The 54,876-nt window shown below is 72.9% G+C and carries 52 protein-coding genes and 1 pseudogene (2 of these 53 cut by a window edge); 26 read left to right on the forward strand and 27 right to left on the reverse strand.

Features of this window, described 5'->3' with window-relative positions; genetic code table 11:
- Positions 1-247, reverse strand: partial view of a GNAT family N-acetyltransferase gene (locus ACFV9W_RS10465; RefSeq protein WP_385757660.1) — the 5' end (the start) only. The gene continues 299 nt to the left of window position 1, outside the view; the window shows 247 of its 546 coding nt (coding positions 1-247); its start codon is at positions 245-247; its stop codon lies off the left edge, out of view.
- Positions 248-305: 58 nt separating this feature from the next.
- Between ACFV9W_RS10465 and ACFV9W_RS10470 the strand changes: the two genes are divergently transcribed.
- Entirely contained in the window at positions 306-962 is a 657-nt protein-coding gene (locus ACFV9W_RS10470) for a maleylpyruvate isomerase N-terminal domain-containing protein (RefSeq protein ID WP_385757663.1), read from the forward strand.
- A 27-nt stretch (positions 963-989) separates the two neighbouring features.
- On the opposite strand, the gene ACFV9W_RS10475 is transcribed toward ACFV9W_RS10470, so the two are convergent.
- A complete protein-coding gene (locus ACFV9W_RS10475) occupies positions 990-1,901 on the reverse strand; it encodes a LysR family transcriptional regulator (RefSeq protein WP_385757666.1) in 912 nt (303 codons plus the stop codon).
- A gap of 82 nt (positions 1,902-1,983) precedes the next feature.
- Here ACFV9W_RS10475 and ACFV9W_RS10480 point away from each other — a divergent pair, with 82 nt between their 5' ends.
- Positions 1,984-2,994: a DMT family transporter gene (locus ACFV9W_RS10480; protein ID WP_385757669.1), complete on the forward strand. Its 1,011-nt coding sequence runs from the start codon at positions 1,984-1,986 to the stop codon at positions 2,992-2,994.
- Here the strand turns inward: ACFV9W_RS10480 and ACFV9W_RS10485 are convergent.
- Together ACFV9W_RS10485 and ACFV9W_RS10490 are read right to left on the reverse strand one after the other, a co-directional pair.
- The gene (locus ACFV9W_RS10485) at positions 2,951-3,223 is read right to left on the reverse strand and encodes a metal-sensitive transcriptional regulator (RefSeq protein ID WP_385757672.1); all 273 of its coding nucleotides are present in this window, start codon (positions 3,221-3,223) and stop codon (positions 2,951-2,953) included. The genes ACFV9W_RS10480 and ACFV9W_RS10485 overlap by 44 nt on opposite strands.
- Positions 3,220-3,783, reverse strand: a complete 564-nt coding sequence (locus ACFV9W_RS10490; RefSeq protein ID WP_385757675.1) for a rhodanese-like domain-containing protein — start codon at positions 3,781-3,783, stop codon at positions 3,220-3,222. The genes ACFV9W_RS10485 and ACFV9W_RS10490 overlap by 4 nt, the downstream gene beginning before the upstream one ends.
- 215 nt (positions 3,784-3,998) lie before the next feature.
- Between ACFV9W_RS10490 and ACFV9W_RS10495 the strand changes: the two genes are divergently transcribed.
- Entirely contained in the window at positions 3,999-4,940 is a 942-nt protein-coding gene (locus tag ACFV9W_RS10495; protein ID WP_385757678.1) for an SDR family oxidoreductase, read from the forward strand.
- A 17-nt stretch (positions 4,941-4,957) separates the two neighbouring features.
- Here ACFV9W_RS10495 and ACFV9W_RS10500 read toward each other — a convergent pair whose 3' ends face one another.
- Positions 4,958-5,194, reverse strand: a complete 237-nt coding sequence (locus tag ACFV9W_RS10500; RefSeq protein ID WP_385757680.1) for a hypothetical protein — start codon at positions 5,192-5,194, stop codon at positions 4,958-4,960.
- Between the two features lie 86 nt (positions 5,195-5,280).
- Between ACFV9W_RS10500 and ACFV9W_RS10505 the strand changes: the two are divergent.
- The 3 genes and pseudogenes from ACFV9W_RS10505 to ACFV9W_RS10515 all read left to right on the forward strand — a co-directional run.
- Positions 5,281-5,535: pseudogene (locus ACFV9W_RS10505) on the forward strand (methyltransferase); the annotation flags it as partial.
- Between the two features lie 97 nt (positions 5,536-5,632).
- Positions 5,633-6,976, forward strand: coding sequence for an LCP family protein (locus tag ACFV9W_RS10510; RefSeq protein ID WP_385757682.1), 1,344 nt, complete (start codon positions 5,633-5,635; stop codon positions 6,974-6,976).
- Positions 6,977-8,806: 1,830 nt separating this feature from the next.
- A complete protein-coding gene (locus ACFV9W_RS10515) occupies positions 8,807-9,502 on the forward strand; it encodes a hypothetical protein (RefSeq protein WP_385757684.1) in 696 nt (231 codons plus the stop codon).
- A gap of 11 nt (positions 9,503-9,513) precedes the next feature.
- Here the strand turns inward: ACFV9W_RS10515 and ACFV9W_RS10520 are convergent, their stop codons facing one another.
- Positions 9,514-10,341 carry an endo alpha-1,4 polygalactosaminidase gene (locus ACFV9W_RS10520; protein ID WP_385757687.1) on the reverse strand — a complete coding sequence of 276 codons (828 nt, stop codon included), beginning with the start codon at positions 10,339-10,341 and terminating at the stop codon, positions 9,514-9,516.
- 35 nt (positions 10,342-10,376) lie between these two features.
- Positions 10,377-10,871, reverse strand: coding sequence for a GNAT family N-acetyltransferase (locus ACFV9W_RS10525; RefSeq protein WP_385757690.1), 495 nt, complete (start codon positions 10,869-10,871; stop codon positions 10,377-10,379).
- Positions 10,872-11,245: 374 nt separating this feature from the next.
- Here ACFV9W_RS10525 and ACFV9W_RS10530 point away from each other — a divergent pair, with 374 nt between their 5' ends.
- Positions 11,246-11,944, forward strand: coding sequence for a ribonuclease H (locus tag ACFV9W_RS10530; RefSeq protein WP_385757693.1), 699 nt, complete (start codon positions 11,246-11,248; stop codon positions 11,942-11,944).
- Between the two features lie 80 nt (positions 11,945-12,024).
- Here the strand turns inward: ACFV9W_RS10530 and ACFV9W_RS10535 are convergent, their stop codons facing one another.
- On the reverse strand, positions 12,025-12,885 hold the full coding sequence (locus ACFV9W_RS10535) for a family 16 glycosylhydrolase (protein ID WP_385757695.1): 861 nt from the start codon (positions 12,883-12,885) through the stop codon (positions 12,025-12,027).
- A gap of 241 nt (positions 12,886-13,126) precedes the next feature.
- On the opposite strand from ACFV9W_RS10535, the gene ACFV9W_RS10540 reads away from it, so the two are divergent.
- Positions 13,127-14,083, forward strand: coding sequence for a D-2-hydroxyacid dehydrogenase family protein (locus ACFV9W_RS10540; RefSeq protein WP_385758147.1), 957 nt, complete (start codon positions 13,127-13,129; stop codon positions 14,081-14,083).
- A gap of 7 nt (positions 14,084-14,090) precedes the next feature.
- On the opposite strand, the gene ACFV9W_RS10545 is transcribed toward ACFV9W_RS10540, so the two are convergent.
- Positions 14,091-14,555 (reverse strand): cupin domain-containing protein, encoded by a 465-nt coding sequence (locus ACFV9W_RS10545; RefSeq protein WP_385757698.1) that lies wholly within the window; start codon positions 14,553-14,555, stop codon positions 14,091-14,093.
- Positions 14,556-14,759: 204 nt separating this feature from the next.
- Between ACFV9W_RS10545 and ACFV9W_RS10550 the strand changes: the two genes are divergently transcribed.
- Positions 14,760-15,545 carry an SAM-dependent methyltransferase gene (locus tag ACFV9W_RS10550; RefSeq protein WP_385757701.1) on the forward strand — a complete coding sequence of 262 codons (786 nt, stop codon included), beginning with the start codon at positions 14,760-14,762 and terminating at the stop codon, positions 15,543-15,545.
- A gap of 1 nt (position 15,546) precedes the next feature.
- Here the strand turns inward: ACFV9W_RS10550 and ACFV9W_RS10555 are convergent, their stop codons facing one another.
- Entirely contained in the window at positions 15,547-16,317 is a 771-nt protein-coding gene (locus ACFV9W_RS10555; RefSeq protein ID WP_385757704.1) for an IclR family transcriptional regulator, read from the reverse strand.
- A gap of 81 nt (positions 16,318-16,398) precedes the next feature.
- Here ACFV9W_RS10555 and asnB point away from each other — a divergent pair, with 81 nt between their 5' ends.
- Positions 16,399-17,970 (forward strand): asparagine synthase (glutamine-hydrolyzing), encoded by a 1,572-nt coding sequence (asnB, locus tag ACFV9W_RS10560; RefSeq protein ID WP_385757705.1) that lies wholly within the window; start codon positions 16,399-16,401, stop codon positions 17,968-17,970.
- Between the two features lie 3 nt (positions 17,971-17,973).
- Here the strand turns inward: asnB and ACFV9W_RS10565 are convergent, their stop codons facing one another.
- The gene (locus ACFV9W_RS10565) at positions 17,974-18,825 is read right to left on the reverse strand and encodes a fructosamine kinase family protein (protein WP_385757707.1); all 852 of its coding nucleotides are present in this window, start codon (positions 18,823-18,825) and stop codon (positions 17,974-17,976) included.
- A gap of 115 nt (positions 18,826-18,940) precedes the next feature.
- Between ACFV9W_RS10565 and ACFV9W_RS10570 the strand changes: the two genes are divergently transcribed.
- Complete coding sequence (locus ACFV9W_RS10570) at positions 18,941-19,660, forward strand: type 1 glutamine amidotransferase (protein ID WP_385757709.1); 720 nt, start codon at positions 18,941-18,943, stop codon at positions 19,658-19,660.
- Here ACFV9W_RS10570 and ACFV9W_RS10575 read toward each other — a convergent pair.
- Positions 19,620-20,870 carry a benzoate/H(+) symporter BenE family transporter gene (locus ACFV9W_RS10575; protein ID WP_385757712.1) on the reverse strand — a complete coding sequence of 417 codons (1,251 nt, stop codon included), beginning with the start codon at positions 20,868-20,870 and terminating at the stop codon, positions 19,620-19,622. The genes ACFV9W_RS10570 and ACFV9W_RS10575 overlap by 41 nt on opposite strands.
- Positions 20,871-21,017: 147 nt before the next feature.
- Here ACFV9W_RS10575 and ACFV9W_RS10580 point away from each other — a divergent pair, with 147 nt between their 5' ends.
- Positions 21,018-21,557 carry a helix-turn-helix domain-containing protein gene (locus ACFV9W_RS10580; RefSeq protein ID WP_385757714.1) on the forward strand — a complete coding sequence of 180 codons (540 nt, stop codon included), beginning with the start codon at positions 21,018-21,020 and terminating at the stop codon, positions 21,555-21,557.
- Between the two features lie 30 nt (positions 21,558-21,587).
- Here ACFV9W_RS10580 and ACFV9W_RS10585 read toward each other — a convergent pair whose 3' ends face one another.
- Entirely contained in the window at positions 21,588-22,406 is an 819-nt protein-coding gene (locus ACFV9W_RS10585) for a hypothetical protein (protein WP_385757717.1), read from the reverse strand.
- 114 nt (positions 22,407-22,520) lie between these two features.
- Complete coding sequence (locus ACFV9W_RS10590; RefSeq protein WP_385757720.1) at positions 22,521-24,065, reverse strand: PstS family phosphate ABC transporter substrate-binding protein; 1,545 nt, start codon at positions 24,063-24,065, stop codon at positions 22,521-22,523.
- A 227-nt stretch (positions 24,066-24,292) separates the two neighbouring features.
- Here ACFV9W_RS10590 and ACFV9W_RS10595 point away from each other — a divergent pair, with 227 nt between their 5' ends.
- Entirely contained in the window at positions 24,293-26,821 is a 2,529-nt protein-coding gene (locus ACFV9W_RS10595) for an ATP-dependent Clp protease ATP-binding subunit (RefSeq protein ID WP_385757722.1), read from the forward strand.
- A gap of 86 nt (positions 26,822-26,907) precedes the next feature.
- Positions 26,908-27,306 (forward strand): hypothetical protein, encoded by a 399-nt coding sequence (locus ACFV9W_RS10600; protein ID WP_385757725.1) that lies wholly within the window; start codon positions 26,908-26,910, stop codon positions 27,304-27,306.
- Here the strand turns inward: ACFV9W_RS10600 and ACFV9W_RS10605 are convergent.
- The 3 genes from ACFV9W_RS10605 to ACFV9W_RS10615 form a co-directional block, all read right to left on the reverse strand.
- Entirely contained in the window at positions 27,296-27,922 is a 627-nt protein-coding gene (locus ACFV9W_RS10605) for a DUF6629 family protein (protein ID WP_385757727.1), read from the reverse strand. The genes ACFV9W_RS10600 and ACFV9W_RS10605 overlap by 11 nt on opposite strands.
- Positions 27,923-27,977: 55 nt before the next feature.
- Complete coding sequence (locus ACFV9W_RS10610; RefSeq protein WP_385757729.1) at positions 27,978-29,393, reverse strand: FAD-binding oxidoreductase; 1,416 nt, start codon at positions 29,391-29,393, stop codon at positions 27,978-27,980.
- Positions 29,394-29,493: 100 nt separating this feature from the next.
- Positions 29,494-32,091 carry an ATP-binding protein gene (locus ACFV9W_RS10615; protein WP_385757732.1) on the reverse strand — a complete coding sequence of 866 codons (2,598 nt, stop codon included), beginning with the start codon at positions 32,089-32,091 and terminating at the stop codon, positions 29,494-29,496.
- 135 nt (positions 32,092-32,226) lie between these two features.
- Here ACFV9W_RS10615 and ACFV9W_RS10620 point away from each other — a divergent pair, with 135 nt between their 5' ends.
- The 4 genes from ACFV9W_RS10620 to ACFV9W_RS10635 all read left to right on the forward strand — a co-directional run bounded on the left by ACFV9W_RS10620 (position 32,227) and on the right by ACFV9W_RS10635 (position 37,564).
- The gene (locus ACFV9W_RS10620; RefSeq protein WP_385757735.1) at positions 32,227-32,700 is read left to right on the forward strand and encodes a MarR family winged helix-turn-helix transcriptional regulator; all 474 of its coding nucleotides are present in this window, start codon (positions 32,227-32,229) and stop codon (positions 32,698-32,700) included.
- A complete protein-coding gene (locus ACFV9W_RS10625; RefSeq protein WP_385757737.1) occupies positions 32,697-35,411 on the forward strand; it encodes an FUSC family protein in 2,715 nt (904 codons plus the stop codon). The genes ACFV9W_RS10620 and ACFV9W_RS10625 overlap by 4 nt, the downstream gene beginning before the upstream one ends.
- Before the next feature lie 120 nt (positions 35,412-35,531).
- On the forward strand, positions 35,532-37,229 hold the full coding sequence (gene ctaD / locus ACFV9W_RS10630; protein ID WP_385757741.1) for a cytochrome c oxidase subunit I: 1,698 nt from the start codon (positions 35,532-35,534) through the stop codon (positions 37,227-37,229).
- The gene (locus ACFV9W_RS10635; RefSeq protein ID WP_385757743.1) at positions 37,226-37,564 is read left to right on the forward strand and encodes a hypothetical protein; all 339 of its coding nucleotides are present in this window, start codon (positions 37,226-37,228) and stop codon (positions 37,562-37,564) included. The genes ctaD and ACFV9W_RS10635 overlap by 4 nt, the downstream gene beginning before the upstream one ends.
- 38 nt (positions 37,565-37,602) lie before the next feature.
- On the opposite strand, the gene ACFV9W_RS10640 is transcribed toward ACFV9W_RS10635, so the two are convergent.
- Positions 37,603-38,373: a helix-turn-helix domain-containing protein gene (locus ACFV9W_RS10640; RefSeq protein ID WP_385757745.1), complete on the reverse strand. Its 771-nt coding sequence runs from the start codon at positions 38,371-38,373 to the stop codon at positions 37,603-37,605.
- Positions 38,374-38,444: 71 nt separating this feature from the next.
- Here ACFV9W_RS10640 and ACFV9W_RS10645 point away from each other — a divergent pair, with 71 nt between their 5' ends.
- On the forward strand, positions 38,445-39,665 hold the full coding sequence (locus ACFV9W_RS10645; RefSeq protein ID WP_385757748.1) for an MFS transporter: 1,221 nt from the start codon (positions 38,445-38,447) through the stop codon (positions 39,663-39,665).
- On the opposite strand, the gene ACFV9W_RS10650 is transcribed toward ACFV9W_RS10645, so the two are convergent.
- Complete coding sequence (locus ACFV9W_RS10650) at positions 39,640-39,993, reverse strand: Ser-Thr-rich GPI-anchored membrane family protein (RefSeq protein ID WP_385757750.1); 354 nt, start codon at positions 39,991-39,993, stop codon at positions 39,640-39,642. The genes ACFV9W_RS10645 and ACFV9W_RS10650 overlap by 26 nt on opposite strands.
- 321 nt (positions 39,994-40,314) lie before the next feature.
- On the opposite strand from ACFV9W_RS10650, the gene ACFV9W_RS10655 reads away from it, so the two are divergent.
- Entirely contained in the window at positions 40,315-40,815 is a 501-nt protein-coding gene (locus tag ACFV9W_RS10655) for a DUF5709 domain-containing protein (protein ID WP_385757753.1), read from the forward strand.
- A 34-nt stretch (positions 40,816-40,849) separates the two neighbouring features.
- On the opposite strand, the gene ACFV9W_RS10660 is transcribed toward ACFV9W_RS10655, so the two are convergent.
- Positions 40,850-41,020 carry a hypothetical protein gene (locus tag ACFV9W_RS10660; protein WP_385757755.1) on the reverse strand — a complete coding sequence of 57 codons (171 nt, stop codon included), beginning with the start codon at positions 41,018-41,020 and terminating at the stop codon, positions 40,850-40,852.
- A gap of 142 nt (positions 41,021-41,162) precedes the next feature.
- On the opposite strand from ACFV9W_RS10660, the gene ACFV9W_RS10665 reads away from it, so the two are divergent.
- Complete coding sequence (locus ACFV9W_RS10665; RefSeq protein ID WP_385757758.1) at positions 41,163-41,465, forward strand: YkvA family protein; 303 nt, start codon at positions 41,163-41,165, stop codon at positions 41,463-41,465.
- Between the two features lie 25 nt (positions 41,466-41,490).
- On the opposite strand, the gene ACFV9W_RS10670 is transcribed toward ACFV9W_RS10665, so the two are convergent.
- Both ACFV9W_RS10670 and ACFV9W_RS10675 read right to left on the reverse strand, forming a co-directional pair.
- A complete protein-coding gene (locus ACFV9W_RS10670) occupies positions 41,491-42,849 on the reverse strand; it encodes an MFS transporter (protein WP_385757761.1) in 1,359 nt (452 codons plus the stop codon).
- 150 nt (positions 42,850-42,999) lie between these two features.
- Positions 43,000-43,665 carry a TetR/AcrR family transcriptional regulator gene (locus tag ACFV9W_RS10675; RefSeq protein ID WP_385757764.1) on the reverse strand — a complete coding sequence of 222 codons (666 nt, stop codon included), beginning with the start codon at positions 43,663-43,665 and terminating at the stop codon, positions 43,000-43,002.
- A 124-nt stretch (positions 43,666-43,789) separates the two neighbouring features.
- Between ACFV9W_RS10675 and ACFV9W_RS10680 the strand changes: the two genes are divergently transcribed.
- Positions 43,790-44,722 carry a shikimate dehydrogenase gene (locus tag ACFV9W_RS10680; protein ID WP_385757766.1) on the forward strand — a complete coding sequence of 311 codons (933 nt, stop codon included), beginning with the start codon at positions 43,790-43,792 and terminating at the stop codon, positions 44,720-44,722.
- A 113-nt stretch (positions 44,723-44,835) separates the two neighbouring features.
- Complete coding sequence (locus ACFV9W_RS10685) at positions 44,836-46,644, forward strand: TIM barrel protein (protein WP_385757769.1); 1,809 nt, start codon at positions 44,836-44,838, stop codon at positions 46,642-46,644.
- Here the strand turns inward: ACFV9W_RS10685 and ACFV9W_RS10690 are convergent.
- Positions 46,634-47,212: a DinB family protein gene (locus ACFV9W_RS10690; RefSeq protein WP_385757772.1), complete on the reverse strand. Its 579-nt coding sequence runs from the start codon at positions 47,210-47,212 to the stop codon at positions 46,634-46,636. The genes ACFV9W_RS10685 and ACFV9W_RS10690 overlap by 11 nt on opposite strands.
- Positions 47,213-47,286: 74 nt before the next feature.
- On the opposite strand from ACFV9W_RS10690, the gene glsA reads away from it, so the two are divergent.
- Together glsA and ACFV9W_RS10700 are read left to right on the forward strand one after the other, a co-directional pair.
- A complete protein-coding gene (gene glsA, locus ACFV9W_RS10695) occupies positions 47,287-49,098 on the forward strand; it encodes a glutaminase A (RefSeq protein WP_385757775.1) in 1,812 nt (603 codons plus the stop codon).
- A 15-nt stretch (positions 49,099-49,113) separates the two neighbouring features.
- Positions 49,114-50,334, forward strand: coding sequence for a 4-hydroxybenzoate 3-monooxygenase (locus tag ACFV9W_RS10700; RefSeq protein ID WP_385757778.1), 1,221 nt, complete (start codon positions 49,114-49,116; stop codon positions 50,332-50,334).
- 57 nt (positions 50,335-50,391) lie between these two features.
- Here ACFV9W_RS10700 and ACFV9W_RS10705 read toward each other — a convergent pair whose 3' ends face one another.
- Together ACFV9W_RS10705 and ACFV9W_RS10710 are read right to left on the reverse strand one after the other, a co-directional pair.
- Positions 50,392-51,126 (reverse strand): dienelactone hydrolase family protein, encoded by a 735-nt coding sequence (locus ACFV9W_RS10705; protein ID WP_385757781.1) that lies wholly within the window; start codon positions 51,124-51,126, stop codon positions 50,392-50,394.
- Between the two features lie 110 nt (positions 51,127-51,236).
- On the reverse strand, positions 51,237-51,746 hold the full coding sequence (locus tag ACFV9W_RS10710) for a hypothetical protein (protein WP_385757784.1): 510 nt from the start codon (positions 51,744-51,746) through the stop codon (positions 51,237-51,239).
- Between the two features lie 191 nt (positions 51,747-51,937).
- On the opposite strand from ACFV9W_RS10710, the gene ACFV9W_RS10715 reads away from it, so the two are divergent.
- A complete protein-coding gene (locus ACFV9W_RS10715; protein ID WP_385757787.1) occupies positions 51,938-53,218 on the forward strand; it encodes a low temperature requirement protein A in 1,281 nt (426 codons plus the stop codon).
- 41 nt (positions 53,219-53,259) lie between these two features.
- Here ACFV9W_RS10715 and ACFV9W_RS10720 read toward each other — a convergent pair whose 3' ends face one another.
- Positions 53,260-54,837, reverse strand: a complete 1,578-nt coding sequence (locus ACFV9W_RS10720) for a glycoside hydrolase family 13 protein (protein WP_385757790.1) — start codon at positions 54,835-54,837, stop codon at positions 53,260-53,262.
- On the reverse strand, positions 54,834-54,876 hold the end of the coding sequence (locus tag ACFV9W_RS10725) for a Gfo/Idh/MocA family protein (RefSeq protein WP_385757793.1). 1,181 nt of this gene lie beyond the right edge of the window; only the last 43 of its 1,224 coding nucleotides appear in the window; its start codon lies off the right edge, out of view — the gene reads right to left on this strand; its stop codon occupies positions 54,834-54,836. The genes ACFV9W_RS10720 and ACFV9W_RS10725 overlap by 4 nt, the downstream gene beginning before the upstream one ends.

A 54,876-nucleotide genomic window follows, 5' to 3' on the forward strand; every position in this document is an offset into this window, starting at 1 on the left:
CGGGGCGGGTCAGCAGGACGTTCCCGACCACGCGCTCGTCGTGGCAGCCGACCCACGCGCCCACGGCGTCGTCGCCGCGCAGCCAACCCACGGGGTCCTTGGGCCAGTTGACCGGGTAGCCGTCCGCGCGGTGCACCGCGCGCAGCACCCGCGCGCAGGCCGTCAGATCGCGGTCCCGCCGCGCCCTGACCCACGTACCGTCGTTCACATCGACCCACCGTTCCGCCACCGACTCCGTACGCGGCATCGAAGCACACGCTCCTCATGCGCTTGTCCGGCCCTCCCGGTCGGACTAGCGTGCCGCCGTGGATCACTTCTCGCGTTCATGGGCCGCGCTGCGCGCGGCGGTCGCAGCGCTGCCCGAGCAGGCTTTCGGGCAGCCCTCGGGATGCACCGGATGGCTGGTGCGCGACCTGGTGTGTCATCTGGTCATCGACGCGCAGGACGTGCTCATCACCCTGGCCACTCCCGCGGCGTCGGAGCCGACCGTCGACGCGGTGACGTACTGGAACGTGGGCGGTGAGCCGCCGACCGGCGAGGACCCCCTCGACGCGCTGACCGTCCGCCTCGCCACCGCGTACCAGGACCCGGCGCTGCTCACCTTCCACCTCGACGACGTCGGGGCCGCGGCGGGGCGCGCCGCGGGACTCGCCGACCCGGACGCCCGCGTGAGCACACAGGGGCAGGTCCTCACGGTGCGCGACTACCTCACGGCGTACGTCCTGGAGTGGACCCTGCACCACCTCGACCTGACCGCCCACCTCCAGGGCGTGCCCGGTCCGCCCGTGGAGGGCCTCGCCCGGGCGCGAGTGCTCCTGGAGGGGATCGCGGGCGCCGCGTTCCCCGCGGGGTGGGGCGACGCGGACGTGCTGCTCGTCGGAACGGGGCGCAGGCCGGCGACCGAGGAGGAACGGCGCGAACTCGGCGCCCTGGCGGGGAAGGTACCGCTCGTCATCGGGTGACCGGCAGATCGATCGATGGGCGCCGGATCAGCGGCCCCGACCGGAAGCGGCCTCGCCGAGCCGGTCCAACACATACGCGATGTCGGGGTGTCCGGCCGTACCCGCCCGGTACGCCGCCCGAACGGTGCGCTCCACGGGGGAGCGCAGCGGGTGCAGGGAGACACCCTCCAGGCGGTCGGGCAGGGCGAGTCGGGGCACCAGGGCCACTCCGGCGCCGCGCGCCACCAGGGCCGTCAGGACGCCGAAGTCGCTCGCCCGCGCCACCGCACGCGGCACGAACCCGGCGGCCCCGCAGGCCCGTTGGGTCATCTCGTGGCAGGCGGTGTCGGCGCCGGGCACCAGCCACGCCTCCTGCGCGAACGCGGCCAGGTCCGCCTTGTCGCCCGGCGAGAGGCCGTGTCGTGCCGCCGCCTCGGGATGCAGCGCCAACTCCACCGGCTCGTCGAAGAGATGACGCTGCTCGCAACCCGGCGGCAGCGGCCGGGGCAGCAGGCTGTACGCGTGCGTGACCGCGACGTCGACCGTCCGCTGCCGCAGTGCCTCGTCCGCGGCGTCCGGCTCGTGCTCGACGAGGTCGAGGCGGGGCGCTGCCACGCCGGGTTCGGGCCACACCAGAGGCAGCAGCACCCGCGCCGCCGACGGGAACGCCGCGATGCGCACGGCGCCCGGCCGCCCCTGCCGCAGCGCCGCCACATCGGCCTGCGCCGCGGCCAGGTCGGCGAGCACCACCTGCGCGTGCTCCACGAGCAGCCGCCCCGCGCCGGTCAGCCGCAGCGCCCGGCCGTGCTTCTCCAGGAGTACGAGACCCGTCTCCTTCTCCAGCGCCGCCAACTGCTGCGAGACCGCGGGCCCCGTCAGATGCAGCGCTTCGGCGGTCGCCGCCACCGTGCCGTGCGCGGCGAACTCCGCGAGCAGCCGCAGCCGCCGCACCTCCAACACCAAAGCTCACCTACTCGAAAGGGGAAGAAAGAGTAACTGGACCTTTCCTATTTTACGCAGCAGGGTCGGGAGGGTGAAGTCCATGACGTTGACGTTCGACAAGACCTCCCTCGCCCTCGCGGCCACCGTCCTGCTGTGGGCCGCGGCGTTCCCCGCGATCCGCGTCGCCCTCGACGGGTACGGCCCGGCCGCGCTCTCCTTCGTGCGGCTCGCCTCCGCGTCGCTCGTGCTGCTCGCCGTGGCGCCGTTCCTCGGCGTGCGTAGGCCGCGCAGGGCCGACCTGCCGCGCATCCTCGTCGTAGGGGCCTGCGGGATGAGCGCGTACCAACTCCTGCTGAACTGGGGCGAGACGAGGGTGCCCGCCGGGACCGCGAGCCTCATCGTGGCGTCCGTGCCCGCGATCAGTGCGCTGCTCGCCGTCGCCTTCCTGGGGGAGCGGCCGACCTGGCGCACGATCGCGGGGTCGGGCATCGCGCTCGCAGGCTGTGGGCTGATCGCCGTCGCGGGCGGGGAGACCGGCTACACGGCCGCCGCCTGGGCCGTCATGGGTGCCGCCGTCGTGCAGGCTGTCCACCACTTCGCCATCAAGCCGCTGCTGCGGCACCGCACCGGCCTCGAGGTCGCCTGCTACGCGATGTGGGCGGGCACGGTGCTGTTGCTCCCGCTGGCTCCGGGGGCGCTCGGTGAGCTGGTGCGGGCCCCGGCCGAGGCGACCGTCGCCGCGGTCTGCCTGGGGCTGCTGCCGTCGGCCGCCGGATTCGTGGTGTGGGGATACGCGGTGGCCCGGCTGACGGTGACGGCGGCGACCGCCGCGCTGTATCTGGTGCCGGGCGTGACCCTGGTGGTCGCCTACCTGTGGCTGGGCGAGGCGCCGACGCCGGTGGAGGCGATCGGCGGGGTCGTGACGCTCGCCGGTGTCGTACTGCTGGGGCGCGCCGCACCGAAGAGGCGCGCCCCAGCGAACAGGCGCGCCGCACCGAAGGGGTGCGACGTGCCCGAGGAGCCGTGCGACGTGCCCGATGAGCCGTGCGACGTGCCCGTGGACCGCGTCACGCCAGCGACAGGAACAGCTTCTCCAGCTCGTCCTCGCTGAGCGGCGGCTGTTCGCCGTCCGCCGCGGTCATGCAGTCCCGCATGCCGGAGGCGATGATCTTGAATCCGGCCCGGTCGAGCGCGCGTGAGACGGCGGCCAGCTGCGTGACCACGTCCTTGCAGTCGCGGCCCGCCTCGATCATCGCGATGACACCGGTCAGCTGTCCCTGCGCGCGGCGCAGCCGCTTCAGGACCGCGTCCATCGCCTCCGGGTTGCCCGTGCCGCTCATGAGCGCAGTGCCGCGCGGGCGGTGTCGAGCGCGCCCGGCGCGGGCCGGTTGAAGGGGAGCTTGCCGAGCAGCGCCGCCATGCCGCACGTGTTGCTCACGCCGGAGTAGACGAGGCCGGAGGCGACGCCCGCGGCGAGCAGCCGGCCCTTCGGGGCGCGGCGGCCGAGCGCGAGGCCGAGCAGCACCAGCGAACCGGCGGCGAACCGGACCTGGCGGTCCATCGCCCAGACGGCGCGCCCGGGGCGGGCCGCGGTGTCGACCGGCAGCCCTTCGGCGGTCCAGGCCTGCGTGCCACCGTCGAGCCCGACGGCGTCGACGCCGGCCTCCGCGAGCTTCGCGCAGGCGGCGGCGGAGCGGTGCCCGGCCGCGCACACGACGACGATCCGGCGGCGCCCGGCGGCGTCACGCAGGTCGGGCAGCAGCTCGTCGATGAGCTCCGCGGGGACATTGAGGGCGCCGGGCACGTGCCCCGACGCGTACTCGGCGGGTGCGCGCACATCGAGGACGAGGGTGTCGTCGGCCCGGCCGTGCAGTTCGGCGGGGGCGAGGGTGGTGCTCATGTCTCTCCTGTCTCCCTGGTATACCCCCGAGGGTATCACCGTGTACCCCCGTAGGTATGTGCCGGAGCGGCCGGGCAAAGTCCCACCGAAAGCAGGACAAGAGATGTCGGGATTCCGGGACATGCTCGTGAGAGCGAGCCACATGGCAACAGAAGCGTGAGCCACACGGCAATGACGCTGGACATCTGAACCTGGAAGCAACGGGAGACACCTTCATGCCTGACAACGCCCACCCGGCGACCGACGAACAACCCCTGCGCGGCAAGGTCGCCCTGGTCGCGGGAGCCACCCGTGGTGCCGGCCGCGGCATCGCCGTCGAACTCGGCGCGGCCGGCGCCACCGTCTACGTCACCGGCCGCAGCACCCGCGCCCGCCGCTCCGAGTACGACCGCCCGGAGACCATCGAGGACACCGCGGACCTCGTCACGGCCGCCGGCGGCGAGGGCATCGCCGTCCCCACCGACCACCTCGAACAGGACCAGGTGCGCGCCCTCGTCGAGCGCATCGACCGCGAACAGGGCCGCCTCGACATCCTCGTCAACGACATCTGGGGCGGCGAGAACCTCTTCGAATGGGACACGCCGGTCTGGGAGCACGACCTCGACAACGGGCTCAGGCTGCACCGACTGTCCTTCGAGACGCACGCCGTCACCAGCCACTACGCGCTGCCGCTGCTGCTGCGCACCCCCGGCGGCCTGGTCGTGGAGGTCACCGACGGCACGGCCGAGTACAACAGCACGAACTACCGGGTGTCCTTCTTCTACGACCTGGCCAAGAGCACCGTCCTGCGCATGGCGTTCGCCCTCGGCCAGGAACTCGGCGCCCGTGGGGCCACCGCCGTCGCGCTCACCCCCGGCTGGATGCGCTCGGAGATCATGCTCGGCCACTACGACGTCACCGAGGAGAACTGGCAGGACGCGGTGCGGGTGCAGCCGCACTTCGCCATCTCCGAGACGCCCCGCTACACCGGCCGCGCCGTCGCCGCGCTCGCCGCCGACCCGGACGTCGCCCGGTTCAACGGGACGTCCCAGTCCAGCGGCGGCCTCGCCAAGATCTACGGATTCACCGACCTCGACGGCAGCAGGCCCGACTCCTGGCGCTACCTCGTCGAGGTGCAGGACGCGGGCAAGCCCGCCGACGTCACGGGATACCGCTGACGGTCGCGGACGGCCGCTCAGCCCTCGTCCGGGTCGACGGGCCGGGCCGGCCAGATCGCGCTGCCGCCGCCGCGCCACTCGACGACGTCCGGGTCGTCGAGCGGCGCGTCCTCGAGCCCCGCGCGCCGCAGGAACTCCGCGACATCGGCCACGGAGCGGGCCACGCCCACGCTCTCGCCACCAATGCTGACCTGCCGCCCACCGGGCTGACCCACGTGCACGACAAGCGAGGGGAATCCGTCGAGTCCGTCCATGCCCCTCAGCTTGGCGGCGCCGGGGGAGCGCCGCACCTCCAGCGCCCACGGATTCCGGCCCGCTCGTACGGTCTGCGAGAATCCGTGCGGGCCGCCTCGACCCCGGCGGCGAGGGCTGGCTGATCCTCTCCGACCTGGCCGAACTCCTCGGGCTGCGGGCCCGCGACGAACTCGCGAACGCGTTCGCCGCGGCGGGCCTGCGCGTCGTCGGCCGCCTCGATGTCAGGCCGTGCCATCCGCGCTCCCGCGACCGCACCGATCCGCTGCACGCCGCACGCGCGGCGGAGACGACGTCGCTGTGGCGATTGGTCCCGACGGGGGAGGCCACCGTGCGTACATGACGGTGAATCAGGCGTGGCAGCGCGGGACCGCAGGGACAACATGGGGTAAAGGGGTCAGATCACACTCGCTCCGACATCCGCTCGATGGAGGTACTCCATGGCCCCTCAGCACCGTCTCCGCCGCCGCCACACGGTGGCCGCGGCCGCCCTGCTGATCACCACGCTCACGGGGGTGGCGCCCGCGGGGGCCGGAGCGGAGGAGGGCAGATCCGCTCCGGCCCCCGGCCGGGAGGCCGCCAAGGGCAAGGGGACCAACCTGCTCGTCGCGGGGCTCGACCACCGCAGCGGGATGTCCCGCGAGGAGATCCAGCGGCTGCACGTCGGCGGACAGCAGTGCGGCTGCACCGATGCGCTGATGCTCGTGCACATCGCCGCCGACGGCCGCCGCCTCAGCGTCGTCTCCCTGCCCCGCGACTCCTTCGTCCGCTTCGCCCGGCACAAGCACCCCGCGCACAGCGGAAAGATCAACGGGGCGTACGCGCACGGGGGCAGGGACCTGGCCGTCCGTACCGTCGAGCGCGCCACAGGGGTGCGCATCGACCACTACATGGAGGCCGACTTCCGAGGGTTCGTGGACGCCGTCGACGACCTCGGCGGCGCCGAGGTGTGCAGCGCGAAACCGCTGCACGACGAGAACTCGGGACTCGACCTGGCCGCGGGCATCCACGACGTCGACGGCGAGCACGCCCTGCGCTACGTCCGCGCCCGCCACCTCGACCCGCCCGGCGACCTCGGCCGGGTGCGCCGCCAACAGAAGCTGCTGCTTGGCATGTTGGCGCGGCTCTCCGACGCGCAGGTCTTCAAGGACCCGATGGCGACCGCCCGCACGGCCCGCGCGCTGATGTCCCACGTACGCGCCGACGGCCACACGGACACCCGCACGCTGATGTCCCTGGCGTGGAAGCTGCGCGACCTCACGCCGCGGCGGACGGAGTTCGCCACCGTGCCCATCTCGAACTTCGACTACCGGGACCCCGAGTGGGGCTCGTCGCTGCTGTGGGACGACAAGCGGGCGAAGGCCATGTTCGGGGCGCTGCGCGCGGACCGGCCGCTGGCGTCCCCCCGGAAGTCCGGCGGCCCGGTCCCGGTCGGCATGCCGCCCAAGGAGACCAAGGTGCGGGTCGACGACCCGCGTATCGCCGCCGGGCTGCGCGAGAGCGGCTTCGACGTGACGGAGGCGCCCGCGCCGAGCAGCCGGCCCGGCGGACCCACCGTCGTGACGTACGATCCCGAACGCGCCCGCTTCGCGCCCTCCCTGGCGGCCGCGCTGCCCGGCGCGGAGCTGCGGTCCGTGGCCGGTTTCGGCCCGGTCTTCCAGGTCGCCGTCGGCGGCGACGATCGCGGTGTGACGCAAGTGACGTACGACCGCAGCATGGTGGAAGGAGCGCCGGTTACGGGAGACCGGCTGCGCTGCGGGAGCCCTTCGGGCGAAAAGGGCTGAAAACCGACTGCTGCGGGGCCACTTGAGGTTCGGTGACGGGAGCGCGACGCTCTGTGTTGCGGTTACGGTTCTGCTGTGGTGATCAACGCGCAAGGCAACAACGAGGCACATTCCACCGAGCCGGGCACGGCGCTGCTCCTCGCGGCCGCGCCCGCCGGCAAGGCGGGCCTCATCGACGCGGTCTCCGTGCTGCCCACGCTCGCGGCGGTGCCGCCGGGCGTGCTCACCGGCACGGCGGCGGCGTCCGTCGTCGAACTCGCGGACCCGCTCGACCCACAGGCCGTCCTCACCCGCCTGCGCACGGCGGCCGATCAGCCCGGCCCGCTCCACCTGTATGTCGCGGGTCAGCTCCACCTCGACCAGCGTCAGCGCCTGTTGCACCTGGCCCTGGCCCGCACCACCCCGTCCACCCTGCGTTACACGGGGCTGCCCTGGCACTGGCTCACCGGCGAACTCACCCGGCGCCGCGCGCACACCACGACCGTCGTGCTCGACCTCGTCGCGGACGCGGAGGCCTGGAAGCACGTCGCAGCGGGCGGCCTGGGCCTCGGCCACGGCACGAGCCTCTTCGGCCGGGTCCAGCCGCCCCCGCCCCGCCGCACCACCCTCACCCCCACCTACCTCCGCGCCTACGCCGACATCTGGCGCACGGGCGCCCGCCCCGCCCCACCGGCCCTCCACGAAACGGCAGCCTCCCACGCGGGCCCGGCGGGCGCGCTGTTCGTGTCACTGGGCTCGGGTCACGTCCCACCGACACCGACCGGCCACGCGGCGGACCACGCGGCTACGGGCGGGCCCGGCGGGGCGGATCCTCGGGGTACGGGAGCGGGTGCGTCGCCGCAGCCTCCGGTTACGAGCCCGGCTGCGGCTACGGTCGCGACCCCGGCTCCGGCCTCACCTTCGATTCCGGCTCCGGCCTTGACCCCGGTTCCGAGTACGGATGCGGGTGCGAGCCCGTCTCCGGCTCCGGCTTCGAGCGCGGCTCCGGTCTCGACTCCGGCTCCGGTTACGAGCCCGGCTGCGGCTCCGAGCCCGGCTCCGGCCTCGCCCCCGGCTCAGGAGCGGCCTACGGACTCGGGCGCTTCACTGGCTGTGGCCCCGGGAACGGGTTCGGCGCCGGAGCAACTCCCGGCCGCGGGCGGGGCGGCGTCGTCGGCCTCGACGCCCGTCGCGGATGCGAGTGCGGCTTCGGCCACCGGGGCGCAGGCAGCATCGGCCCGGCCCGAGGATTCAGGTCCGTCCGAGGCCACGGCCGTTGGTGAGGCGCCGCGTCAAGGCCCCGCTCCCGTCTCGGATTCGACGCCGATACCGGTCGCGCACCCGATGTCGGGTACGGAACCGGTCCATGCCCCGCCGTTGCGATCCGCCTCGACTCCTGCGGCAGTTCCGCCGCCGCTCGCGGCTTCGGATCCGGCCTTCGCTCCTGCTCCGAGCCTGACTCCGGCCTCGGCCCCATCGTCGGATCCGGCCTCGACTCAGGCCCCGACTCCGGTCTCCGCTCCGGCTCCGAGCCAGGTTTCGGCCTCGACGTCGACATCGGCTCCGGCCTCGGCCTCGAGCCCGGCCCTGGCCCCGGCTCAGGGTTCGGCCCCAGCTTCGGCTCCGACTCCGACTCCGAGTCCGGCTCCGGTTCCGGTCTCGCCTCCGGCTGCGGCTGCGGCCTCGACACCGGCCCCGGCCTCGGTTCAGGGTTCGGCCCCAGCCTCGACTCCGAGTCCGGCTCCGGTCTCGCCTCCGGCGCCCGCCGCGCCTCCGGCTTCGGCACCCGCACCCGTACCCGCTCCAACCCCGCCCCCCGTCGCGGACGCGCATCCTGAGCCCGCTCCCGCCGTGGGCGCGGCTTCGGACGCGGGGCGCGTCCAGGCGCCCGTTCCCCGGCCCGCCGTGCAGCTCGGCAAGGCTGAGGGGCCGAGTCGCGAACAGGCGTCCGCGCAGACGGCAGCCCCCGCCCCCGGCCCGACCGTCCAGCTCGACAAGGCTCCGGGGCCGAGCCCGATTGCCCCGCCGCCCCCGGTCGCCGCTCCTGGCAGCCCACCGTCCGGCCAGGGCGCCGTCCCGCCGATGCCCGTCGCCGCGCCCGCGCAGCCCGCCGGGCCCGATCCGCATGCCCTGTTGCTCGAGGCCGTGCAGGCTGGGCGGCACGGGGAGGCCGCGTCCATCGCGGCGGCGTGGGAAGGGGAGGCGCTTCGGGTGCACGGGATGCGGTCCTCGCAGGTCGTGCACTGGATGGAGGTGCGTGCCGACCTCGCGAGGCTGGCCGACGAACCCGGGCGCAGCTGCGAGCTGTGGATCGCCGTGGCCCACGCCCGGATGGCGCGCGGCGAGTCGCCCTCCGACGAGGACGTGGAGGCGGCCGCCGACCGCGCCCACCACCAGTTCGAACAGGTCCGCGACCCGGAGCGGGCCCGCGGGCACGCCGCCGGTCTGACCGCCCTGCGGGAGCAGGTGCCGGGTCGCCGCCCCGGTGCCCTCGACGCGATCAAGCGCCGCCTCGACGCGCTCGGCGACCCGAACCGGAAGGGCTGACCCGGCTGGGGTCAACAGGCCCGCCGCACATATCCCTTCGTGCCGGCGGGCCGCACGTCCATGTCGCGCAGCACGATCGACAGCCGGTCGCCCCACGCGCGGCAGGCCCGCTCGAAGTCGCCCTTGCGGTACTCCACGGCGAAGACCCGGTCGTCGTACGCCGACGCGTACTCCCGGCACTCGTCGTAGGCCTGGCACTCCTCCGTCACCGCGAAGTCGAACCCGATGTCGCGGCGCTTCGGCAGGAGTTCCGCGGTGTTCTTCTGCCCGACCGCGAGCCCGGCCCCGTGCGACCGGTCCGCGATCAGCTGGGCGAACGCGACGGCGTCCGAGGAGTCGAGCAGGCCGTCGGAACGCTCGTAGGAGTCGAGGTTGTCCGGCTCGACCGCCTGATACCCGTCGTCGGCGCAGCCGCGGATCCAGCCGCCCACGATGTTCGCGAGCCGCGCGCGCTTCGTCTTCGTGGAGATGTCGAACAGCGGCTCGTGCCAGTCCTCGTCGACCACCAGTTCTCCCTCCTCGTCCCGCAGCAGCAGGTCGTCGTGGTGGGCCCGCCACCACGTCACCGCGTCGGGCTGGGCCTGGAAGGCGTTGACGTAGCAGACGTTGTAGAGGCCGCGCGCGGGTGCGTCCCCGCGGTCCCGCGAGACGGCCCGCACCCCCGCGGCCGGCTTGTACGCACCGCCGATCTGGTAGTCGAACTGCGCATCCGGTGTCGGCCGTTGGACGCGCGGGGAGCGGCCCCCGGGCTCCGGTGACGAGCAGGAGGACACGGCGAGAGCGGCGGTCAGGGCGAGGCACAGAGCCGACAGACGACGGGAAACCGGACGGAAGATCATCGTCGCAGCCTAGAACGAAAGGCCGGGGCCCTCGTTCACAACGGGCGCCGGAAACACACCCGATCCTGCCCGGGACCGTCGTAGTCCGCGCGCACCGCGACCCCGCCCACCTCCCGGTCGCCCGGCTCCACCACGAACCCCAGCGCCCGGTGAAAGGCGATCGACCCGGTGTTCCCCGGCGAGGTGATCGCCCGCACGTCCCGCCGCCCGGCCCGCTCCGCCCGCCGGAAGAACTCCTCGTACAGGCCCCGCCCCACGCCGGAGCCACGCATCGCCGGATCGACGCCCACGAAGTGGATGTACGCGGAAGTCTCGTCATCGGCGGCGTACAGGCCCACCAGGAACGCCCGCACACCCGAAGCGTCCTCCGCGACCAGGCTGGTGCCCGCGAAGAACTGCAGGAACAGCCGGGGGAGCAGCAGCGACAACTCGCGCGCCTCCTGCGGCGTGCGCGAGTCCCCCCACCATTCCTGGACGCGCCGTACGAGCACGGGGTGGTCGCCCTCGTGGGCCGCGCGCAGCTCGGGCATCAAGGTTCCTTTCGTGTGCGTAAAAGTCCGCCGCGGACGGTTCGAACAGCCATCAAGCGGTACCAGTCGTGACGCACCTCATGCCCCGCCCCGGCACCCTCGGGAACAACCCTGCCACTCCGTCCGTTGACCAAGACGTGGACACGGATGGAACAGTGTCCCCGGGCCCTACCTATCGCCCGCAGGGAAGATCGTTCGGCTGAAGCCCTGCGGAGCCCCCCGCCGAGAGGCGACCGCCATCCGTGTCCCACTCAAAGCCGCCCCGGCCGTGGTCCCCCGTCACGGCCGGGGCTTCCTCTTTCCCGGGCAGGGCCCCGAGCGGCCCCGGTGTCGGCCCGCTGACCGTACGTGTCGGGCCCGACGGCCGACCTGGCATGATCGGGGGCATGGCAGAACGTGTGATCGCCGCGTGTGACGGCGCGTCCAAAGGAAACCCCGGACCGGCGGCATGGGCCTGGGTCGTCGCCGACGGCGACGAGAAGCCCGTGCAGTGGGAGGCCGGCGCGCTCGGCACCGCAACGAACAACGTCGCCGAACTCACCGCCCTGGAGCGGCTGTTGAGTACGGTCGCCGCCGATGTGGCGCTCGAAGTGCGGATGGACTCGCAGTACGCGATGAAGGCGGTCACCACGTGGCTGCCCGGCTGGAAGCGCAAGGGCTGGAAGACGGCGGCGGGCAAGCCCGTCGCCAACCAGGAACTGGTGCAGCGGATCGACGCGCTGCTCGACGGCCGCGCGGTGGAGTTCAAGTACGTGCCCGCGCACCAGGTCGACGGCGACCCGCTCAACGACTTCGCGGACCGCGCCGCCAGCCAGGCCGCCGTCGCCCAGCAGGACGCGGGCAGCGCGCTCGGCTCTCCCGAGCCGCCGCCGTCCGCCCCGTCCTCGGCCAAGCCGCCGCGCGCGAAGAAGGCGGCGCCCGGCAAGCGGGCCGCCTCCTCAGGCTCCTCCTCGCGCACCATCAAGGCGAAGTTCCCCGGCCGCTGCCGCTGCGGCCGCTCGTACGACGCCGGTGTGGACATCGCCAAGAACCCCGACGGCTGGGGCCACCCGGAGTGCCGCACGTCGGCCTGACCGAAACCGACACAGACGGGCCCGGCGCACACCGCGCCGGGCCCCTCTCCGTGCCTGTGCCTGCTCACGTACTCACGTGCTTACGTGCTCACCCGTACGTAGTCGACCACCAGCTGCTGCGGGAACTGGGTGCTGGAATCCGGGTCGCCCGGCCAGTCCCCGCCCACCGCCAGGTTCAGAATCAAGAAGAAAGGCTTCTCGAAGACCCACTGGTTGCCGCCCACGTCGGCGGGCGTCCGGGTCTGGTACACCGTTCCGTCCACGGACCAGGTGATCTTGTTGGGTGTCCAGTCCACCGCGAACGTGTGGAAAGCGTCCGCGAAGGCCTCGCCACCCGGCAGCGTGTAGCCCGCGCCGATCCCGCCGGCGCCGGAGTAGCCGGGGCCGTGGATGGTGCCGTGGACCGTCGAGGGCTCGAAGCCCACGTTCTCCATGACGTCGATCTCGCCGCAGTTGGGCCAGCCGGCCGAGCCGATGTCAGTGCCCAGCATCCAGAAGGCGGGCCAGATGCCCTGCCCGCGCGGGATCTTCATCCGGGCCTCGACGTGGCCGTGCGTCGTCTCGAACTTCCCCGACGTGTTGAGTCGTGCCGAGGTGTACTGGCATGTCCCGTACCAGCACTGGTAGTTGGATGGGTTCTCCTTGCGGGCCGTGATGACCAGGTTGCCCTGGCCGTCGAGAGCGGCGTTGTTGTTGCCGGACGTGTAGTACTGCCGCTCGTGGTTGCTGACGTTGTCTCCGGTCTCGGTCAGCCACTTCGAACCGTCGACCGCCGAGCCCGCGGGCCCGTCGAAGTCGTCGGAGAAGGTGACCGCCGTGGTGTGCGCGCCGTCGTCGCTGTCGGCGGCGTTCGCCGTCGGCACGAACGCGGCGGCGACGCACAGCAGGGCCGCGGCGCCCAGCGGGAGTCTGCGGCTCAGCGGGCGGAGTGAACTGCGCATGGGGCATCACATCACTTCGGGTAGGGGGTCGTGCCGTCCCGCGGCACGCCAGAAAGTGAAGGCAGGAACGCTGCGCTTGATGTGTTCCGTTCAAGGCTTGATTTAAGGGGTGGGGTCAAGGGGCGTCAAGGGACTGCGCGAAAGTCCGTACCAGGGATCCCGGTTAAGGTTTTCCGGCGATCTTCGAAGCGACCTCCGGCACGGGCTTCGATGCGATCTTCGAACCAGGAGTGATGTGAGCATGCTGCGGTGCGCCGTACTCGACGACTACCAGGGCGTCGCCCGTGAACTGGCCGACTGGGACCGGCTTTCGGGCCGCGTCGACGTCACGTACCTGAATCGGTATGTCGACACCCACGACGAGCTCGTCGCGCTGCTCGACGACTGCGAGATCCTCGTCGTGATGCGCGAACGCACCCCGTTTCCCGCCGAGTTGATCGCGCGGCTGCCCAAGCTGCGGCTCCTCGTCACCTCCGGCATGCGCAACGCGTCCATCGACCTCGACGCCGCCGCCGCGCACGGCGTCACCGTCTGCGGGACCGCGAGCAACCCCGAACCGCCCGTCGAACTCACCTGGTCCCTGATCCTCGGTCTCGCGCGCGGCGTCCTCACCGAGGGCGTCAATCTGCGCGACGGCGGGCCCTGGCAGTCCACCCTCGGCGCCGACCTGCACGGCCGCCGCCTCGGCCTGCTCGGCCTCGGCAAGATCGGCGCACGGGTCGCCCGCGTCGGCGCCGCCTTCGGCATGGATGTCGCGGCGTGGAGCCAGAACCTCACCGCCGAACGGGCGGCCGAGGCCGGTGCCACCCTCGCCGCCTCGAAGGAGGAACTCCTCGACACCAGCGACTTCGTCTCCGTGCACCTCGTCCTGGGCGACCGCACCCGCGGCCTCCTCGGCGCCGACGAACTGCGCCGGATGCGCCGCACCGCCTACCTGGTCAACACCTCGCGCGCCGCGATCGTCGACCAGGAGGCCCTGCTGCGGGCGCTGCGCGAGGGCTGGATCGCCGGCGCGGGCAGCGACGTCTTCGACACCGAGCCGCTCCCGGCCGACCACCCGCTGCGCACCGCCCCGAACTTTCTCGGCCTGCCGCACCTCGGCTATGTCACGCGCCGCAACTACGAGGGCTTCTTCCAGGGCGCCGTCGAGGACATCGAGGCGTACCTGGCGGGGAGCCCGGTCCGCACACTCGGCTGACCTCGGCTCAGCCGCGGACGAACTCCCGCAGCTCATCCGTGAGGTGCGGGAACTCCTCCAGTACGGCCCGCGTGGCGAACTCGTGGTCCGTGTAGTCGAAGCCCGGGGTGACGACCTCCGCCACCAGGCCGTGACGGGCGTCGCCGAGCAGGCGCGAGGCCTTCCAGTGGCCGCCGGGCACCAGCAGGAAGCGCTCGTCGTCCGGGCCGAGCGTGGTGCTCCGCAGGGCGCCGTCCGGGGCGACCGTCACGTACTCCAGGGGGCCGCCGTCGATCAGGAAGTGCAGGATGTCGCTGCGGTTGCGGTGCAGCAGGCCGCTCGGCTGCCGCTCGTCGAGCAGGTAGTAGATCGACGACGCCGAGGGGCGGGGGCCGTGCGGCGTCGACAGCTCGTACGGGCTCGTGTAGACACGCCGGAAGAAGCCGCCCTCCCCGTGGGGCTCCAGATCCAGCTCGCGCTGCCAGTCGCGCACGGTCGCTCCTCAGGGTGGAACATGGGTGGGTGATCAAGAGTAGAGGGCGAAGGGCGCGGGTGCCGGAGGTGTGCGAGTACCGTGCGCTGTCGCCCGCGCACCCGCCGTGACCTGCAACTCCGTGGTGAATGACGGGAGTTGGCATGACAGACTGCGGGCAGGTCACACGCATCGCCCGCCCGCACAGCGACGTTGGAGAGTTTCATGACGGCACCTGCTCCCCGGCCCCGTATCGACACCAGCCAGGCGCACCCCGCGCGGGTCTACGACTGGCTGCTCGGCGGGAAGGACAACTACCCCGTCGACGAGGCCGTCGGCGAGCAGCTGCCGCCCGAGGCGCGGGACGCCGCGCGGCAGAACCGGGAGTTCATGCACCGCGCCGCCGCCTGGCTCGCCGGGCAGGGCGTCGACCAGTACCTGGACATCGGCACCGGCATCCCGACCTCGCCGAACCTGCACCAGATCGTGCAGCGCGTCGTCCCCGCCGCCAAGGTCGTCTACACCGACAACGACCCGATCGTCCTGCGGCACGCGCAGGCGCTGCTCGTCAGCAGCCCCGAGGGTGTCACCGACTACATCGAGGGCGATGTCCGCGAGCCGGAAGCCATCCTCGAACACGCCCGTACCGTCCTGGACTTCGACCGGCCGATCGCCCTGTCGCTGATCGCGCTGATGCACTTCATCCCGGACGACGAGGAGGCGTACGGCATCGTCTCCCGGCTGGTGTCCGAGCTGCCGCCCGGCAGCCACCTGGTGCTGTCCAACGCCTCCAGTGACATCTTCCCCGAGCTGGTCGAGAAGGTCGTGGCCCAGTACACCAAGGCCGGTATCCAGCTGGGCTTCCGCACCCGGGACGGGGTGGCGCGGTTCTTCAAGGGGCTCGACCTCGTGGAGCCGGGCCTGGTGACCGCCACCGAGTGGTTCCGCGGCGAGCCCGCCCCCGAGGCCGAGCCGTGCGGCATCTACTCGGGCGTCGCCCGGATCTCCTGACTCACACGGAGGGCGGCGCGCCGTTCAGCCGGGCCGACAGCTGGTGCGCCGCCGCGACCACCGCCTCCGTGACCTGCGGCAGCGCCTCCGGCGGCAGCCGGAACACGGGCGCCGACACATTGACGGCCGCCACCACGTCACCCCGGTGGTCGTGCACCGGGACGGCGACCGCAGTCAGGCCCGGTTCCATCTCCTCCGCCGCCAGGGCGAAGCCGCGCACCCGCTCCGCCCGCAGCCGCTCCAGGACGGCCGGTACGTCACGGGGTGCCGCGTCCGTGCCCGGCAACGGCGCCCCGTCCTCGGTCGTCAGGAGCGCCGCCACCTGGTCGTCCGGAAGCCCGAACAGCAGCGCGCGGCCCGCGGACGTGCAGTTCAGGGGCGAGGTGCGGCCGATCCACTCGTGCGCCTGGAGCCCGCGCGACGTCCGCTCGGTGAGCACCGTGACGACGCCGTGCCCGGACAGCACCGTCAGATAGGCCGGTTCCCCGACACGGTGCACCAGATCCCGCAGCACCGGCGGCGCCTCCCCGTACAGCCGCTCCTCGCCCGCCGACGAGGCGAGCGCGAGCAGCTGCCAGCCGACGCGATAGCGCAGCGTGCGCGGATCCCGCTCCAGGAACCCCTCCTGCGCCAGGACCTTCAGGGTCCGTGACACCTGCGTCTTCTCCTTGCCCACCGCCTGGGCCACTTCCTGTACGCCCATGGGGCCCTGCGCGAGCGCGCGCAGCACGTCAAGGGCGCGGTGCACGCTGCTCAGGTTCTCCGCTGCCATGACGCAAGCCTGCCACAGCGGCGTGCGCATACAGCAACTCTCATTGTTCCATTCGCACGCACCACTCTATGGTCGATCGACATGTGCGGAATCGCAGCCATACACAGCCAGTCCATACGCAGCCAGTCCCTACGCAGCCGCCACGGAAGTGTCGACACCGAATGCGCCGACGCGGCGGCGGAGGGCATGCTCGACCGCCTCGCCCACCGTGGACCCGATGACAGCGGAACCAGAACGGTCGGCGGACACACCTGGCTCGGCCACCGCCGCCTGTCCATCGTCGACCTCGACGGCGGACACCAGCCCCTCGGCGGCACCCACGGCGACGACGACTGGTCGCTCGTGTGCAACGGCGAGATCTACAACCACGAGGCCCTGCGCGGGGAACTGCCCACCGAGGCCTTCGGCTCCTCCTCCGACTCGGCGGCGGCCCTCGCCGTGCTGCGCACCGACGGTCCCGCGGGCCTGCGCCGCCTGCGCGGCATGTGGGCGCTGTGCGCGGCCACCCCCGGCGGCCGGTTCGTCGCCGCCCGCGACGCCATCGGCGTCAAGCCCCTGTACTGGGCGCGCACCGACACCGCCGTGCACTTCGCCTCCGAACTGCGCGCGTTCCACGCCGACGTACAGCCGAGCGCCGAGATCTTCCCGCCGGGGCACTGGTGGAGTCCCGAGGACGGTCTGCGCCGGTTCGAGGACCCGGTTCCCGACGTGACCGACACCTGGGGCGGCGTGCCCGCCCAGGTCGTCGAGAAGGCCACCTTCGAGGCCGTCGCCGACTCCGTGCGCCGGCATCTGATGGCGGACGTCGAGGTCGGTGTGTTCCTGTCCGGCGGGCTCGACTCCAGCCTCGTCGCCGCGGTCGCCGCCGACGCGTACGCCCGCCGGGGCCGCCGCCTCAAGACCTTCGCCGTCGGCACGGAGGACTCCCCGGACCTGCTCGCCGCGCGGGACGCCGCCGCGTTCCTGGGCACCGAGCACCACGAGGTGGTGCTCGACGCCGGGGCCGCGGCGCGGGTGCTCGACGAGGTGGTCGGGTGCGTGGAGTCCTTCGACGCCAGCCTCATCCGCAGCGCCGTCCCGAACTGGTTCCTCTCCGAACTCGCCTCCCGGCACGTCAAGGCCGTCCTTACCGGAGAGGGCGCCGACGAACTCTTCGCCGGATACGGCTACTACCACGAGCGGCACGCCGCGCCCGACGAGCTGGACGCCGAACTGCGCCGCACCATAGGCGCGTTGCACGGCCTCAACCTCCAGCGCTGCGACCGCGTCACCATGGCCCACGGCCTGGAGGCACGCGTCCCGTTCCTCGACCGGGACGTCATCGCGCACGCCATGTCACTTCCCGCGCCCCTCAAGGCACTTGAGGCCGACGGCATGGAGAAGGGCCACCTGCGCCGCGCCTTCGCAGGCTGGCTCCCGGAGCACCTGCTGTGGCGGCGCAAGGAACAGTTCGGCACGGGCAGCGGCGCCGAGAGCGTCCTGAGCCCCCTGTGGGACAGTCGCATCACGGACGAGGAGTTCGCGAGGGCGAGCGCCGAGGCGGGAGCGCCCGAACTGCGCAGCAAGGAGGAGCTCGGCTACTACCGGACGTTCCGCGCCGCGCTGCCGGGCGTACGCCCGGAGGCGGTGCTCACCCGGTTCGCGACGGCGTAGCGACTACGAGAGCTGGGAGCGGGCCGCGGCGACCGCCTGCTCGGCGTAGCCGCGGCCGAACAGCACCGTGTGCACCAGGAGCGGGAAGAGCTGGTGGAGCGGGACGCGGCCCTCCCAGCCGGCGGCGAGCGGCGCGGTCCGCTCGTAGCCGTCGATGATCCGGTCCAGGTGCGGCGCGCCGAACAGGTGCAGCATCGCCAGGTCGGTCTCGCGGTGCCCGCCGTGCGCCGCCGGGTCGATGAGCCGGGCCGCGCCGTCGGCGCCCCACAGCAGGTTGCCGTTCCACAGGTCGCCGTGCAGGCGGGCGGGCCGCTCGGCGGGGCCCGCGATGTCGGGCAGCCGCTCGCAGACCCGCTCGATGGGCTTCGCCTCGGCGGGGGAGAGGGTGCCGGCGTCGACGGCCTCGCGCAGGTAGGGCAGCACCCGGTGGTCGGCGTACCAGCGCGGCCAGTCGTCGCCCGGCACATTGCGCATGGGGGCGAGGCCGATGTACGCGTCCGTGGGCCCTTCGGGCGGCGCCGCGCCGAACGCCGGGGCTCCGGCACCGTGCAGCCGCGCCAGGTCCGCGCCGAACCGCTCCGCGGCGTCCGGGCTCGGCGGCCCCTCCGCGACCCGGTCGACGACCAGACAGCGCTCGTCGGCGCCGTGCACGGTGGGCACCGCCACCGCGTCGGCCGCCGCGAGCCACCGGATCCCGGCCGCCTCCGCACGCACCGCGGCCGGGTCGTCGGCCTGCTTCACCATCACCACGCGGCCGTCGTCGAGGGTGACCTCGGCGAGGTGGGAGGAGCGGCGGCGCTCGGCGGTGACCGGGCGGCCGGTGAAGCGGGTGGCGGCGGCTGCGGAATCCGACATGACATCCAGCGTAGGACGGCCGCGGACCCGTTGACGTGCCGCCCGGCCCGCTGGTCTGCTGCGTTGATCAATACGGGGGCTTTCCCCGTTCGGCGCACGGAAGAGGCGAACACACATGAGTGCCACGGCAGTTGCTCCCGTCCTGGTCGTGCAGAACACCAGGAGCGGCGGCCCGGGCCGGATCGGCGACTGGCTGCGCGAGGCGGGCCTCGCGGTGGAGGTGCTGCGGCCGTACGAGGGCGAGGGCCTGCCCGAGACACTCGACGGGAGACCGTTGCTGGTGCTGGGCGGTGGATTCCTGCCGGACGACGACGCACGCGCGCCCTGGCTGCCCGCCACCCGCCGCCTCGCCGCGCAGGCCCTCGACGGCGGCACACCCGTCCTCGGCGTCTGCCTCGGCGGCCAACTGCTCGCCCACGTCGCGGGCGGCCGGGTGCGGGGCAATCACGGGCGGCCCGAGTACGGCAGCACCCGGATACGGCTGCGGCCAGAGGCCGCCGATGACCCGCTGCTGCACGGGCTCGGCGACACGGTTCCCGCCATCGAGCGGCACGTCGACCAGATCACCGAGCTGCCGCCGGGCGCCGCCTGGCTCGCGTCCACCGAGGCCTGCCCGCACCAGGCGTTCCGGGTGGGGGAGCGGGCCTGGGGCGTTCAGTTCCACCCCGAGGCGGAGGCCGCGCGGATCGCCGGATGGGACCCCGAGCCCCTGGACCGGCAGGGCTTCGACCGGGACCGGCTGCACGCCGCGGCGGTGGCCGAAGAGGGCGCGGCCGTCGCGGCGTGGTCGGAGTTCACACGGAGGTTCGCTCGGGTGTGCGCGACGACGCCGTGACCGGCTGGGCGGCGGGCGCGGGCGGGGCGGTCCGGCGCCGCGCCACCGACGCCACGACAGTGGTGAGCACGCCCGCGAGCAGCCCCCAGAACGCCGAACCGATGCCCAGCAGCGTGACACCGGAAGCCGTGGCCAGGAACGTGACGACGGCCGCCTCCCGGGACTTCGGGTCGGACAACGCCCCGGCCAGGGCGGACTCGATCGTGGCGAGCATGCCCACCCCGGCGACCGCCAGGACGAGCGCGTGCGGCATCGCGCCGAGCAGCGAGGCCACCGTCGCGCCGAGCAGGCCGACGCACAAGTAGAAGACGCCCGCCCATACGGCCGCGAGATAGCGCCGCTTCCGGTCGGGGTGGGCCTCCTCACCGGTGCAGATCGCGGCGGTCAGCGCCGCCAGGTTGAGGCCGAACGCCCCGAACGGCGCGAGCACCACCTGCGCGACACCGGTCCAGGTCAGGACGGGCGAGATCGGCACCTCGTACCCGGACGTGCGCAGCACGGCGACACCCGGCAGGTTCTGCGAGGCCATGGTGACCACGAACAGCGGCACACCGACGCTGATGAGCACCTTCCAGTCGAGCTCCGGCGTCGTGAACACCGGCTGCGCGAGCGAAAGGCGGACCCGCTCCAGGTGCCAGCCGCCGGTGAGGACGGAGGCCACGACGCCACCGGCGAGCGCCACCACCACGGCGTAGCGCGGCAGCAGCCGGCGGGCGAGCAGATACAGCGCGAACACCGGGAACGCGATGCCGAAGTGCCCGCCCATCTGTGCGAAGAGCCCCGTTCCGAAGTCCAGGAGCACCCCCGCGAGCAGCGCGGACGCCAGCGGCACCGGGATCCGGTCCATGAGCCGCGCGAACCACCCCGTCAGACCGCTCACCACGGTCAGCACGGCACTGAACACGAACGCGCCCACGGCCTTCTCCATGGACACCCCGCTCAGACTGGTGGCGAGCAGCGCGGCCCCCGGAGTCGACCAGGAGGTGAGCACGGGCGCCTTGTTGCGCAGCGACAGACCCACGGTCGTCACGGCGATGCCGACGCCGAGCGCCAGCATCCACGAGGACACCTCCCGCGCGTCCGCCCCCGCGGTCCGCGCCGCGGTGAACACGATGGCGGCCGCGCTGGTCACACCGACGGTGGTCGCGATGAGCCCCGCCGCCACGGCCGAGGGTGGAGCGAGGGCGCGTATGCGGGCGAGCGAGGACATGCGAGTGTCACTTCCGAAGGCAGGGGAGGGCAGGATGGTGTGAGCGTGCAAGGCGTTCCGTAAACGGAACGTTCTGTTTGTGGAACACTAAGGACGCGGACGGTGACACGTCAACACGCGCCGGCGGGCGCGGGAGGGGGCCGGGCGATGGGGCTTGGTGACGAAGTGGGGCGCAGGCTCAAACGGCTGCGCGAGGGCAGCGGTCTGTCCCTGTCCGAACTCGCGCGCCGCTCGGGCGTCGGCAAGGGCACGCTCTCCGAACTCGAGACCGGCCGCCGCAATCCCACCCTCGAAACGCTCTACGCCCTGACCACCGCGCTCGGCCGCCCGCTCAGTGCCGTCCTCGACGACCCCGCGCCGGGCGCGGGTGCGGGCGCCGCCGGTGTCTCCGGGAGCGCGGTCACCGCGGTCCTGATCGAGCGGTACGAGGACGCGGACGCGGCCACCGACGTCTTCCGCGTCACCATCGCCGAAGGTGCGACCCAGGAGTCCGCGGCGCACGTCCCGCGCACCACGGAGAGCCTGATGGTGCTCTCGGGGACGGCCGTCGTCGGCCCGCCGGACGCGCCCACGACCGCGGGGCCCGGCGGTCACGCCCAGTGGGCGGCTGACGCCCCGCACATCTACGGTGCGCCGGACGGTGAGGTCCAGGGGATCCTCTTCGTCCGTTACCCGAAGGCCGGTTGACACCTGGCCTCAGGCCTCAGGTGGCAGGTGTCAGGCAGCGTGGGGGGCCTGCGAAGGGCCGGTGCCCCGCAGCTCCGAGACATCGATGGAGTCGTCCGCGGACGGTGTCTTCTTCGGCACCGGCTTGCCGTAGTCGGTCAGTGTCATCGACAGGGACTCGTCGGAGTCCTTCTCCGTGGCACGCACCAGACGGTGCGGCTCGTCGGCGGTGACGTAGAGGGTGATGCCGCGTCCCTTGGTGTCACCGGACGGGGTCAACGGCACCACCTCGGTGCCCGCGAGCTTCTTCTGGTCGCCCTTCGTGAGCTCCTCCTTGGTGGCACGGTCCGAGCCGTCCTTGAGGCGCTCGCGGAACGAGTCGAGGTCGCAGGTGCCGGAGAGTCCGTCCAGCATCGGGTCGTCGGTGGTGCCGTGCACATAGCGGTCGCCGATCAGCTCGGCGGCCAAATCACCGCTGCGGCCCGGCAGTTGGGTCTTCCAGAAGGTGGCGTCCGGTTTGATCCACACCTCGTCGCCGCGCTTCACGAGGTCGACGGAGCCGCCCTTGGCGCCGCCGGTTCCCATGCGCAGCTCGCCCGTGCAGTTGCCCTTCTCGTCGAGGCGCAGATCGACGAGTGCCGGGGTGCGGGTGTCCTTGTCGTCCGAGCCGTTCTTCACCGTCAGGTGCAGGGACTTCGCGTCCAGGAGTTCCTTCTTCGCCGCGTCGGCCAGCTCCTGCGCGCTCTTGTCCTTCGCGTCTCCGGCGTCGGCCGCGGCGGGCCCCGCCGCGAGGAGGGTCGCGCACACGAACGCCGCGGCGACGGGCGCACGCGCGGCCCGGTGCAGCCGGGTCGGGGTCGGTCCGGCCATGACGCCACCTCGCCTTCCCGGACGCGTCGCACGTCCGAAACACCCACAAATTGTACGTTCTGCGGGGTGCGGGTGTCGTCCGCGAGGTCGCCGTGCGCGCCAGCCGTCGGTGTGTCAGTCGTCCTTGCCGCACACCCGCAGCCCCACCGGCGTCCCGCACGGAAGGTGGCCGTGGGTGGCGACGACGCCCTTGCCCGTGCCGTTGTCGACGGCGTAGGAGAGGAAGCTGGAGGCCAGCGAGTCCGCCGGCGGGCGGCCGTAGGTGTACGCGTACTCGATCTCACGGTACGGATAGCCGCCCGCGTCGAGCCGGTCCGGGTCCGGGGTGTGGCCGTCGAGGGTGAGCCGGTGCAGGCCCTTCGGCGCGTCCGGCGGCGACGCGGCGCGCAGCTCGCTGTAGCCGAGGGCGCCGGGCGTACGGGCCACGGTGTCGAGGACCTGCTCCGTCGAGTCCAGCTCGCAGCGCAGGACGCGGGCGGCGGCGCGGGCCGTGCGGTTGACGCAGTCGTCCGAGGACGCGGGCGGCTCGTCCGCGCCCGCGAGCACCCGCGCCGTGAGCGCGGACCTGGTGCCCGAGCCGGAGGTGCGGCTGACCAGGACGACCGGCAGATCGGGCCCGCCCAGCTGCGACCAATTGCGGATCTCGCCCCGGTAGACGCGCCGTACGTCGGCCACGGACAGATCGGTGAGACGGACGTCGTCGCGCGCGACGAGCGTGAACAGCGACACCGCGATACGGCTCTCGCTCAGCCGGGTGTAGCTCGCGGGGCGGGGCCCGTCGGAGAACGCGATGACCCGCGCCGTGCTGCCCGACTCCTCGCCGGACAGGGCGAGTTCACGCACTCCGGTGCGGCTGCCGCCGGCCGCGACCGTGATCCGCGGCTTGCCCCCGCAGTGGCCGCGGTACTTCTGTGCCAGCTCCTTCAGCACCGGGGCGAACGCCGTTGATCCCGTCAGTCGCAGCCTGCCCGACTCGCAGTCGTCCGGCAGCGGCGACGGGGTGAGCAGCGGCAGGGTCGCCGCCGCGATGAGCGCGACGCCGAGCGTGACGGTGGTCCAGCGGGCCCGGCTGCTGAACACCGGCGGCTTCTCGTCCGGCGTGAGGCTGTGGTTCTCGTGCAGCGTGCCGTCCTTGATGTCACCGGTGACGGCGACCTTGTCCCCTTCTTTGCCGCCCGTGAGCAGCACCAGGATCTTGTAGTACGCGCCCGGCTTCAGCGGGACCTTGGGGATGCGCAGTCTGCTGGGTGTCTCGATGAGCAGCCCCGGCCGGCGCTCGAAGTAGCCCGACAGGTTGGAGTGTTCCTCGGGCAGGGTGACGTCCAGCGCCTGAATGCTGCGCCCGGGGAACTCCGCGGTGAGCCCGTACTGCTCCGAGGCGTCTATGTAGTCGTCCGTGTCGACGTGCCGCGAGCCGTCGTTCTCGATCCGCAGCAGCACCAGGGTGGCGTCGCGCATCTCGGGCAGATCGGTGAAGAGCCCGAGCCGCGAGTCGCCCGCGCCCGTCTGACCGTTGTGCCCTATGGCGATGTCCATCTGCTTGCGGAACCCGACCCGCCTGCTGCGCCGCGCACGCCGGTCCGCGGCGAACGGCATGACGATGGACACCACACCGATCAGCAGTCCAACGGCGGTGAAGGCGATCTCGAGCCATCCCATGTGCGCGACGGTACGGACCCGCCGCACCGGGCGACGGGTCCGGCCACCGGGCTTCGCCCACTGTTCGTCGTCCGTTCAAGGTCTCGGGACCGGCCGTGGCATCCGGTACCCGCGCCCCGTCGCTTCCCTCACGTTTATCCACGCCGCAGCGGGCTACGCGCACCCCAGACGGACGTCGACGAGGCAGCGCCGCCGAACGCGGGCGGCGCGCGCCGGGACGGATGGGTATGAGCAGCGGATTCACCGGAGCCGACGGCCACGGACAGGACCCCTTCGGCGACTTCTTCTCGCGGTTCCTCGGCGGTGGCCGACGGCAGATCGACATCGGCAGGCTGATGAGCGGCCCCGCCCGCCACCTCGTGGCCACGGCCGCGAACTACGCCACCGAACGCGGCCGGGGCGACCTCGACACCGGACACCTGCTGTGGGCGGCGCTCTCCCTCGAGCCCACCCGCAGTCTCGTGACACGGGCGGGCGCCGATCCCGACCGGCTCGCGGGGGAGATCGACCGGCAGGCGGGCGGCGGCGAACCCAGCCGCACCCCGCAGTCGCTCTCGGTGACCCCCGCGGTCAAGCGGGCCCTGCTCGACGCGCATGTGATCGCGCGCGAGTCGGGCGTCGCCTACATCGGGCCCGACCACATCGTGTTCGCGCTCGCCGCCAACCCCGACTCGGCGGCCGGACACCTCCTGGGCCAGGCCCGCTTCACCCCGGACCCGGCGCCGCAGGGCGGCCCGCCGCCCTCGTCCGCCGACACCCGGCCCGGCGGCGTCCAGCAGGCGAGGGCCTCGGCGCCCACCCCCAACCTGGACCGCTTCGGCGAGGACCTCACCGACCGGGCCCGCCAGGGCCGCCTCGACCCCGTCATCGGCCGCGACGAGGAGATCGAGCAGACTGTCGAGGTGCTCTCCCGCAGGGGCAAGAACAACCCCGTGCTGATCGGCGACGCGGGCGTCGGCAAGACCGCGATCGTCGAGGGCCTCGCCCAGCGCATCGCCGAGGGCGACGTGCCCGAGACACTCTGCGGGCGCCGCCTCGTCTCGCTCGACCTGTCTGGCGTCGTCGCGGGCACCCGCTACCGAGGCGACTTCGAGGAACGGCTCAACGGCATCATCGACGAGGTGCGGGCCCACCCGGACGAACTCGTCGTGTTCATCGACGAGTTGCACACCGTGGTCGGCGCGGGCGCCGGTGGCGGCTCCGAAGGCGGCTCGATGGACGCGGGCAACATGCTCAAACCCGCCCTGGCGCGCGGCGAGTTGCACGTCATCGGCGCCACCACCCTGGAGGAGTACCGGCGGCACATCGAGAAGGACGCCGCGCTCGCCCGCCGCTTCCAGCCCATCCTGGTGCCCGAGCCGTCGACGGCGGACGCCGTGGAGATCCTGCGCGGACTGAGCGACCGCTACGAGGCACACCACCAGGTCCGGTACGCCGACGAGGCGCTGCTCGCCGCCGTCGACCTCTCCGACCGCTATCTGACCGACCGCTTCCTGCCGGACAAGGCCATCGACCTGATGGACCAGGCCGGCGCCCGCGTCCGGCTGCGTGACCGCACGAAGACCACCGACGTACGCGCCCTGGAACGGCAGGTCGACGACCTCACCCGCGACAAGGACGAGGCCGTGGCCGCGGAGAAGTACGAGCGGGCCACCGAACTGCGCGACCGCATCGGCGAGTTGACGCGCAGGATCGAGGGTGCGCGCGAACCCGACCCGGGCGACGGGCACATCGTCGAGGTGTCCGCCGAGGACATCGCCGAGATCGTGTCCCGGCAGACCGGCATCCCCGTCAGCAGCCTCACCCAGGAGGAGAAGGAGCGCCTCCTCGGCCTCGAACAGCATCTGCACGAGCGGGTCATCGGCCAGGACGAGGCCGTCACCGCCGTCTCCGAGGCCGTCCTGCGCTCCCGCGCCGGGCTCGCCAGCCCCGACCGGCCCATCGGCAGCTTCCTCTTCCTCGGCCCCACGGGCGTCGGCAAGACCGAACTGGCCCGCGCCCTCGCCGAGGCACTCTTCGGCAGCCAGGAACGCATGGTCCGGCTCGACATGAGCGAGTTCCAGGAGAAGCACACCGTCTCCCGCCTCGTGGGCGCGCCGCCCGGATACGTCGGCCACGAGGAGGCCGGGCAGCTCACCGAGGCCGTGCGCCGCCACCCGTACTCGCTGATCCTGCTCGACGAGGTGGAGAAGGCACATCCCGACGTCTTCAACACACTCCTCCAGGTCCTCGACGACGGCCGCCTCACCGATGCCCAGGGCCGCACGGTCAACTTCACCAACACCGTCATCGTGATGACCAGCAACCTCGGCTCCGAGGCCATCGCCGGACGCGGCGCCGCGCTCGGCTTTCGCACCGACGACTCCGCCGACGAGACCGCACGCCGCGAACAGGTGCTCCGCCCGCTGCGCGAGCACTTCCGCCCGGAGTTCCTCAACCGCGTCGACGAGATCGTCATCTTCCGGCGGCTCAGCACCGAGCAGCTGGCCCGCATCACCGATCTCCTCCTCGACGAGACCCGGCGCCGCCTGCACGCCCAGGACATCACCGTCGAGTTCGCCCCCGAGGCCGTCGCGTGGCTGGCCCGGCGCGGCCACCAGCCCGAGTACGGGGCGCGCCCGCTGCGCCGCACCATCCAGCGCGAGCTCGACAACCGGCTCTCCCGGATGCTCCTCGACGGCGAGATCGCGGCGGGCGGCCGGATCCGCGTGGAGGCCGGCGACGGCGAGCTCACCGTCCGGACGCAGGAGGCGTAACCCCTGGTCGCGTACGACGTTGATGCGCGCGAAGCGCGGACGACCTGCTCCGCGCGCCACGTCGTACGAGACACAGGGAGTCACCCATGCGGGACACCATGCGGGCCGCCGTCAATAAGACCTTCTCCTCGCTCGCCGCGGCTGTCGCCGCACTCGGCTGCGTCATCGCCGCCGGGCAGCCGGCCGCCGCCGACGGCAAGTGGTGCAACCACTCGGTGTGCATCGAGACCTACGACTCCGGCACCTACCTGGGCCGCGTCGAGGTGTCCGTCGTGAACACCAACCAGCCGAACCGGATCTCCGCCCGCGTGTGGACCACCAACGGCTGGTCCGCGAACACCAAGGTCGAGGACGTCGCGGCGTTCCGCACCTACCGCGACCAGGCCTACCCCCAACGCCACTTCCCGGCCGGCACCCGGCTGTGCGCCGAGGGCTTCAGGGGCGGCGCCAGCGTCGGCCTGCCCTGCGTGACGATCACCGACTGACGGCGCGGGGGGACCGCAGCCACCCGTAGAGCACCAGCGAGCAGAGCGCGGCGCCGGCACACCACGTGGAGATGAACTCCCAGCGCCACAGCGCCGCGCACACCGCCGCGGCGAGCGCAGCCAGCACACCGAGCAGCACCAGGATCCGCTCGCCCGACAGCAGCAGCGAGCCGACCGTCGCCAGCAGATAGCCCGCGAGCAGCCATCCGGCATACGGCAGACCGATCGCGTAGCCCATGGTGTGTCCGCGGACCTCGGCGGTCACCGTGCTCGTCGCCAGGACGTACCCGAGCACCCCCGCCGTCACGACGCCCGCCGCGAGCGGCACCAGCAGTCGGCGGCGGGCGTGCGGGGCCGCCGCGCACCACACACCGGCCGACACCCACAGCGGCAGCAGCGGCAGCGCGATCACCGCCCACGCGACGACGGCGGGGCCGCTGCCACCGCCGTCGTTCCAGATCACCGCCTCGATGATCTGGTGCGCCCCGAGCAGCAGCGGCAGCGCCGCGAGCGGCACGGCCCGCGGCCGGGTGCGCACCGCCCGCGTCACACACCCCACGCCCACGGCGGTGACCGCGCCACCCGCCACCAGATCGGCCGTCGCACTCCAGCACATGCGACCACGCTACGTTTCCGGGGGCCGGGCGGCGCGTCGTGGCTTCACCGCGCCGTCACGGCCGGACGTTGTCCCGCGCGGCCGGGTCCGGCTGGATGTTCTGGTTGTTGCGGAACACGTTGTCCGGGTCGAGGGCCGCCTTGACGCGGGCGAGTCGGGCGTAGTTGCCGCGGTAGCTCGCCCGCACCCGCTCCTGCCCCTCGTCCATCATCATGTTCACGTACGCGCCGCCCGCCGAGTACGGGTGCAGGGCCTCGAAGTAGTCGACGGTCCAGCGCCGCAGCAGGTCCGCGTTCGCCGGATCGGGGTCCACGCCCGCGAACACACTCGCCCAGCGCGCGTCCCGGTAGCTGAACGCGGTGTCCGACGGGCCGGCGTCGTGGGCGGCGCCGTCGATCGGGTAGAGGTGCATCGTGGACTGCATGGACGGTGTCTGCGGCCCGAACTTGGCGTGCAGTTCCACGGCCTCGTCCGGGATCTCCCTGACGAAGTCGGCCCGCCAGTACCACTGGTCGCCCGGCGGATACAGGCCGTCGAACATCGACTGCAGCACAGGGTGCGGCATCGGCGCGACCGCGTGCAGCAGCGGCGCGGGCAGGTCACCGAGGAGCGACGCCATGGCGTGCTCCGCCGCATCGGGGTCGCCGGACGTGTGACACCACACCACCCCGCACACCTTCCGCAGATGCAGCTCCTCCGGGAACGGCGGCGCCGGCGGCACCGACCCGTACAGGAAGAACCCGTTGACATCACGGGGCGCGGAGGGCAGGAAGTCCCGGTAGGCGGCGAGGATCTCGGCGCCCTGCTCGGCGGGCCAGAACGTCGGCCCGGCCACCACCGTGCTCACCTCGTGCAGCCGGAACGTGAAGGAGGTGACGGCGCCGAAGTTGCCGCCACCGCCCCGGATCGCCCAGAACAGGTCCGTGTTGGTGTCGGCGTCCGCGCGCACCGGGGTGCCGTCGGCGAGGACGACCTCCGCCGCCAGGATGTTGTCGACGGTGAGGCCGCAGCGCCGGGTGAGGTGGCCGAGGCCGCCGCCGAGCGCGAGGCCGCCGACGCCGGTGGTGGAGATGATGCCGCTGGGTGTGGCGAGCCCGTGCTCGTGCGTCGCCGTGTCGACCAGGCCCCAGGTGGCGCCGCCGCCCACTGTCACGGTGCGGGCGGCCGCGTCGACCTCGACGGAGTTCATCGGCGCCAGGTCGGCGACCACACCGGCCTCGCAGGTGCCGAGCCCCGCGCCGTGGTGGCCGCCGCCGCGCACCGCGAGCGGAAGTTCGTGACGGCGGGCGAAGGCGATCACCTTCGCCACGTCGCCCGCGTCGGCACAGCCCGCGACGAGCGCGGGCCGCCGTTCGATCATCGCGTTGTAGACGGCGCGGGCCTCCTCGTACCCGGAGTCCGTGGGCCCGGTCAACGTCCCCTGGAAACCGGTCAGTTCGCGGAGCGCCGCCTGTGCGGGTGTGCTGGTCATGCGATCCCCCGAGTCGAGTGGGTGTCGTCCGCCCCGTTCTACGGGCGTCGCGCACCGCCGAGCATGCGTGGCGGTCACCCACCTCGGGCACGGCGGGTACCTACGTTTCGTCGGCGGCCGTCAGCCCGATCTCCACCGCCCGCTGGGCGGCCCGGCGCCGGGTGGGCGCGTCGAGCTTCTCCAGGACGGCGCGGACGTGGTTGTCGACCGTGCGGACGGACAGGACGAGACGCCCGGCGATCTCCGCGTTGGTCAGACCCTCCATCAGGAGCCGCACGACCTGGAGTTGACGACTGGTCAGGCCCGCCGGATTGCCGCGCGCCGCCGCGTACGGGCCTCGCGGGACGTGGCGCACGCCGAGTTCGCGGAGTTCGGCGCGGACCAGTCGGGCGAGCGGCGCGGCGCCCAGCGCGTCCAGGGTGGCGAGCGCGCTCAGCTTGACGGCCGGGTCGGGGCTCTGGGCGAGCGCGGCCGCCTCCTCGTACGGGCAGCCCGCCGTGTGCCACAGCTCGGCGGCCTTGTCCCACTGGCCCGCGGCCTGGAGCGCGTACGGGTGGGTCGCCCCGTCCGCCGGTGCGGCCCTGTCCGCCCGCGTCAGCCAGTAGCCGAGCTCGTGGCGCTGCGGCGCGGCGAGCCGGTGGGCCCGCTCGTACACCTGCCCGGCGGCGGCGAGCACGCCCGCCGGGTCGTCGCGCAGCCACGCGGCCTCCGCACGGGCCGCGGCGACCGGACCGAGGCGCTGCAGCTCGTCGGCGCCGACCGCGATCCGCCAGGCCTGGTCGAGCAGCTCACCGCCGCCGGGCTCGCCGCGCCGCACCCGGACGCGGGCGAGGACCGTGAGCGCGGGGCACCGGGCGGGCGGGAAGACATCGGCGCCGAGCCGCGCGTACCGCTCGGCCTCCGCCCAGTCGCCCGCCGCGAACTTCCGCAGCGCCAGCTCGACTTGGAGATACGTCAGGAATCCCAGGTGCTCGGCCCGGTCGGCGAGATCGATGGCGGGGGAGAGGTGCCGGTCCGCCTCCGTGAACCGCAGGTCGTCCAGGAGCGACCAGACGATATTGGCGTAGGCGCGGCACGCGTGCTCCACCTCGCCCGAGTCCAGCGCCACCGCCAGGCTCTCCTCCAACTGCCGCTGCCCCAGCGGGTCCCCGTCCCGCCAGCGCGCGGAACCGACGTTGTTGAGCGCGTGCGCGAGGATCGCCGGGTCGCCCGCCCTGCGGGCCAGCGCGATGGCCCGCTCCCCGTACTCGACGGCCTGCGCGTACGCGTCCGACAGCATCCGCAACTGCGCCGTGTTGCTCAGGGCGAGCGCCAACAGCCGGTCGTCACCGGCCCGTTCGAGCACCGCCAGGGCCTCGCGCGCGGCCGTCTCGGCCGCCGCCGCGTCGCCCGCCCACCAGTGGATCCGCGACAGCCAGCGCAGATCCGCGCCGAGCGCCCGCGGCTCGCCGAGCCCGCGGCGCAGCTCCACGGCGTCCCGCTGCGCGGTGACGGCGGCGTCCGAGTCGCCGATGGTGTAGCTCTCGACGGCGTACTGCTCCAGCAGATCGGCCAGCCCGGCGGGGCCGTAACGCCCGCGCTCCCGAAGGACGAGGCGCAGATGCGCGGCGGCCTCCCGGTGCGCGCCCGCCCGCGCCGCGTCGCGCGCGGCCCGGGGCCCGTACCGCGCCACCGCGTCACCGTCACCGGCCGCCGCCGCGTGGTGCACGATCCGTGAACGGTCGGCGCCCGGCGCGGCCACCAGCGCGGCGAGCACCGCCCGGTCGAGCGCGATGCGGCGCGCCGTCGGCAGCGAGTCGGCGACGGCGCGGCGGATGATCTCGTGCCGGAACGCCACCCGGTCCGTCGCCACCGTCAGCAGTCCGCCCTGCTCGGCCGCCGCGAGCGCCGCGCAGCCGCCCGGCAGCAGGGCGTCCACCAGGGGCCGGTCCACGGCCGACGGCACCACGGCCAGCTGTTCGAGGGCGTCACGCGAGGCGTCGTCGAGGCGGCGCAGGCGGGCCAGGACCGCGTCGACCACGGTGGGCGGGACGACGCCCGTGCCGCCCGCCGCCAGCACCTCGGCGACGAAGAACGGATTCCCCGACGTCGCCGCGTACACCTGGGCCGCGTCCAGTCCGGCCGCCGCGCACAGGCTGCCCACGGCCGCGCGCGACAGCGGGGCGAGCGGCAGGCGGTGCGCGCGGGCCGCGCCCGACACCTGGCCGAGGAGCTGGCGCAGCGGATGCCCGCGGCCCAGTTCGTCGTCCCGGTAGGTGAGCACGAGCACGGCGGGCAGCCGCTCGATGCGGCGCACCAGGTACCGCAGCGCGTCCAGCGAGGCCTCGTCCGCCCAGTGCACGTCGTCGACGACGAGCACCGCGGGATGCGGGGCGCCGGCCAGTTCCGCGTGCAGCGCCTCGTAGATCCGGTGCCGGTCACCGGCGTCGCGCAGGGCGCGGGCCAGATCGGCGCCCACGCTGCCGACGAGATCGCGCAGCGGGCCGAGCGGGCGGCCGGTGGCCAGGTCGTCGCAGTGTCCTACGAGGAGGCGGGCGGCGGGCGGGAGTACGGCGGGCATGGCCCGGACCAGCGACGACTTCCCGATTCCGGCCTCGCCGAGGACGAGCGTGACCGAACCGGCCCCGTGTGCCGCGTCCCGGGCGGCATCGGCCAGTCGCCCCAGTTCGAGATCCCGCTCAAGGATCCCCCCGTCCATAGGGGAACCTTCCCACCGTGCGGCGTCCGCCGGGAGCGGGCGGCGGGGCGGATACGTATTTCGCCGGATGGTGGGTGGGCCGTGGGGGCCGCCCCGTCGTCAGCTGCGTGTAAGGCTCATGTATATTCTTTCCATATGCATCTATCTCCGGGGTCCGGCGACGCCATCGACGCCCAGCGCATCGAAGGTGCCGCCCGGGGGCTCCTGCGCGGTATCGCCCAGCTCGGTCAATCCCTGTTCAGGGAAGGCGAGTTCGGGCTCACGCGCAGCCAGATCGCCCTGCTCGACGCGCTGGACGGCGGGCCGTGCCGGGTGACCGGGCTCGCCGCCCGCACCGGCATGGCGCAGCCGCGCGTCACCGTGCTCCTCCAGAAGCTGGGGGAGGCCGGGCTCGTCGAGCGGCGGCGCTGCGAGGACGACCGGCGCGCCGTCGAGACCTCGCTGACGCCCGCGGGGCGCGCGCTGCTCGAAGCGGGGCGGCAGCGGATGGCCGCCGCCCTGCTGACCGCGCTCGAGGGCGGGGCCGTCGACGACCCGGAGCGCGCGGTGTCCACCGCACGGGATGCGCTGAACATCTTGTTGAACGCCATGGAATCGGAGGCCAGTTGACCACCCCGGGCACCCTGCCGGACCAGCACACCGCCACGAGCGACGCCCCACCGGGAGCCGACCTCGCACCCCACCGGGTCGCCGGGCCCCGCAGATGGTGGGACTGGGTCCTCGCGGCCGACCCAGGACTCGGCTCGCTGCAGACCGGCTGGCGCACCCTCGTCGCCATGGTGACCGCGCTCACCGTCGGCTACGCGATGGCCGAGGCGCTCGGCATCCCCGACATGATCGGGATGATGGTCGCCGGGATGATGGGCCTGATGAGCGCCTTCGCGGTCGCCGAGAACACCTGGGACCGCCTCGCCCGCGCCATCCTGTGGATGCCGTTCCCGTACACCGTCGCGCTGTGGCTGTGCGCGTCGCTGAACGGCAACCGTGTCCCGCAGATGGTGCTGATGGTCGCGGCGCTCGCCGTGACCTTCCTGCTCGCCAGGTTCGGGGCCATTCCGCTGGTCACGGGCATGATGCTGTTCAACGGCATGATGGTCGGGATGCTCGCGGGCATCCCCGTCGCGCTCGTCGGCAAGGCCTTCGCGGTCGCCCTGGTGTCCGCCGCCGCCGTCCTCGTGACCCGGCTGCTGCTGTGCTACCCGATGCCCCGCGAGGACCTGCTGCGCACCCAGCGCGCCTTCGTCGTCGAGGCGCGGCGCGTCGCGGACGCCGCCGTGGACGCCGTCGACCCCGACGCCGACCAGGAGCGGGCCGTGCGCCGCATGGACCGCTCGCTGCGCCGCCTCAACATCACCACCGTCACCATCGACGGCCGCCTCGCCCAGCCCGAGGTCGCCGCCGACCCGGACGCCGCGGAGCTCCTGCACCGGCACCTCTTCGACGCCGAGCTCGCGCTGCGCGGCATCGGCCAGGCCGTCCAGGAGCTGACCCGGCTGCCCGTCCCCGAGCAGCTGCGCGAGGCGCTCGCCGTCGGCCTCGTGCTCGCCCGCGACACCCCGATACGGGAGGCCGAGGGTCTCCAGCCGGCCGCCGCCCACATCCAGGAGCGCGCCGAGGCGGTCCTCGCCGACCCGGCCGCCTCCACCGAAGACGTGGAGGCCGCGGTGCTCGCGCGCCGCGTCGGCCACCTCCTCGACTCCCTCGCCCGCGCCCTGCACAACTGGCTCACGCTCGGCGCGAGCGCCGTCGCGGGCAGGGCCGAGGTCCCGTTCAAGCCGACCGTCGCCCTGGAGAACAACAAGCTCCCCGGCTCGGCAGGACCCACCCGCCGCGTGCTCGCCGGGGCCACCGAGTCCGGCTGGCGCCGCGCCATCCCGTACATCCGGGTGCCCGCACACGCCGCCGTGGCCGCCGCGATCGTCGTCCCGATCTCCGACGCCATCGACCCGCACCGCTTCTACTGGGGCCTGGTCGGCGTGATGATCACGCTGTTCGGCACCAACACCACGCACGAGCGGCTGCGCAAGTTCGGCCACCGCATGGTCGGCACCGTCATCGGCGCCGTCCTCGGCATCCTCCTGGTCCACCTCATCGGCCAGGGCCACGTCTACTGGACGCTCACGGTCATCGTCGCCGGACTCACCTTCGGCGCCTGGGGCATGGCCCGCGCCTACGCCTGCTGGGTCGTCGGCCTCGTCGTCGCCCTGTGCCAGCTGTACGCGCTGTCCACGCCCGAGAGCGGCATGGACCACCTGCTGGGGGAGCGGCTCCTCGACAACGGCATCGGCGTCCTCGTCGCCACCGCCTGCGCCGCCCTGATCTTCCCGCTGGCCCGCCGCACCGTCGTCCAGGAGGCCGAGCGCGGCTACGTCGACGTACTCGCCCAGGTCGTCGCCCAGGTCGAGCAGCGCTGGACCCAGCCCGACACCCCGGTCCGGCTGCGCGGCGCCGCCCGCGCCGTCGACGCCGCGCTGCTCCAGGTGCAGGCCGTCGCCAAGCCGCTCGTACGGATGCCGGTCGGCGTCAGCGGCCCGGCCGCCGAGCACCGCGTCGCCCTGCTGACCTCCGCGACGGGCCACGCCCGCGCCCTGGCCTCGGCCGCCGACATAGACGTCGACCTGCCGCCCCGCCTCGTCGAGCGCGCCCGCCTCGTCACCGCCACGGTCACCGCGTCCCTCAAGGAACTCGACCGGTTCTTCGCGACCGGCGAGCCCGAGGGCACGTACCGCAGGGTCAGCCCGCTGCTGCGGGAGCTGCGCGCCGAACTGGCCCCCGCCAGGTCGGGGCCGCGCGCCCAGCGACTGCACACCGCGCTGCGCGAACTCGACGCCCTCGACGAGACCCTGGCCGCGTACGCCGAACAGGCGGGCCTGCCCGTCGCCACCGGCAACGGCGCCGCGCAGCGGCCCGCCTCGCCCATGCAGCGCCGCACCCGTGCCGTAATGGCGGCCTGGGGCGAACCGCGGCCGGAGCCCCAGACCCAGCCCCGGCCGGTGCCCGCGCCCAAGCCGAAGCCGCAGGCCGCGCACGCGCCACCGCAGCGCCGCGAACCGGCCCCCGCGGGCCGGGCCCGCCTCACCGGCCGGGTGGAGTGCGCCGAGCACCCCGAGGGCTGCCCCGCCTGGATCACCGTGATCAGCGCCCGCGGCAAGCGGCTCGCCAAGGCCGCGGTGAACCAGGGGAGTTACACGGTGGAGGGGCTGCCCACGGGCACCCACACCCTCGTGATCTCCGCGTCCCGGCACACGCCGCGCGCCGAACTGATCAGCGTGGAGGACCCGTTGGGGGTCGTACAGCACGACATCCGACTGTCGCACTGACGCCTCGCTGCTGCATTCGAGGGAACCGGGGACGCGCGGGCGCGCGTGTCCCCGCTTCCCGCCCCGACGTCCGCTAGTCGTGGTCGTGTCCTGTACACCGGCCAAGGAAGCGACTACCTGATGACGTCCCTGGAGAGCGCGGCGGCGAGCGCCGAGGCACCGGATTCGGAGACCGCGCACGCGCGGCGGCCCGGTGCGGTGGTGATCAAGTGGCTCACCACCACTGACCACAAGACGATCGGCTCGCTGTATCTCATCACTTCGTTCGCGTTCTTCTGCGTCGGCGGCATCATGGCGCTCTTCATGCGCGCCGAACTGGCCCGACCCGGCATGCAGATCCTGTCGAACGAGCAGTTCAACCAGGCCTTCACGATGCACGGCCTGATCATGCTCCTGATGTTCGCGACGCCGCTGTTCTCCGGCTTCGCGAACTGGATCATGCCGCTGCAGATCGGCGCCCCCGACGTCGCGTTCCCGCGGCTGAACATGTTCGCCTACTGGCTCTACCTGTTCGGCTCGCTGATCGCGGCCGGCGCGCTGCTCACCCCGCAGGGCGGACCGGACTTCGGCTGGTTCATGTACGCGCCGCTGTCGGACGCCGTCCACACCACGAGCATCGGCGCCGACCTCGGCATCATGGGCCTCGCCTTCTCCGGCTTCGGCACGATCCTCGGTTCGGTCAACTTCATCACCACCATCATCTGCATGCGCATGCCCGGCATGACGATGTTCCGGATGCCGATCTTCACGTGGAACGTGCTCCTGACCGGTGTCTTGGTCCTGCTGGCCTTCCCGGTCCTGGCCGCCGCGCTGTTCGCCCTGGAGGCGGACCGCAAGTTCGGTGCCCATGTCTTCGACGCGGCCAACGGCGGCGCGCTGTTGTGGCAGCACCTCTTCTGGTTCTTCGGCCACCCGGAGGTGTACATCATCGCCCTGCCGTTCTTCGGCATCGTCTCCGAAGTGATCCCGGTCTTCTCGCGCAAGCCGATCTTCGGCTACTCGGGACTGGTGGGCGCCACCATCGCGATCGCGGGTCTGTCCATCACGGTGTGGGCCCACCACATGTACGTCACCGGCGGCGTACTGCTGCCGTTCTTCTCCTTCATGACGTTCCTGATCGCCGTGCCAACAGGCGTGAAGTTCTTCAACTGGATCGGAACCATGTGGAAGGGCTCGCTGTCCTTCGAGACACCGATGCTGTGGTCGGTCGGCTTCCTCGTGACGTTCCTGTTCGGCGGACTGACCGGAGTCATCCTGGCCGCGCCGCCGCTCGACTTCCACATCTCGGACTCGTACTTCGTGGTGGCGCACTTCCACTACGTGGTCTTCGGCACGGTCGTCTTCGCGATGTTCGCCGGCTTCCACTTCTGGTGGCCCAAGATGACCGGCAAGATGCTCGACGAGCGGCTCGGCAAGATCACCTTCTGGACGCTGTTCGTGGGCTTCCACGGCACGTTCCTCGTCCAGCACTGGCTGGGCGTCGAGGGCATGCCGCGCCGGTACGCGGACTACCTCGCGGCCGACGGCTTCACCGCGCTCAACACCATCTCGTCGATCTCCGCGTTCCTGCTCGGCCTGTCGATGCTGCCGTTCTTCTACAACGTCTGGAAGACCGGCAAGTACGGCAAGAAGATCGAGGTCGACGACCCGTGGGGCTACGGCCGCTCCCTGGAGTGGGCCACCTCGTGCCCGCCGCCGCGGCACAACTTCACCACCCTGCCCCGCGTCCGCTCCGAGTCCCCGGCGTTCGACCTGCACCATCCCGGCGTCTCCGCCCTCGACCACGCCGAGAACCGGCACGAGGACGCGTCCGCATGAGCAGCACCGAGCACGACGTGAGCGCGGGAATCCAGCAGATGGAGGGCTATCTGCTGTGGAACTCGAAGGTCACCGAGGCCCATGCGCAGGCCGAGGCGTTCACCGACCGGCTCGACTGGCTCACCGGGGCGCAGCGCGAGGAGGTGCGGCGCGTCTTCGTCGAGGAGCGCCTCGTCTTCCACAAGGCCGCGCTCGGGCAGATCGTGGCGCGGGCCGCGGAGCTGCGCACCGAGTACGAGACGCGCTACGACCGCCTGAAGGCACGCTGTGTCGGCCTCTGCGGCGGCGTCCTCGTCGGCCTGATGGGCCTGGCGTCGCTGGTCGCGCTCAAGTGACGTACGCGCGCGTGCTCGGGTGACGCGGTCGCGCCTGCTCACGCGAAGTACGTCGTCGGCCGCGTGCCCAGCGCGCGGCGGAACATCGCCGTGAACGCGCTGGGCGTCGCGTAGCCGACCGCGCCCGAGACCGTCGTGACGGGCACGCCCCTGGCGAGCAGCGTCACCGCGTGGATGAGCCTGGCCTGCTGAACCCAGCGGGCCAGGCTCATTCCCGTCGCGGCGGCGAACCGGCGTTGCAGACTGCGCGCGCTGAGATGCGCGTACGCGGCCGCCTGCCCCGTGGTCCAGCGCTCGTCGGGCCGCTCCTGGATCGCCGCGCAGAGCCCGTCCAGGTGCGGATCCGTGGGCGTCGGCAGGTGCAGCGCGGGCACCGGGTGCGGGGCCAGTTCGTGCAGCAGCAGGTTCATCAGGACGCCGTCGCGGCCCTCGCGGTCGTACTCCACCGGGATCCGGGTCGCCTCGTCGATCAGCTCGCGGAGCAGCGGGGACACCGAGACGACGGTGGGCTCGCGGGGCAGGTTCACGGCGGCGTCGGACGCGATGTAGAGCGTGCGCATCGCCACGGCTCCCGCGCAGGTCATCGCGTGCGTGAGGCCGCCCGGGAGCCACGCCCCGCGGGTGGCGGGGACGACCCAGGAGCCGTGGGCGGTGGTCACCGTGATGGCGCCCGTCGTGCCGTAGATCAGTTGCGCGCGGCGGTGGTGGTGCGGCGGGATGTGGTGCCCGTCGGGCAGGTCACGGGCCATCGCCGCCAGGGGCCGCGGCACGTCCTGGTAGTCCTCGCGGTCCTCGCTCTTTCCGTACATGGCGCACTCTCGACAGATATTGGCTCGACCACGAAAGTGTGCCACCGGCCGGCGGCCTAACGTCGCGGTATGTGAACGCCGTACCTCCCAGAACCCAGGCCCCGACGGCCCTCCTCGCGGTCACCTGCGCCGTGACCGCCGCGAACGTCTACCTCTGCCAGCCGATCCTCGGCCCGGTCGCCGATTCGCTCGGCACGTCACCCGACGCGCTGGGCGCGGTGCCGACCGCCACCCAGCTCGGCTACGCGCTCGGCATCCTGCTGGTCGTCCCGGCCGGCGACAGCCACGACAGGCGCCGCATCGTCCTCGCCCTCGGGACGGCCTCCTCGATCGCCCTCGCGGCCTGCGCGCTCGCGCCGTCGGCGGCCTTCCTCGCGGTGGCGAGCTTCGTCGTCGGGGTGTGCTCGCCGGTGCCGCAACTGATCACCCCGCTCGCCGTCGCCCTCGCCGAGGGCGGTGCCGGCGGGCCCGGCCGCGGGCGCACCGTGGGCGCGGTGCAGGGCGGACTGCTCGTCGGTGTGCTCGCCTCGCGCGTGTACGCGGGCGCTCTCGCCGAGCTCGCCGGTTGGCGGACCGTGTACGTCGCGTCCTGCCTGCTCACGCTGGCGCTCATGGGTGTGCTCGCCCGCAGGCTGCCCAGCGTGCGAGGGCGCGCCACCGGCTCGTACAGGGCGGTGCTCGGCTCGCTGCCCGCCCTCGCCCGGCAGCCGCTCGTGGCGCGGGTCGTGGTGTCCGGCGCACTGGTCGGGATCGCCTTCGGCGCGTTCTGGACAACGCTGACCTTCCTCGTCACGGACACCTACGGGCTCGGCTCGACGGCCGCCGGGATGTTCGGCCTCGTCGCCGCCGTCAGCGCGCTCGCCTCGCCGTACGCGGGGCGGAGCGCGGAACGGCTCGGCAGGCGCGCGGCGATCGCCCTGCTGACCGCGCTGGTACTGGTCGGCTGGCTGGTCCTGCTGCCTGCCGGGGGCGGCTCGCTCGCGCTGCTCGTCGTGGGCGTGATCGTGCTCGACGTCGGCGTATGGGGTGGTCAGGCCGTCTGCCAGACCGTCCTGTTCACCCTCGACCCGGCCGCGCACAGCCGCCTCAACACCGTGTACTTCACGCTGCGCTTCCTCGGCATCGGCCTCGGCTCGCTGGTCGGCACCGCTGCGTGGGCCGCGGGCGGCTGGCCGGGCGTCGTGGCCACCGGCATCGCCGCGTCGGCCGCCGGGCTCGTCGTCGGGGTGCTGCCGGTACCCGCGCGGGCGAAGGAGCCGGAGGCGGTCAGTCCACCGAGAACGAGGGGCTGAAGCCGCGGGCGGCGCCGTCGCGGCTCTTCAGCTCGATCGAGTAGCCCTCGCCCGCCGGAACGTTCGGCAGGACGGTGGACGTCTCGCTGCGCGGCGCCGACGTCAGCCGCGACGCGAGCTGCACGACGCGGTCCGCGTCGCCCCGCACGAGCCACATGTCCAGCTTCTGGCCGGTGGGGTTGTTCCAGGTGACGAACATGCTGGAGCCCGGGCTGTGCACGGAGTCCGCCGCGGGCTCCGTGACGGTCAGTGCCTGGGCCGGCTCGGCCATGGGGGCGAAGGCCAGAAGTGGGGCGGCGGCGAGAGAGAGGAATCCGGTGCGGCGCATGCGACGACCTCGTTCCTTCGGATCGATGGGACGGGTGGATGACTGCGCACGGTGACTGCGCATGGTGAACGGAAATGGACCGAAAGTGACGATCCTGGACAAAGGGTCTCTTCCCGTGTTCGTCGCCGGACTCAAGCATTCGGCCGTCATCCCCGCCCCACGAGGGACGAATTCGTCCCCGAACCGGCGGTGTCGGCAGGACAAGGTCCGGTGTGCGGGCGCATCCTCGCGTACGCGCGCGAGGCCCCCGAAGCAGCCGGGCGGCCCGGACTGGTGCACGCTGGATATGTGACACGGAGCACGGAGACGAGGTGACCCGGCATGACCGAGCGCAGCGACGACTCGGCCATGGGCGACGAGGTGTATCAGCCCTCGGGCCCTGACGTGCGGGACGACGAGGGGATCCTCGAGGTCGAGGACACCCTGAACGACCGCGGCGTGGACCCGTACGACGAGGGATGGTCGCCGCCCGAGCGCCCACTGGCCGTCGAGCACAGCGGCAACACGGCGGCGGAACGGCAGGCGGGCGAGACGCTCGACGAGCGCCTCGCGGAGGAGCGGCCCGACCCCGTCGTCGACGCCTACGAGGCGCTGGAGTCCGGCGAGGAGGACGGCGACGGCGTGGGCGATCTGCGCGACGGCGAGGGCGAACCACTGGACGCGGAGGTGGGAACGCGGCGCGCGGGCCGCCTGATCGCACCGGACGAGGGCGCCCACGAGGACGCCGAGAAGGACATGCTGGCCATGGACGCGGGCTACGGCGGGGGAGCGGCATCGGCCGAAGAGGCCGCGGTGCACGTGGTGGACGACGACGAGACCTGAGGTCAGCGGCGGGCTGCCGGGCGCGGGCCCCCGGTCACTGGCCGAGGGCCGTCGCCGTCAGCATCAGCGCGGCCGCGGCGAACGCCGTCACCAGCGCCAGCACCGGCGGGCCGAGGGCGACGTTCCCCGTCACCATCCGCCGCGCCGTGATGCCTATGCAGACCACGCCGATCCCACCGAGGATCATCGCCACGTAGATCAGCACCGCAGACCCCTCCTCCTCACGAGCACCGCTTGTGTGTTCGCATCACATCCTCGCCCGGCGAGCCGCGCGTCGCACGTGGGGGAGGCTCCGTCGCGCACCCCTTAACCTGGGAGGTCTCGCACTTCGCCCCAGGGGGACCGCTATGGACAGCACCGCGTGGATCGTTCTCGGCACGCTCGCGGCGGTCGCGATGCTGGTGGCCGCCGCCGTGCTGCTGGTCCGGGTGTTCAAGGCACGCCGCCTGCTCGTCGACGCGGGCATCCCGCTGCACAACAAGGCGCTGTTCTGGGCGGCGGTCGCCTACACGATCTCCCCGGTCGACCTGCTGCCCGACCCGATCTACCTCGACGACATCGGGGTGCTGCTCGTGGCCCTCAAGATGCTGCACGGCGCGGCACACAAGGCGGGCATCGGCGCAGGAGAGCGCCGGACCCCCACTCCGTGAGGCCCGGCGCCGGCATCGGGCGTGGTCAGACCGCCGCGCCCGGGGCCTCCTTGAGCGGGGCGGTGTCCGCGTCCCGCTCGCCGAGCTGCGCCGTCGGCACCTTGACCGTCTCGCGCGCCGTGAGCCCCGCGATGACCGGCAGCACGCACAGCGCCGCCGTGAACAGGGCCACCGCGCCCCAGTTGTCGCCGCCCGGGCCCGCGATCTGCGCCGCGAACGTCACCGCGAAACCGGAGATGGCGAAGCCGATCTGCGTGCCGATCGCCATGCCCGACAGGCGTACGCGGGTCGGGAACATCTCGCCGTAGAAGGCCGGCCACACGGCGTTGGCCGCGCTGTAGACGACCCCGAACGCCAGGATGCCGAGCACGAACGTCAGCACGTACGAACCCGTGGAGATCGCCCACAGGTAGCCGAACATCAGCAGCGCGCTGCCCGCGGCGCCCGTGATGAAGACGGGGCGGCGTCCGATGCGGTCGGCCAGGCGCGCCCACAGCGGGATCGCGCCGAGCGCCACGAGGTTGGCGAGGGCGCCGACCCACAGCATCGCGGAGCGGTCCATGCCGACCGCGTCGCTCGTCGCGTACGACAGGGCCCACACGGTGAAGATGGTGCTCACGGAGGCGACGAGCGCGCCGCCGATCACGCGCAGCACGTCCACCCAGTGGTCGCGGAAGAGCACCGCGAGCGGCATCTTGGCGACCTCGCCGGACTCGGCCTTGCGGGCGAACTCGGGCGTCTCGTCGAGCGAGCGCCGGATCACGTAGCCGGCGACGGCGACGCCGAGGCTCAGCCAGAACGGGATGCGCCAGCCCCAGGAGAGCAGTTGGTCCTCGGGCAGCGCCGCGATCGGCAGGAAGACGACGGTGGCGAGGAGTTGACCGGCCTGCGTCCCGTTGAGGGTGAAACTCGTGAAGTACGCGCGCCGGTCCTCCGGCGCGTGTTCCAAGGTCATCGAACCGGCGCTCGACTGCTCGCCGGCGGCCGAGATGCCCTGCATGATGCGGCAGAGCACGAGCAGCAACGGCGCGAATCCGCCGATCTGTTCGCGGGTGGGCAGACAGCCGATCAGGAACGTCGACAGGCCCATCAGGACCACCGTGAACACCATGATCTTGCGCCGGCCCAGGCGGTCGCCGATGTGGCCGAGGAAGAACGCGCCGACGGGCCGCGCGGCGTACGCGACGCCGAACGTGGCGAGCGAGAGCAGGGTCGCGTCGGCCGGATCGGACTCGTCGAAGAACACCTTCGGGAAGACCAGCGCGGCGGCGCTGCCGTAGATGAAGAAGTCGTAGTACTCGAGGGCACTGCCGCTCCAGGCGGCGAATGCCGCCTTGCGGGGCTGGCCCTGTGGTGCGCGCGGTGATGCTGCGGGGACGGACACGCGGGCTCCTTGAGGGCTGGGTGGATCAACCCGGCGGACCGGAGTCGGCCGGGTTAATTAACCCACTGGATAGTTAGTACCGGATGGCCAGCGATGTTGCGCCGGTGTTTCCCGCCTGTCAAGAGGTCGCGACGAGGACGTATGTGCCGATCAGCGCTTGTCGCCGCTCGCCGTCAGGTACGCGATCACCATGTCGCCCAGCATCGTGCGGTAGTGCTCGCGGCGGTCCCCGGCCGTCAGATCCCGGCCGAAGAGGGCGCCGAACGTATGCCGGTTGGAGACCCGGAAGAAGCAGAACGAGCTGATCATCGCGTGCAGATCCACCGCGTCCACGTCCGCCGTGAACAGGCCGTCCGCCCGGCCCGCCTCCAGGATCCGGCCGATCACGTCGATCGCGGGCGAGTTGAGCGAGCCGATCGTCCCGGACGCCGTGATGTGCTCGGCGTCATGGATGTTCTCGATGCTCACGAGACGGATGAAGTCCGGGTGCTGCTCGTGGTGGTCGAAGGTCAGCTCGGCCAGCCGGCGGATCGCGGCGACCGGGTCGAGGTCCTCGACGTCCAGGTCCCGCTCCGCGTGCCGGATCACCGCGTAGCTGCGCTCCAGGACGGCCGTGAACAGCTGTTCCTTGCCGCCGAAGTAGTAGTAGATCATCCGCTTCGTGGTGCGGGTGCGGGCCGCGATCTCGTCGACGCGGGCGCCCGTGTACCCGGCGCGGGCGAACTCCTCCGTGGCGACCTTGAGGATCTCGGCCTTGGTGCGGGCCGCGTCGCGGATGCGTCCCTGGCGGGGGGCCGGCTCTTCGACAGTGGTCATCCGGCGATTGTAGGAGCCGCGCCGGGGCCGGTTCGGATCAGTCCCTTCCCAGGAGGGCCCCGGACTTGATATGAGTAACGAACCAGTTCGTACATTAGCTCGCCGCTCGGCCAGGAGGACCCCCGTGCCCCAGGACTCCCAGGACTCTCCGAACTCTCCACAGGACTCGTATCTCGTCGGTCTGATCGGCGAGGGCATCGGCCCCTCGCTCTCCCCGGCCCTGCACGAGCGGGAGGCGGACCGACAGGGCCTGCGGTACCTGTACCGGCGGCTCGACATCGGCGAACTGGGCATCCGGGCCGAGAACGTGGGGGAGCTGCTGCGGGCCGCCCGCACCGTCGGATTCGACGGCCTGAACGTCACGCACCCCTGCAAGCAGCTCGTCATCGAGCACCTCGACGAACTGTCACCGCAGGCCGCGGCGCTCGGCGCGGTCAACACCGTGGTCTTCGAGGGCGGCCGAGCCGTCGGCCACAACACCGACGTCACCGGGTTCGCCGCCTCCTTCGCCCGCGGGCTGCCCGAGGCCCGCATGGAGCGCGTCGTCCAGCTCGGCGCCGGGGGAGCGGGCGCCGCCGTCGCGCACGCGGTGCTCACCCTGGGCGCCGGCCGTGTCGTACTCGTCGACGCGCTGCCCGAGCGGGCCGCCGACCTCGCCGCCTCCCTGAACCGGCACTTCGGGGAGGGCCGCGCGGTGCCCGCCGGCCCGGACACGCTCGCCGCGCAGCTCGCCGAGGCCGACGGCATCGTGCACGCCACCCCCACCGGCATGGCCGCCCACCCCGGCCTCCCGTTCCCCGCCGAGCTGCTGCACCCCGCGCTGTGGGTCGCCGAGGTCGTCTACCGCCCCCTGGACACCGAACTCGTCCGCACCGCCCGCGCCCTCGGCTGCGCCGTCCTCGACGGCGGCGGCATGGCGGTCTTCCAGGCGGTCGACGCGTTCCGCCTGTTCACGGGGCGCGAGCCGGACGCCCCTCGAATGCTCACCCACCTCGCCGAACTGGCGGCCACGGAGGACGCACTGCGAGCGGCCACATCCACCCCCGGCACCGATTGAGCAAATGGAGCCCCGCCTGTGGACGAGAGCCAGCGGGGTACGGGGCAGCGCCCCGATCTTTAACCCCCGCCGCAGCCAGACCCGCCGACCCGCCCCCCTCCGGAAGGAGCCCCGTGCGAACCTCCATCGCCACCGTCTCGCTCAGCGGATCGCTCACCGAGAAGCTCACCGCCGCCGCCCGCGCGGGCTTCGACGGCGTAGAGATCTTCGAGAACGACCTGCTCGCCAGCCCCCTCACCCCCGAGGACGTCCGCGACCGCTGCGCGGACCTCGGCCTGAGCATCGACCTGTACCAGCCGATGCGCGACATGGAGGCCGTGCCGGAGGACGTGTTCGCCCAGAACCTGCGGCGCGCCGAGCACAAGTTCCGGGTCATGGGGCGCCTCGGCGCCGACACCGTCCTCGTGTGCTCCAGCGTCTCGCCGCACTCCGTAGGGGACGACGCGCTCGCCGCCGACCAGCTGCGCCGACTCGCCGATCTGGCCGCCGGCTTCGGGATCCGCGTCGCCTACGAGGCGCTCGCCTGGGGTCGGCACGTCAACACGTACGACCACGCCTGGCGCATCGTCGAGGCCGCCGACCACCCGGCCCTCGGCACCTGCCTCGACAGCTTCCACATCCTCGCCCGCGGCGCCGAGGGCAAGGACCTCGCAGGCATCGAGGACATCCCCGGCGACAAGATCTTCTTCCTGCAGCTCGCCGACGCCCCGCTGCTCGACATGGACGTCCTGCGCTGGAGCCGCCACTACCGCTGCTTCCCCGGCCAGGGCGACCTCGACGTCGCGGGCCTGCTGCGGCACGTGCTGCGGGCCGGATACCGGGGGCCGCTGTCCCTGGAGATCTTCAACGATGTGTTCCGGCAGGCCGAGGCGGGGCCCGCGGCCGTGGACGCGCTGCGCTCGCTGCTCGCCCTTCAGGAGTCCGTGGGTGTGCGGGACGTGGTCGAGCACGGGGAGCTGCCCGCGCCCGTCGTACCGACCGGCGTCGCCTTCACGGAGCTCGTCACCCCCGACGTCGCCCCGGCCGCCGACCTCCTCGCCGCCCTCGGCTTCACCCGCACCGGACGCCACCGCGGAAAGCCGGTCGACCTGTGGGAGCAGGGCGAGGCCCGCGTGCTGCTCAACACCGGGCCCGCCGCCCGCCGCGACGGCACTGTCCTCGCCGCCGTCGGCCTGGAGTCCCCCGACCCGGCCGCCGCCGCCCGCCGCGCCGAGGCCCTGCTCGCCCCGGTCCTGCCGCGCCGCCGCGGCACCGGCGACGTGCTCCTCGACGCGGTCGCCGCGCCCGACGGCACCGAACTCTTCTTCTGCGCCACCGACCGCCCCGAACTCCCCAGCTGGATCCGGGACTTCGAACCCACGGGGGAGCGGCCCGCCGAGACCGACGTCACCGGGATCGACCACCTCCAGCTCACCCAGCCCTGGCACCAGTTCGACGAGGCCGCCCTGTTCCACCGCAGCGTGCTCGGCCTCGAACCCCGGGCGAGCGTCGACGTCGCCGACCCGTACGGACTGCTGCGCAGCCGCGCCGTCGCCACTGCCGACGGCGCCGTCCGCATCGCCCTCGGCGCGGGTCCGGGCCCCGGCGAGGACCAGGACCGCGCCCAGCACATCGCCCTCTCCACCAGCGACGTCGTCGCGGCCGCCCGCCGCTTCCGCGCGGCGGGCGGGGAACTGCTGCCGATGCCGGGCAACTACTACGACGACCTGGCCGCCCGCTTCGAGTTCGCCCCCGGCGAGCTGGAGACCTACCAGGAACTCGGCATCCTCTACGACCGCGACGCCCACGGCACCTTCCGCCACTGCTACACCCGCACGGTCGGCCGGGTCTTCTTTGAACTGGCCCAGCGCGAGGACGGCTACGAGGGGTACGGGGCGCAGAACGCGCCGGTGCGGCTCGCGGCGCAGCACGCTAGCTCTTGAAGCGGGCCGCGATCTCCTCCAGGCGCGCGTGGTGCCGCTCCCAGTCCAGCGGGGGCAGGCTGTCGTTGTCCTGGCGGTAGCCGGCCAGGCCGTCGAGGCCCTCGCGGAGGATGTCGGCCTGGCCCGCGTGGCGCTGCGTGTCCGACAGGACCCGGACGAGGACGTGGTGGAGCGTGACCTGGCCCCGCTCCATCGGCCACCACGGCACCGTGCCGACCGTGTCCAGGGACAGCTCCCTGACCGAGGCGTCGGAGTGCGCCCAGGCGCGCCGGTAGCGCTCGACGATCTCCTCGTGGGACTCGTCGGCGGTCGCGAACATGTCGGCGTTCTCGTCCGCGGCGTCCGTGAGATCCGGCAGCGTCTCGCCGTGCGTCCGGCCGAAGGTGTCGCAGAGGTAGCCGAGCTCTACCCCCGCCAGATGCTTGGGCAGGCCCAGCAGGTTTGTGCCCGTCGGCGTCAGCGGGCGCCGCACGTCGTACTCCGAGAGCCCGTCGAGCTTCCACAGCAGGGCGTCGCGGGCGTCCTGGAGGTACCGCAGGAGATCGTTCTTGTGATCGGTTTCGGTCATGCGCTCACTCTGCTGCCTCGGAAGGGCGGGCAACAGCGTTTTTCGACAGGCAGTTCGGCATCTCATGGGCTTCGATGGACAGGATGGGACACGAGCCGCAAGCCTCCGCACACGATCCGCTGACCGCACTCCTCGACGGCGTGCGGCTGCGGCTGCGCGATCTCAACGACGGTGAGCCCGCCTCGTACATCCCGGAGCTCGGCCGCGTCGACCCGCGCCTGTTCGGCCTCAGCCTGTGCACCCTCGACGGGCAGGTCTACGGGAGCGGGGACAGGGACGTCCGTTTCACCGCGCAGTCCGTGTCGAAGCCCTTCGTGTTCGCGCTCGCACTCGCCGACCACGGACTGGAGAACGTCCTGGCGCGGGTCGGCGCCGAGCCGAGCGGCGAGGCCTTCAACTCGATCCGCCTCGAACCCGGCACGGGGCGGCCGCCGAACCCGATGGTCAACGCCGGTGCCATCGTGACCAGTTCGCTCGTCTCGGGCGACACCCCGAAGGCCCGCTTCGACCGCATCCTGGACGGGCTCAGCGCCTTCGCGGGCCGGCCCCTGACCATCGACGAGGCCGTGTACGCCTCCGAGTGCGCGACCGGCGACCGCAACCGCGCCCTCGCCTACCTGATGCACAACGCGGGCTCGCTCACCGGAGACGTCGAGGCGGAGCTCGCCGTCTACTTCCGCCAGTGCTCCGTCCTCGTCACCTGCGACGACCTCGCCGTCATGCACGCGACCCTCGCGGGCGGCGGCATCAACCCGGTCACCGGCGAACGCGTCGTCGCGAGCCGGCACGCCCAGCACGTCCTCGCCGTCATGGCCACCTGTGGCATGTACGACGCGTCGGGGCAGTGGATGCTGCGTGTCGGCATGCCCGCCAAGAGCGGCGTGTCCGGCGGGATCGGGGTCGCGCTGCCGAGCCAGTTCGGGATCGGCGTGTTCAGCCCGCCGCTGGAGGAGAAGGGCAACAGCGTGCGCGGCATCGCCGCCTGCCACCTGATCTCCGACCAGTTCGGTCTGCACCTGATGCGGGCCACGGCCCCGGAGCGCCGGCCGCTGCCGCCCCGCTCCCTGCACCCCACACCGCTGCGCTCCCTGCGGCACCGCACCCGCGCCCAGCGGGCCGCGCTCGACGCCCGCGCGGAGCGCATCCGCGTCCACGTCCTCCAGGGCGACCTCGACTTCGCCACCGCCGAGCAGACCCTGCGCGCCGCCCTCGACCTCCCGGACGCCGTCGGCTGGTTCGTGCTCGACCTCACCCGCGTCGGTCGCATCGAACCGGTCGCCGCCGACCTGCTGCGCGGCCTCGCCGAGGAACTGCGCGCCCGCGACCTGCGGATGGTTCTCGCCGACCCGGACGAGCGGCAGGCGATGACCCGCACCACGGACGAGTTCCCCGACCTCGGCCGGGCCCTGGAAGCCTGCGAGGACGAACTGCTCACCGGCATCGGACTCGACCCCGACATCCCGGTGCCGCTCGCGGACTGCGACCTGTTCGGCGCGGCCGACACCGGGCTTCGCGCCGCCCTCGCCGAGGCCTTCGACACCCTCGACCTGAAGGCGGGCGAGTCCGTCGCACCGCCGCAGGCAGTGCCGCTCGACCGAATCGTCCTCTGGTACGTCGAGTCCGGCCGCCTCGCCGTGTGCGCCGACACCGCTGACACGGTGACGACGCGGCGCACCTGGTCGGCCGGCCCCGGCGCGGCCCTCACCCCCGCCGACTTCCCGCCCGGCCGCACCCGCAAGGTCCTCGCCGAACGCGACACCCGCTGCCGCACCCTCACCGCCGCGGGCTTCCGGCGGCTGCGCGAGCGCGAACCCGACGCGGTGGCGTTCCTGGAGCGGGCGCCGCTCGAGGGCGCGGAGACGGTGGACCGCGGAGACGTCACCTGACCCATAATGGGCCGCATGACCGACGCGGAGTCCGGGCCCAACTCGACGCTGTCGCAACGGAGTTCGGTGGTGATCGTCGGCGCGGGGCCCGCCGGACTCACCGTCGGGAACATCCTGCGGGCCGCCGGTGTCGACTGCGTGGTCCTGGAGTGCGAGACCCGTACGTTCATCGAGCGGCGGCCACGGGCCGGTGTCATCGAGGAGTGGGCGGTCCGCGCCCTCGACCGGCGCGGCCTCGCCACACGGCTGCTGGGGCACGCGGAGCGGCACACGGCCTGCGAGTTCCGATTCGCCGGTGAGCGGCACCCCTTCGAGTACACCGAGCTGACCGGACACCACCACTTCGTCTACCCCCAACCGCTCCTCGTGACCGACCTGGTGCGCGAGTACGCCGACGTGCGCGGCGGCGACATCCGCTTCGGCGTCCGCGACATCCGCCTCCACGACCTGGCGGGCGGGCACCCCTCCGTCTCGTACACCTGCGGTGACACCGGCCAACGGCGGGTGCTGCACTGCGAGTTCGTCGCCGGGTGCGACGGTGCCCGCGGGGTGACGCGCGAGGCGATCCCCGCGGGGCGGGTCCGTGTCGCGCGGCACGACTACGGCATCGGCTGGCTGGCGCTGCTCGCCCAGGCGCCGCCGTCGGCGGACCGTGTCCTGTTCGGCATGCACGCGGAGGGCTTCGCCGGTCAGATGCCGCGCAGCCCCGATGTCACCCGCTACTACCTGCAGTGCCCGCCCGGCGAAGACCCGGACGGCTGGTCGCACGAACGGGTGTGGGCGCAGCTGCGCGGGCGTCTCGCCGCCGAAGGCGCAAAGCCTCTGGCAGAGGGCGAGTTGATCGAGAAACGCGTCCTCGACATGCACGACTACGTCACCGAACCCATGACGTACGGGCGGCTCTTCCTGGCCGGGGACGCCGCCCACCTCGTCGCCCCCATCGCGGCCAAGGGGCTCAACCTCGCCCTGCACGACGCGTTCCTCCTCGCGGACGCGATCGTGGCGCACGCGTCGGGCGACAGTCGTGGCCTCGACAGATACGGCGAGGCATGCCTGCGGCGGGTCTGGGACTACCAGGAGTTCTCGCAGTGGCTGTCGGAGGTCTACCACGGCGCGTCGTTCGGCGACCCGTTCCGCACCGGCACGACGCTCGCCAGGCTGCGGCGCCTGTTCACGTCGCGGGCGGCGGCGACGGCGTTCGCGGAGCAGTACCTGGGATCGGCGCCGGGGTACTGACCAGGGCACGGAGGTACGGGCGTCGCCCATGGACGACGCCCGTACCGCGCGGAGCGCTCAGCCGGCCCGCAGCGCGCCGTCGAGGAGCGGCAGCAGCCGGTCCCAGTGGCGCTTGAGAGCCTCCGCGGAGAAGGCGGAGGTGTCGGCCATGGTGAAGCCGTGGACGGTGCCGGGGTACAGCTCGATGGAGTGCTCGACCCCGGCGGCCTCGAAGGACTTGTTGAGCTCGGCGACGGCCTCCGGGGCGAGGTCGCCCTCGGCGAGGCCCAGGTGTACGCGGGCGGCGACCTTGTCGGCCGAGAGGTGCGCGCTGTCGGGGGCGTCCGTGACGAGCATGCCGGGGTGGAACCCGGCGACGGCGCCGACCTTGTCGGGGTGGGCCGCGGCGGTGCGCAGCGCGAGGGCGGCGCCCATGCAGTAGCCCGTCGTCCCGATGGGGCCTTCGGCGACCTCGGGCTGGGCCGTGAGGAAGTCGACGTAGGCCTCGGCGTCGCGCAGGACGCGCTCGGCGGAGTGCTCCTGGAGCAGCGGCATCAGCTTGCCGAAGATCTCCGGCCGGTTCTCCTCGCCGATGTGCTCGGGAAGCTCGACGACGGGCGAGGCCCCGTGCCGGTAGTAGACGTTGGGCACGAGCACGTAGTAGCCGTGCCCGGCCAGCTCGCGGGCCAGCTCCTCGATCACGGGCCGCACACCGAAGGCGTCCATGTAGAGCAGGACGCCCGGGTGCCGCGCGCCGTCGTCGGGGAAGGCGACGAAGGCGTCGGCCCGGCCGTCGGCGGTGGGAATCTGCACTGTCTTGCTGCTGGCGATGGCGGATCATCCTCCCTGGAACAACTGATATCTGTGCACAGTACAGTTGCCCGCCGCCGCGGCTCGCCGGGCGGGGTGCCCGGGCCGGATGCTCAGTGGCTGTGCCGCTTGCTCGCCCAGAAGACGGCGCGAGCCGCCCTTATCCGCTCGGCCTGCCGGCCGGGGTCGAGGGCGGACTTGAGGGCGGTGCGCAGGACCTCGGGGTCGACGAGCTTGCCGCTGCCGTCCGGCGGGGTCCGCCACAGGAACGAGTGGTGGCGCACACCCGTGATGCCGTCGGCGTCGGGGGAGGGCATCGACAGGTCCTCGCCCGCCGTGAGCATCCGGACGTCCTCCGTCTCGGGCCAGGCCGAAGCGCCCGCGTCGGGACGCGTGAGGATGTAGAACACCGGGCGCGGCTTCGCGTGCTCCTCGAGCACCGGCACGGCGTCCGCCTCCTCACCCAGCTCCCACAGCACCGTCAGACCGAGCGGCTGCTGTACGCGCAGGGCGTCCCAGCCGTGGCCCGCCGGGAGCCTCGCCAGAAACGGCGACTGCTCCCATGCGGCATATGCCTCGCTCGGCTTTCGGTGACAGGAGGCCAACCACTGCGCTCCGTCCATTGGGTGACCATACGTCAACTGCCCCGTCTGGTCAGCGTATTCATCAATCCGGAGAACTCGCTCCGTGAAGATCTGGCCATGGCTCGCGCGCCGCGGCTGGACCGCGCTGCTGGCACATGCCAGAACGCGGGGGTGGGAACGGCGCGCGGGACTCCACGTCAAGTGTGCCGGTTTGTGTGGATAATTCCGCCATGCCGGAAACTCTCGAAACAGTGGACGAGCCCGTCCCCGAACGCCACGCCTCTTGGCTGGAACTGTTCTTCGACCTGATCGTCGTCGCGGGGGTGGGGCAGCTGGCCCATCTGCTGCACACCGGGCCGACCTGGGCGGAACTCGGCGAGTACGGACTGCTGTTCCTGGCGTTCTGGTTCACGTGGGTGATGTTCACGATGTACGGGAACGTGGCCCAGGACCGGGCGCGCATCCTCGTCGTCATCGTCGCCATGTTCGGGATGGCCGTGATGGCCGCCGCCGTGCCGGGGGTGCGCGAGTCGGACGAGAAGGCGTTCGCGTTCGCCCTCGCCTACGTGGTGGTGCGCCTCATCGCCTCCCGCGCGGCGAACCGGCCGGGGAAGGTCGTCGCCGATCTGCCGATCCTCCAGCTCGGCGCGGGCCTCGTGCCGTGGATCGTGTCGCTGTGGGTCGGCGGGGACGCCCGGCTGTGGCTGTGGGCGCTGGGCCTCGCCATCGACGTGTTCGTGATGGTGCGGGTGTCGCGGGGCGTGATGCAGGACGCGGTCGACGAGCGCTGGGCCCAGGGCAAGGAGCGCGTGCGGCGGCGCCTCGAACAGGAGGAACGCAGGGGTTCCTCGGGGCGTCCCGCGCGCGGGATCGGCGAGCGCGGCCGCCGGGCCCTGATGAAGCCCGAGCTGGTGACCGCGGACCTCACCCATCTCTCGGAGCGCCTCGGCCTGTTCGTGCTGATCGTCCTCGGCGAGGGGCTCGTCCAGTCCGTCGACGCCGCCGGGGAGGCGGAGTGGAACGGGTCGGTGCGGATCGTCGCCGTCGGCGCCTTCGCCATCCTGGTCCTCGTCTGGGCGCTGGCACTGCTCGGTGGCGCGCACGGGCTGCCGCTGCTGGCCCCGGAGGCGCTCGCCGTGCATCTGGTGCTGCCGCTGCACTGTCTGTTCGCGGGGGCCGTGGCGGCGCTCGCGGCCGTGCTCGGCAGGTCGGTGGCCGACGCGGACGGCGCCCTGCCCGGCCCGGCGCGGATGCTGCTCGGCGTCGTCGTCGCGCTGATCCTGCTCACCGCGGCGGTGTGCGGCCTGGCCTCCGGCCGAGGATGGCGGTGGACGGCCGGTGCGGTGGCACCGGCCCTCGTGGTGGCGGGCCTGCTGATCGTGGGCCAGGGCCCGTCGGTGTCCGAGGGCCTCGGCACCGGGCAGGCGGTCGTGCTCGCGGTGGTCGCGGTCGGCTGGCCGGTCGTGTGGCGGGCCAGGGGCGGCGGCGCGGTGCCTGCCACGACCGGCTGACTCGGGTCCGGTCGTGGCGGGCGCGGCAGCGCCGGACGCGCTCAGGCCGGGGACAGCAGCCAGGCGGCCGTGTCCCGTGGCAGTGCGCCCGCCGCGAGCGGGCCGCTGGCGAGGAGGGGCGGGCCGGTGAGGCCGAGGACGGAGAGCGGGAGCGGGTCCTCGGCCAGGTTCACCACGCACACCAGGTTCCCGCGGCGGAACGCGAGATGGGGTGATCCGGGCGCGGAGAGCCACTGCGGGGGCGCCGTGGGGTCGGGCGCCGGGTGGATGCGGCGCAGCCGCAGCGCCCGCCGGTACAGGGCGAGCGTCGAGGCGGGATCCGCCTGCTGCGCGGACACCGTGAACGGCGCCCAGTCGTCGGGCTGGGGCAGCCACGTCGCCTCGGGTGCCGCGCCGCTGAACCCGTACGGCGCCGCCGTGCCTGACCAGGGAAGCGGGACGCGCGCGCCGTCGCGGCCCCGTTCGGTGCGGCCGGAGCGTTCCCACAGCGGGTCGAGGATCCGGTCGTCCGGCACGAACGCCTGCGGAAGGCCCAGCTCCTCGCCCTGGTAGAGGTACGCGGAGCCGGGCAGCGCCAGCATCAGGAGGGCGGCCGCCCGGGCGCGGGCCGGGGAGCCGAGCCGGGTGGCCGGCCGGGGCGCGTCATGGCTGGAGAGCAGCCAGGTGACCGCGGAGCCGGGCACCGCGAACGAACCGTCGATGACCTCGCGCAGTTCCTTCGGGTCCCAAGAGGCCTCCAGGAAGGCGAAGTTGAAGGCCTGGTGCATTTCGTCGGGGCGGATGTAGCGGGCGAGCCGGGCCGGTTCGAAGACCGCCGCCTCCGCGACCATCACCCGGTCCTCGGGGGCGACCGCGCCCGGCGGCGCGGGGTGCGTGTCGAGCAGGGCGCGCCACTCGCGGTAGAGCGGGTGCAGCTCCTCCTGGTCGTAATAGGGCATGAGGTGGTTGCGCAGCGGGGCGGCGTGCTGCCCCGGGCCCGCGTCGGGGAGGCCTTCCGCCTTGAACAGGGCGTGCGCCACGTCCACGCGGAAGCCGTCGACGCCCCGGTCGAGCCAGTGACGCAGCACATCGGTGAAGGCGTCGCGCACCTTCCGGTTGCGCCAGTCGAGGTCCGGCTGCTCGGCGGCATGGAGGTGGCAGTACCACTCACCGTCCGCGACCCGCGTCCAGGCGGGACCGCCGAACGCCGACCGCCAGTCGTTGGGCGGCAGTTCACCGTCCGCGCCCCGGCCGCCCCTGAACAGATACATCTCCCGCTCGGCCGAACCGGGCCCGGCCGCCAACGCCTCCAGGAACCAGGGGTGCCGGTCGGAGGTGTGGTTCGGGACGAGGTCGACGATGAACTTCAGGCCCAGTTCGTGGGCCCGGGCGGTCAGTTCGTCGACATCCGCCGTGGTCCCCAGGTCCGGGGCGACTCCGGTGTAGTCGGCGATGTCGTAGCCGCCGTCGGCCAGCGGCGACGGATAGAACGGCGTGCACCACACCGCGTCCGCGCCCAGATCCTTGATGTGTTCGAGGCGCTCGGTCAGCCCCGGCAGATCCCCGATACCGTCGCCGTTCGAGTCGGCGAAGGCCCGCGGGTACACCTCGTAGCAGACCATGTCCTGCCACCAGCTCATGCGAAGGACCCTTCCGAAGCCCACCGGGAGGCGGGGATG

This window comes from Streptomyces sp. NPDC059897, assembly GCF_042730865.1.
GTDB lineage: Bacteria > Actinomycetota > Actinomycetes > Streptomycetales > Streptomycetaceae > Streptomyces.

Bases quoted from the DNA above. Each gene is read 5' to 3' on its own strand.
- ACFV9W_RS10485 (WP_385757672.1), bottom strand. From the start codon at position 3,223: ATGAGCGGCACGGGCAACCCGGAGGCGATGGACGCGGTCCTGAAGCGG.
- ACFV9W_RS10635 (WP_385757743.1), top strand. From the start codon at position 37,226: ATGAGCAGCACCGAGCACGACGTGAGCGCGGGAATCCAGCAGATGGAG.
- ACFV9W_RS10520 (WP_385757687.1), bottom strand. From the start codon at position 10,341: ATGATCTTCCGTCCGGTTTCCCGTCGTCTGTCGGCTCTGTGCCTCGCC.
- ACFV9W_RS10575 (WP_385757712.1), bottom strand. From the start codon at position 20,870: ATGTCCTCGCTCGCCCGCATACGCGCCCTCGCTCCACCCTCGGCCGTG.
- ACFV9W_RS10620 (WP_385757735.1), top strand. From the start codon at position 32,227: ATGCATCTATCTCCGGGGTCCGGCGACGCCATCGACGCCCAGCGCATC.
- ACFV9W_RS10600 (WP_385757725.1), top strand. From the start codon at position 26,908: ATGCGGGACACCATGCGGGCCGCCGTCAATAAGACCTTCTCCTCGCTC.
- ACFV9W_RS10585 (WP_385757717.1), bottom strand. From the start codon at position 22,406: ATGGCCGGACCGACCCCGACCCGGCTGCACCGGGCCGCGCGTGCGCCC.
- ACFV9W_RS10590 (WP_385757720.1), bottom strand. From the start codon at position 24,065: ATGGGATGGCTCGAGATCGCCTTCACCGCCGTTGGACTGCTGATCGGT.
- ACFV9W_RS10700 (WP_385757778.1), top strand. From the start codon at position 49,114: ATGACCGACGCGGAGTCCGGGCCCAACTCGACGCTGTCGCAACGGAGT.
- ACFV9W_RS10580 (WP_385757714.1), top strand. From the start codon at position 21,018: ATGGGGCTTGGTGACGAAGTGGGGCGCAGGCTCAAACGGCTGCGCGAG.
- ACFV9W_RS10565 (WP_385757707.1), bottom strand. From the start codon at position 18,825: ATGTCGGATTCCGCAGCCGCCGCCACCCGCTTCACCGGCCGCCCGGTC.
- ACFV9W_RS10650 (WP_385757750.1), bottom strand. From the start codon at position 39,993: ATGCGCCGCACCGGATTCCTCTCTCTCGCCGCCGCCCCACTTCTGGCC.
- ACFV9W_RS10490 (WP_385757675.1), bottom strand. From the start codon at position 3,783: ATGAGCACCACCCTCGCCCCCGCCGAACTGCACGGCCGGGCCGACGAC.
- ACFV9W_RS10665 (WP_385757758.1), top strand. From the start codon at position 41,163: ATGGACAGCACCGCGTGGATCGTTCTCGGCACGCTCGCGGCGGTCGCG.
- ACFV9W_RS10540 (WP_385758147.1), top strand. From the start codon at position 13,127: ATGCTGCGGTGCGCCGTACTCGACGACTACCAGGGCGTCGCCCGTGAA.
- ACFV9W_RS10605 (WP_385757727.1), bottom strand. From the start codon at position 27,922: ATGTGCTGGAGTGCGACGGCCGATCTGGTGGCGGGTGGCGCGGTCACC.
- ACFV9W_RS10610 (WP_385757729.1), bottom strand. From the start codon at position 29,393: ATGACCAGCACACCCGCACAGGCGGCGCTCCGCGAACTGACCGGTTTC.
- ACFV9W_RS10530 (WP_385757693.1), top strand. From the start codon at position 11,246: ATGATCGGGGGCATGGCAGAACGTGTGATCGCCGCGTGTGACGGCGCG.
- ACFV9W_RS10550 (WP_385757701.1), top strand. From the start codon at position 14,760: ATGACGGCACCTGCTCCCCGGCCCCGTATCGACACCAGCCAGGCGCAC.
- ACFV9W_RS10615 (WP_385757732.1), bottom strand. From the start codon at position 32,091: ATGGACGGGGGGATCCTTGAGCGGGATCTCGAACTGGGGCGACTGGCC.
- ACFV9W_RS10525 (WP_385757690.1), bottom strand. From the start codon at position 10,871: ATGCCCGAGCTGCGCGCGGCCCACGAGGGCGACCACCCCGTGCTCGTA.
- ACFV9W_RS10715 (WP_385757787.1), top strand. From the start codon at position 51,938: ATGCCGGAAACTCTCGAAACAGTGGACGAGCCCGTCCCCGAACGCCAC.
- ACFV9W_RS10570 (WP_385757709.1), top strand. From the start codon at position 18,941: ATGAGTGCCACGGCAGTTGCTCCCGTCCTGGTCGTGCAGAACACCAGG.
- ACFV9W_RS10640 (WP_385757745.1), bottom strand. From the start codon at position 38,373: ATGTACGGAAAGAGCGAGGACCGCGAGGACTACCAGGACGTGCCGCGG.
- ACFV9W_RS10555 (WP_385757704.1), bottom strand. From the start codon at position 16,317: ATGGCAGCGGAGAACCTGAGCAGCGTGCACCGCGCCCTTGACGTGCTG.
- ACFV9W_RS10690 (WP_385757772.1), bottom strand. From the start codon at position 47,212: ATGACCGAAACCGATCACAAGAACGATCTCCTGCGGTACCTCCAGGAC.
- ACFV9W_RS10710 (WP_385757784.1), bottom strand. From the start codon at position 51,746: ATGGACGGAGCGCAGTGGTTGGCCTCCTGTCACCGAAAGCCGAGCGAG.
- ACFV9W_RS10595 (WP_385757722.1), top strand. From the start codon at position 24,293: ATGAGCAGCGGATTCACCGGAGCCGACGGCCACGGACAGGACCCCTTC.
- ACFV9W_RS10500 (WP_385757680.1), bottom strand. From the start codon at position 5,194: ATGGACGGACTCGACGGATTCCCCTCGCTTGTCGTGCACGTGGGTCAG.
- ACFV9W_RS10675 (WP_385757764.1), bottom strand. From the start codon at position 43,665: ATGACCACTGTCGAAGAGCCGGCCCCCCGCCAGGGACGCATCCGCGAC.
- ACFV9W_RS10510 (WP_385757682.1), top strand. From the start codon at position 5,633: ATGGCCCCTCAGCACCGTCTCCGCCGCCGCCACACGGTGGCCGCGGCC.
- glsA (WP_385757775.1), top strand. From the start codon at position 47,287: ATGGACAGGATGGGACACGAGCCGCAAGCCTCCGCACACGATCCGCTG.
- ACFV9W_RS10535 (WP_385757695.1), bottom strand. From the start codon at position 12,885: ATGCGCAGTTCACTCCGCCCGCTGAGCCGCAGACTCCCGCTGGGCGCC.
- ACFV9W_RS10720 (WP_385757790.1), bottom strand. From the start codon at position 54,837: ATGAGCTGGTGGCAGGACATGGTCTGCTACGAGGTGTACCCGCGGGCC.
- ACFV9W_RS10495 (WP_385757678.1), top strand. From the start codon at position 3,999: ATGCCTGACAACGCCCACCCGGCGACCGACGAACAACCCCTGCGCGGC.
- ctaD (WP_385757741.1), top strand. From the start codon at position 35,532: ATGACGTCCCTGGAGAGCGCGGCGGCGAGCGCCGAGGCACCGGATTCG.
- asnB (WP_385757705.1), top strand. From the start codon at position 16,399: ATGTGCGGAATCGCAGCCATACACAGCCAGTCCATACGCAGCCAGTCC.
- ACFV9W_RS10655 (WP_385757753.1), top strand. From the start codon at position 40,315: ATGACCGAGCGCAGCGACGACTCGGCCATGGGCGACGAGGTGTATCAG.
- ACFV9W_RS10480 (WP_385757669.1), top strand. From the start codon at position 1,984: ATGACGTTGACGTTCGACAAGACCTCCCTCGCCCTCGCGGCCACCGTC.